This is a genomic window from Gillisella terrae (assembly GCF_004801395.1).
Lineage (GTDB): Bacteria > Pseudomonadota > Alphaproteobacteria > Rhizobiales > Rhizobiaceae > Allorhizobium > Allorhizobium terrae.
The window spans coordinates 1-49,592 of the sequence record NZ_SSOA01000017.1 but is presented as its reverse complement, the minus strand read 5'-3'; the positions used below and the strand labels follow the sequence as shown (position 1 = coordinate 49,592).

46 protein-coding genes are annotated in these 49,592 nt (G+C 54.6%); 36 read left to right on the top strand and 10 right to left on the bottom strand.

The window, feature by feature from the left end; translation table 11 throughout:
* Positions 1-540 precede the first annotated feature (540 nt).
* The 4 genes from E6C51_RS19430 to ptsN all read left to right on the top strand — a co-directional run bounded on the left by E6C51_RS19430 (position 541) and on the right by ptsN (position 4,830).
* Complete coding sequence (locus E6C51_RS19430) at positions 541-1,461, top strand: DMT family transporter (RefSeq protein WP_230987481.1); 921 nt, start codon at positions 541-543, stop codon at positions 1,459-1,461.
* 206 nt (positions 1,462-1,667) lie between these two features.
* Positions 1,668-3,209: an RNA polymerase factor sigma-54 gene (gene rpoN / locus E6C51_RS19425; protein WP_190237217.1), complete on the top strand. Its 1,542-nt coding sequence runs from the start codon at positions 1,668-1,670 to the stop codon at positions 3,207-3,209.
* A 517-nt stretch (positions 3,210-3,726) separates the two neighbouring features.
* On the top strand, positions 3,727-4,293 hold the full coding sequence (hpf, locus tag E6C51_RS19420) for a ribosome hibernation-promoting factor, HPF/YfiA family (RefSeq protein WP_146932234.1): 567 nt from the start codon (positions 3,727-3,729) through the stop codon (positions 4,291-4,293).
* 72 nt (positions 4,294-4,365) lie between these two features.
* Entirely contained in the window at positions 4,366-4,830 is a 465-nt protein-coding gene (gene ptsN, locus E6C51_RS19415) for a PTS IIA-like nitrogen regulatory protein PtsN (protein WP_146932232.1), read from the top strand.
* 373 nt (positions 4,831-5,203) lie between these two features.
* Here ptsN and grpE read toward each other — a convergent pair whose 3' ends face one another.
* Together grpE and hrcA are read right to left on the bottom strand one after the other, a co-directional pair.
* Positions 5,204-5,800: a nucleotide exchange factor GrpE gene (gene grpE, locus E6C51_RS19410; RefSeq protein ID WP_146932230.1), complete on the bottom strand. Its 597-nt coding sequence runs from the start codon at positions 5,798-5,800 to the stop codon at positions 5,204-5,206.
* A gap of 123 nt (positions 5,801-5,923) precedes the next feature.
* Complete coding sequence (hrcA, locus tag E6C51_RS19405) at positions 5,924-7,006, bottom strand: heat-inducible transcriptional repressor HrcA (RefSeq protein ID WP_146932228.1); 1,083 nt, start codon at positions 7,004-7,006, stop codon at positions 5,924-5,926.
* Positions 7,007-7,178: 172 nt separating this feature from the next.
* Between hrcA and rph the strand changes: the two genes are divergently transcribed.
* The 4 genes from rph to hemW are packed head-to-tail and all read left to right on the top strand — an operon-like array spanning position 7,179 to position 10,166.
* Complete coding sequence (gene rph, locus E6C51_RS19400; protein WP_190237216.1) at positions 7,179-7,898, top strand: ribonuclease PH; 720 nt, start codon at positions 7,179-7,181, stop codon at positions 7,896-7,898.
* Positions 7,899-7,908: 10 nt separating this feature from the next.
* The gene (locus E6C51_RS19395; protein WP_190237215.1) at positions 7,909-8,331 is read left to right on the top strand and encodes a VOC family protein; all 423 of its coding nucleotides are present in this window, start codon (positions 7,909-7,911) and stop codon (positions 8,329-8,331) included.
* 2 nt (positions 8,332-8,333) lie between these two features.
* Positions 8,334-8,978, top strand: a complete 645-nt coding sequence (gene rdgB, locus E6C51_RS19390; protein WP_146932221.1) for an RdgB/HAM1 family non-canonical purine NTP pyrophosphatase — start codon at positions 8,334-8,336, stop codon at positions 8,976-8,978.
* A gap of 6 nt (positions 8,979-8,984) precedes the next feature.
* Positions 8,985-10,166: a radical SAM family heme chaperone HemW gene (gene hemW, locus E6C51_RS19385; RefSeq protein WP_146932219.1), complete on the top strand. Its 1,182-nt coding sequence runs from the start codon at positions 8,985-8,987 to the stop codon at positions 10,164-10,166.
* 58 nt (positions 10,167-10,224) lie between these two features.
* On the opposite strand, the gene lptB is transcribed toward hemW, so the two are convergent.
* The 3 genes from lptB to lptC all read right to left on the bottom strand — a co-directional run bounded on the left by lptB (position 10,225) and on the right by lptC (position 12,242).
* Positions 10,225-10,938, bottom strand: coding sequence for an LPS export ABC transporter ATP-binding protein (gene lptB, locus E6C51_RS19380; RefSeq protein WP_230987484.1), 714 nt, complete (start codon positions 10,936-10,938; stop codon positions 10,225-10,227).
* Between the two features lie 113 nt (positions 10,939-11,051).
* Entirely contained in the window at positions 11,052-11,615 is a 564-nt protein-coding gene (locus E6C51_RS19375) for an LptA/OstA family protein (RefSeq protein WP_146932215.1), read from the bottom strand.
* Positions 11,616-11,624: 9 nt separating this feature from the next.
* Positions 11,625-12,242, bottom strand: coding sequence for an LPS export ABC transporter periplasmic protein LptC (gene lptC / locus E6C51_RS19370; protein ID WP_230987479.1), 618 nt, complete (start codon positions 12,240-12,242; stop codon positions 11,625-11,627).
* A gap of 453 nt (positions 12,243-12,695) precedes the next feature.
* Between lptC and E6C51_RS19365 the strand changes: the two genes are divergently transcribed.
* The 25 genes from E6C51_RS19365 to trmB all read left to right on the top strand — a co-directional run bounded on the left by E6C51_RS19365 (position 12,696) and on the right by trmB (position 40,547).
* The gene (locus E6C51_RS19365) at positions 12,696-13,007 is read left to right on the top strand and encodes an integration host factor subunit beta (protein ID WP_075639070.1); all 312 of its coding nucleotides are present in this window, start codon (positions 12,696-12,698) and stop codon (positions 13,005-13,007) included.
* A 129-nt stretch (positions 13,008-13,136) separates the two neighbouring features.
* The gene (locus E6C51_RS19360) at positions 13,137-13,520 is read left to right on the top strand and encodes a DUF1049 domain-containing protein (RefSeq protein ID WP_230987478.1); all 384 of its coding nucleotides are present in this window, start codon (positions 13,137-13,139) and stop codon (positions 13,518-13,520) included.
* 234 nt (positions 13,521-13,754) lie between these two features.
* Entirely contained in the window at positions 13,755-14,891 is a 1,137-nt protein-coding gene (locus tag E6C51_RS19355) for a class I SAM-dependent methyltransferase (protein ID WP_190237222.1), read from the top strand.
* Entirely contained in the window at positions 14,888-15,763 is an 876-nt protein-coding gene (locus E6C51_RS19350) for a TrmH family RNA methyltransferase (protein ID WP_146932209.1), read from the top strand. The genes E6C51_RS19355 and E6C51_RS19350 overlap by 4 nt, the downstream gene beginning before the upstream one ends.
* Positions 15,760-16,251, top strand: coding sequence for a signal peptidase II (lspA, locus tag E6C51_RS19345; RefSeq protein WP_146932207.1), 492 nt, complete (start codon positions 15,760-15,762; stop codon positions 16,249-16,251). The genes E6C51_RS19350 and lspA overlap by 4 nt, the downstream gene beginning before the upstream one ends.
* A gap of 110 nt (positions 16,252-16,361) precedes the next feature.
* A complete protein-coding gene (locus tag E6C51_RS19340) occupies positions 16,362-17,996 on the top strand; it encodes a hybrid sensor histidine kinase/response regulator (protein WP_190237213.1) in 1,635 nt (544 codons plus the stop codon).
* 342 nt (positions 17,997-18,338) lie between these two features.
* Positions 18,339-19,211: a GNAT family N-acetyltransferase gene (locus E6C51_RS19335; RefSeq protein ID WP_146932203.1), complete on the top strand. Its 873-nt coding sequence runs from the start codon at positions 18,339-18,341 to the stop codon at positions 19,209-19,211.
* Positions 19,212-19,507: 296 nt separating this feature from the next.
* On the top strand, positions 19,508-22,192 hold the full coding sequence (mutS, locus tag E6C51_RS19330; protein WP_190237221.1) for a DNA mismatch repair protein MutS: 2,685 nt from the start codon (positions 19,508-19,510) through the stop codon (positions 22,190-22,192).
* A 224-nt stretch (positions 22,193-22,416) separates the two neighbouring features.
* The gene (locus tag E6C51_RS19325; RefSeq protein WP_190237220.1) at positions 22,417-25,242 is read left to right on the top strand and encodes a [protein-PII] uridylyltransferase; all 2,826 of its coding nucleotides are present in this window, start codon (positions 22,417-22,419) and stop codon (positions 25,240-25,242) included.
* A 1-nt stretch (position 25,243) separates the two neighbouring features.
* Positions 25,244-26,827 (top strand): murein biosynthesis integral membrane protein MurJ, encoded by a 1,584-nt coding sequence (gene murJ / locus E6C51_RS19320; RefSeq protein WP_190237212.1) that lies wholly within the window; start codon positions 25,244-25,246, stop codon positions 26,825-26,827.
* Positions 26,828-26,907: 80 nt separating this feature from the next.
* Complete coding sequence (gene trpS, locus E6C51_RS19315; protein WP_146932196.1) at positions 26,908-27,972, top strand: tryptophan--tRNA ligase; 1,065 nt, start codon at positions 26,908-26,910, stop codon at positions 27,970-27,972.
* 106 nt (positions 27,973-28,078) lie between these two features.
* Positions 28,079-28,570 carry a universal stress protein gene (locus E6C51_RS19310; RefSeq protein WP_146932194.1) on the top strand — a complete coding sequence of 164 codons (492 nt, stop codon included), beginning with the start codon at positions 28,079-28,081 and terminating at the stop codon, positions 28,568-28,570.
* Between the two features lie 150 nt (positions 28,571-28,720).
* Complete coding sequence (locus E6C51_RS19305; protein WP_146932192.1) at positions 28,721-29,284, top strand: NifU family protein; 564 nt, start codon at positions 28,721-28,723, stop codon at positions 29,282-29,284.
* A 26-nt stretch (positions 29,285-29,310) separates the two neighbouring features.
* Complete coding sequence (gene tsaB, locus E6C51_RS19300) at positions 29,311-29,997, top strand: tRNA (adenosine(37)-N6)-threonylcarbamoyltransferase complex dimerization subunit type 1 TsaB (protein ID WP_190237211.1); 687 nt, start codon at positions 29,311-29,313, stop codon at positions 29,995-29,997.
* Positions 29,990-30,487, top strand: coding sequence for a GNAT family N-acetyltransferase (locus E6C51_RS19295; protein ID WP_146932187.1), 498 nt, complete (start codon positions 29,990-29,992; stop codon positions 30,485-30,487). The genes tsaB and E6C51_RS19295 overlap by 8 nt, the downstream gene beginning before the upstream one ends.
* 39 nt (positions 30,488-30,526) lie before the next feature.
* Positions 30,527-30,955, top strand: coding sequence for a Fur family transcriptional regulator (locus E6C51_RS19290; RefSeq protein ID WP_146932185.1), 429 nt, complete (start codon positions 30,527-30,529; stop codon positions 30,953-30,955).
* Between the two features lie 88 nt (positions 30,956-31,043).
* Complete coding sequence (locus tag E6C51_RS19285) at positions 31,044-31,781, top strand: lysophospholipid acyltransferase family protein (protein ID WP_190237219.1); 738 nt, start codon at positions 31,044-31,046, stop codon at positions 31,779-31,781.
* Between the two features lie 64 nt (positions 31,782-31,845).
* Complete coding sequence (gene miaB, locus E6C51_RS19280; RefSeq protein WP_190237210.1) at positions 31,846-33,279, top strand: tRNA (N6-isopentenyl adenosine(37)-C2)-methylthiotransferase MiaB; 1,434 nt, start codon at positions 31,846-31,848, stop codon at positions 33,277-33,279.
* A 39-nt stretch (positions 33,280-33,318) separates the two neighbouring features.
* Entirely contained in the window at positions 33,319-34,371 is a 1,053-nt protein-coding gene (locus tag E6C51_RS19275; RefSeq protein WP_146932181.1) for a PhoH family protein, read from the top strand.
* 17 nt (positions 34,372-34,388) lie between these two features.
* Positions 34,389-34,880: an rRNA maturation RNase YbeY gene (gene ybeY / locus E6C51_RS19270; RefSeq protein WP_190237209.1), complete on the top strand. Its 492-nt coding sequence runs from the start codon at positions 34,389-34,391 to the stop codon at positions 34,878-34,880.
* 116 nt (positions 34,881-34,996) lie between these two features.
* Complete coding sequence (locus E6C51_RS19265; protein WP_146932177.1) at positions 34,997-36,058, top strand: hemolysin family protein; 1,062 nt, start codon at positions 34,997-34,999, stop codon at positions 36,056-36,058.
* A 195-nt stretch (positions 36,059-36,253) separates the two neighbouring features.
* Positions 36,254-37,849, top strand: a complete 1,596-nt coding sequence (gene lnt / locus E6C51_RS19260) for an apolipoprotein N-acyltransferase (RefSeq protein ID WP_190237208.1) — start codon at positions 36,254-36,256, stop codon at positions 37,847-37,849.
* Positions 37,850-38,007: 158 nt separating this feature from the next.
* The gene (locus E6C51_RS19255; RefSeq protein WP_146932173.1) at positions 38,008-38,430 is read left to right on the top strand and encodes a helix-turn-helix domain-containing protein; all 423 of its coding nucleotides are present in this window, start codon (positions 38,008-38,010) and stop codon (positions 38,428-38,430) included.
* 174 nt (positions 38,431-38,604) lie between these two features.
* Entirely contained in the window at positions 38,605-39,843 is a 1,239-nt protein-coding gene (gene metK / locus E6C51_RS19250; RefSeq protein ID WP_146932171.1) for a methionine adenosyltransferase, read from the top strand.
* Positions 39,844-39,848: 5 nt separating this feature from the next.
* Entirely contained in the window at positions 39,849-40,547 is a 699-nt protein-coding gene (gene trmB, locus E6C51_RS19245; protein WP_190237218.1) for a tRNA (guanine(46)-N(7))-methyltransferase TrmB, read from the top strand.
* Between the two features lie 136 nt (positions 40,548-40,683).
* On the opposite strand, the gene E6C51_RS19240 is transcribed toward trmB, so the two are convergent.
* Together E6C51_RS19240 and E6C51_RS19235 are read right to left on the bottom strand one after the other, a co-directional pair.
* Positions 40,684-40,941: a BQ00720 family protein gene (locus E6C51_RS19240; RefSeq protein WP_146932169.1), complete on the bottom strand. Its 258-nt coding sequence runs from the start codon at positions 40,939-40,941 to the stop codon at positions 40,684-40,686.
* 46 nt (positions 40,942-40,987) lie between these two features.
* Positions 40,988-41,416, bottom strand: a complete 429-nt coding sequence (locus E6C51_RS19235; protein ID WP_146932167.1) for an Hsp20 family protein — start codon at positions 41,414-41,416, stop codon at positions 40,988-40,990.
* A 220-nt stretch (positions 41,417-41,636) separates the two neighbouring features.
* On the opposite strand from E6C51_RS19235, the gene E6C51_RS19230 reads away from it, so the two are divergent.
* From E6C51_RS19230 to E6C51_RS19220, 3 genes are all read left to right on the top strand, one after another.
* On the top strand, positions 41,637-42,581 hold the full coding sequence (locus E6C51_RS19230) for a nucleoside hydrolase (RefSeq protein ID WP_190237207.1): 945 nt from the start codon (positions 41,637-41,639) through the stop codon (positions 42,579-42,581).
* 86 nt (positions 42,582-42,667) lie between these two features.
* A complete protein-coding gene (locus E6C51_RS19225; RefSeq protein ID WP_190237206.1) occupies positions 42,668-43,399 on the top strand; it encodes a pyrimidine 5'-nucleotidase in 732 nt (243 codons plus the stop codon).
* A 107-nt stretch (positions 43,400-43,506) separates the two neighbouring features.
* Positions 43,507-44,250: an EF-hand domain-containing protein gene (locus tag E6C51_RS19220; RefSeq protein ID WP_190237205.1), complete on the top strand. Its 744-nt coding sequence runs from the start codon at positions 43,507-43,509 to the stop codon at positions 44,248-44,250.
* A 141-nt stretch (positions 44,251-44,391) separates the two neighbouring features.
* On the opposite strand, the gene E6C51_RS19215 is transcribed toward E6C51_RS19220, so the two are convergent.
* From E6C51_RS19215 to E6C51_RS19205, 3 genes are all read right to left on the bottom strand, one after another.
* Positions 44,392-46,392 carry a HAMP domain-containing methyl-accepting chemotaxis protein gene (locus E6C51_RS19215; protein ID WP_230987476.1) on the bottom strand — a complete coding sequence of 667 codons (2,001 nt, stop codon included), beginning with the start codon at positions 46,390-46,392 and terminating at the stop codon, positions 44,392-44,394.
* A 1,338-nt stretch (positions 46,393-47,730) separates the two neighbouring features.
* A complete protein-coding gene (locus E6C51_RS19210; RefSeq protein WP_190237203.1) occupies positions 47,731-48,441 on the bottom strand; it encodes a hypothetical protein in 711 nt (236 codons plus the stop codon).
* A 45-nt stretch (positions 48,442-48,486) separates the two neighbouring features.
* Positions 48,487-49,314, bottom strand: a complete 828-nt coding sequence (locus E6C51_RS19205; RefSeq protein WP_190237202.1) for a DUF7946 domain-containing protein — start codon at positions 49,312-49,314, stop codon at positions 48,487-48,489.
* Positions 49,315-49,592: the final 278 nt, after the last annotated feature.

The following is a 49,592-nucleotide window of genomic DNA, read 5'->3' as shown; positions in this document are numbered from 1 at the left end:
CTCGATAAACCGTTCCAATCCGTGATCCTCTCCATAACGGGTGGATCATCTCAAGAATCCAAAAGTGGGCTGCTGGCAACAACAATATCGCGCCAAACATGCAGTTCCATATGCGATTCGCCTGCCCACAAGAAGGGAGATCGACAAAAAGCAGTCCTATTGCTCAACAGCATACGTCCTACTGCATAATTCCTTAAATCCTAATCGATTTAAGGTAAAAATTATGAAGCATATTCAAAGCGTTACAGCGCTGTGCGTTTTATAAAACGCACAGCGCTGTATGTGTCGGAAATCACAGGTTCATTGTTAAAAACCAGCGGGAGCGCCTGTCCGATCTCCCTCCTTGTGGGGGAGATGGCTGGCAAGCCAGAGGGGGGTAAACGGCACATAAAGGCGTTTGCGTCGTGTACTGTGGTTCAATTTGAATCTGACAGGCTCTCGACTTATGCCAATGTAGAAAAGAAGTCTGTCTGCTTTTCGGGTGGATGCTGGCCACGAAGTCGCTACTGTGGTTTTTAACCAGAACAGTAGGATACCGTGATGCAAAAGCAGATGAGCATGCAGGAATGGGCGATGCTGGCGGTGCTCTCCCTTCTTTGGGGCGGGTCATTCCTGTTTATCGGCATTCTCGTCAAGGTTTGGCCGCCGTTTACGATTGTCACAGCGCGGGTGGGGCTGGCCGCTCTGGCGCTGTGGATCATCGTTCGCGCTTCAAGCGTGACCATCCCCAAGAGCCCAAAGGTGTGGCTCGCCTTTCTGGGCATGGGGCTTTTGAACAATGTTATTCCTTTTTGCCTGATTGTCTGGGGCCAGACCCGCATTCCGGGCGGCCTCGCCGCCATTTTCAATGCCACCACTCCGCTGTTTGGCGTCATCATCGCGCATTTTCTCACCAATGATGAAAAGCTGACTGTCAATCGCCTGATCGGGGTTCTGGTCGGCTTTGCTGGCGTGGTGGTGATGATTGGCCCAGCGGTGTTCAGTGGCTTTGGTGGCGATACGCTGGGGGAGCTGGCTGTGATGCTGGCCGCGGTCTCCTATGCCTTTGCCGGTATTTTTGGCCGCCGGTTCAAAGCCATGGGCTTGCCGCCGCTTTTGCCAGCAGCAGGGCAGGTGACGGCATCCACAATTGTACTTTTGCCGGTCGCACTCTTGCTCGACAAGCCATGGACCCTGCCTGTTCCGGGGCTGGAAACCATTGGGGCCCTTCTGGGGCTGGCGCTCTTGTCCACGGCGGTTGGTTATGTGCTGTTTTTCAAAATTCTGGCAACGGCTGGCGCAACCAATCTGATGTTGGTCACCATTCTTATTCCGCCCAGCGCCATCGTTCTCAGTGCCATTGTGCTGGGCGATCATGTGGAGCCAAGGCATTTGGCAGGCATGGTGCTGATTGGACTTGGGCTTATGGCCATTGATGGTCGTATCTGGCGGCACTTGCGCAAGCGCTGGGTGGTGACATAAACGACTGCCGCCAATCTTATGATCCGCTGCGGCAAAAAGAGCATAAAAAAGCGGACCCACTGTCATGTTATTTTCATGAGACACGCTTCTGTGGCTTGACCAAAACCAATAAAAAAGCAATTTTTGGGCCAGTTCAGATTTCCAAAAATCCAAAACGGGAACAAAAGAAGTCCGAGAGGGAATTGTAGGGGAGTTTTTCGTCCGCCATGGCCCTATCTGCCAATCTTTTCCTTCGTCAAAACCAGTCTCTGGTCATGACGCCGCAGCTGATGCAGTCTATTCAGTTGTTGCAGATGACCCATTTCGAGCTTCTTCAGTTTATTGCTCAGGAAGTCGAGAAGAATCCCCTGCTGGAAATTGCGCCAAATGATGACTCTGTGGGCAGCGGTAGTGATAACACCCGTGATGCTGACGTTGAAGCACCGGCCCACACGTCGGCTGCCGATGGGCTGGAAAGCGATTGGTATGAGCGCAGTGGCGATGGTGCGCTGAGTGATCGGCTTGATGCCAATTACGATGCCAGTTTTGGCGACGATGGTGGTGGCCAAAAACTCGACTCGCCCGAAATGCTCGGTCAGTGGAAATCCATGCCGGGCACGCTTTCAGAGAGCAGCGAAGGCTATGATCTCGATGATTTTGTGGCGGGTAAGGTGTCGCTGCGCGAACATCTCGGTCAGCAGCTTCCTTTTGTGTTGTCGTCACCGACTGATCGGCATGTCGCGCTGGTGTTGATTGATCAACTGGATGATGCGGGCTATCTGCGCGTTGATCTGACGGAGGTGTCGAGCCAGTTGGGCGTTCAACTCCGCGATGTCGAGCGGATTTTGACGGTGCTGCAAACCCTGGAGCCAGCCGGAATTTTTGCCCGTGATCTTGGTGAATGTCTTGCCATTCAACTCGCGCAGCGCGATCGGCTTGATCCGGCCATGGCGACATTGGTGAAAAATCTCGACCTGTTGGGCAAACGCGATTTTGCCTCCCTCAAGCGCCTGTGTGGTGTGGATGAGGAAGATCTGCTGGATATGCTGGCAGAAATTCGCAAGCTCAATCCCAAGCCCGGTGCGGGCTTTGAAAACAGCGCTTCAGAAACCGTGATCCCGGATGTTTTGGTGTCAAGCGGGCCGGACGGCAGCTGGCTGGTGGAGTTGAATGCGGAGACTTTGCCGCGTGTGTTGGTCAACAATACCTATTTTGCCCAGATCAAGCAGAATAGCACCAAGGCCGAGGGCGATCAGGGGTTTCTGGCAGACTGTTTGCAAACAGCCAATTGGCTGACCCGCAGTCTAGATCAGCGCGCCAAAACCATCATGAAAGTGTCTTCGGAAATCATTCGCCAACAAGATGCCTTCCTGCGCCATGGTGTGGATCATCTGCGGCCGCTGAATCTGAAAACCGTGGCGGATGCGATTAAAATGCATGAATCGACCGTCAGCCGTGTGACCGCCAATAAATATATGCTGACGCCGCGCGGGCTGTTTGAGCTGAAATATTTCTTCAGCGTGTCGATTGGTTCCGCTGAAGGAGGAGACAATCATTCCGCAGAAGCCGTGCGCCACCGCATCCGGGCGCTGATTGCCCAGGAAAGCGCCGAGAGCGTTTTATCCGATGACGATATTGTCGAGAGCCTGAAAAAGGGCGGTGTGGAGCTGGCGCGCCGCACCGTGGCCAAATATCGCGAAGCGATGAATATTCCCTCTTCGGTGCAAAGGCGGCGCGAAAAACGCGCACTTGCCAAAAACGCCCCCTGAAACCAGACGCCCCCCCGAAACTAGGCGCCCTCGGAAACAAAATACACGCTGAAGCGCTGAGAGATCTCTTGGCGCATTTTGAGCCTCGATTGGGGCAATTGTGGCAGAAATCGACAAGCCTTGCGTGTTTCTGTGTTGGCAATCTAGTCCACAGTGTGTCTCTGCCCGGATGTCGCACCAATTTTGGTCTTTTTAGGTGAGATGATTAACAAAACGTTGACATTTTGGTAAAGGGTCGTTACTGCGTAGCTCCCAAAAGCGGAACCGATTTTGGGATGGCATTATGTATAAAATCAAACGGTTACGTGAGCCGTGCGGGATAAAAATATGTGCCTCGCACAATGGGTTTTGCCACAAACTCTCCCCGTTTCCTCGAAAAATCTAACTTTAGTATGATGTGATAAGCTCTTGCCCGCAGACGTTCAAGAGGGTTTTGTCTTTGCTGACAGAATCGCTTGGATGTGCCTCGAGGTTGGCGTAAACTCATTTTGTAAATCACGATAAGAAGGGAAACTCCATGAGTGTACGCGTCACCGGCAAGCATATGGAAATTGGCGATTCTTTCCGCGAGCGGATTGAAACCCAGATCTCAGATGCCGTAAGCAAATACTTTGACGGGGGGTATTCCAGTCAGATCACGGTTACCAAATCAGCCTCGCGGTTTTCCGCAGACTGCGCCGTGCATCTCGATACGGGTATCAATCTGCATGCAACAGGCGAAGCTGTTGATCCCCAGGTGGCTTTCGATAGCGCCGCCGAGCGCATTGAAAAGCGCTTGCGCCGCTACAAGCGCAAGCTGAAGGATCATCATAGCGCGCCCAACAGCACCGAAATTGGCTATACGGTGATGGATGCAGTGCCGGAGTTGGACGAGGAGGTGCCGGAGGATTATGCACCAACCATCGTGGCGGAAAGCACCAAGAAGCTGAAAACCATGTCTGTCGCCAGTGCGGTTATGGCACTGGACATGACGGACGAGCCTGTGGTTCTGTTCAGAAGTCCGGGCAAGGAAGAGTTAAACATCGTCTATCGTCGTCAAGACGGAAATATCGGCTGGATTGATTCTGCGACAATAAAGGGCTGATTGGCCCCTTCGAAAGCGGTGGCCAACCACCGCTTTCTCTCGATTTCTGATGGTGGGATAAGGATTTTCAAAATGGCCTTGGCAGATTTGCTGCAGCACGATGCGATCATACCCGCCCTGAGGGTCAATTCAAAAAAGCAGCTCCTTCAGGAATTGGCCGCCAAAGCCTCTAAACTCATCGGAATCCCGGAGAAGGATATTTTTGATGTCATCCTCCAGCGTGAAAAGCTGGGGTCCACCGGTGTTGGCAATGGCATTGCCATTCCGCACGGAAAACTGACCAATATTTCCAGTATTCAGGGTGTTTTTGCCCGTCTTGATACACCGATTGATTTCGAAGCCCTCGACGAGCAGCCGGTTGATCTGGTGTTTCTGCTTCTGGCTCCGGAAGGCGCGGGTGCCGACCATCTGAAAGCTTTGTCGCGCATTGCCCGTGTGCTGCGCGATCAGGATCTGGTTGCCAAGCTGCGCGCCAGCGACAGCGATACCGCCATCTACACTTTCCTCAATCAGGATCAGGCTTCTAACGCGGCCTGAATGCTCCTGCATAATTCCTTAAATCGGAGTGGATTTAAGGAGAAAATTATGCAGCAGCTTAAAAGTGCTACAGCGTCCTTTGTGCGCCATATATGGTGAGAGGCGCTGTAAGAGGTCACGATACACGACGCGTCTATTGGTGCGCTTTAAGAACCCCTCCCCAACCCTCCCCACAAGGGGGAGGGAGTCTGTTGCATCCCGTGCAAGCGCATGATTTCTCACCATAAGTCGTTCAAGGGAACAGTCTGAGAGACGTATCGAACGACCTTTTCCATCTTGTTGGCACGGTGCTGTAATGCTCTGCAACGCCATAAAAAAGCGCCGCGCAAAAAATGCGCGGCGCTTTTTTGGATGCTCAATTTTCGGATGAACTTCAGGCAATCTCGCCCTTCGGGCCGCCCTTGGCAACGCCAACCATGGCCGGGCGCAGCACGCGCTCGCCAATGGTGTAGCCAGCCTGCACCACCTGCGTGACCGTGTTGTTTGGAACATCAGGGTTTGGCACTTCGAACATGGCCTGATGGAAATTTGGATCGAATTTCTGGCCTTCTGGCTCGATCTTCTTGACACCGTGGCGCTCAAGCGTGGAGAGCATGGCGCGCTCGGTCATTTCCACGCCTTCGATCAGCGCTGCGAGGCCTGCCTCGGCGGATGCACGGGCTTCTGCGGGCACGGCTTCAATGGCGCGACGCAGATTGTCGGAAACGGCAAGCATATCGCGGGCAAAGCCCGTCACAGCATAGGCCTTGGCATCCTTGACATCGCGCTCTGTGCGACGGCGCAGGTTGTCCATATCGGCGGCAAGACGCAAAAAGCGGTCCCGCAACTCGGCATTTTCAGCCTGGAGGCTGGCCATCATATCGGGTTCCTGCGCGTCATTGTCCGCCTCTGGGGCGTCATCATGCATAGGTGCTTCTGTCTGCGCTTCTGCGGCAGCGTCAGGTCCGTTTTTGTTGGTTTCGTCGGTCATGACGTTCTCCGGAATAATGGTTTCGTGTCCGTGCCCGATATCAGGGTTCGGGGACGAAAAATCAAGGGTTCAATGGTGATCGGGGTGTTTGAAGGCATGATTAAAAAATGCGGGCATCAAGAATCAATGTCCGTTGCGGGTAAGCTTGGCCATGACCTGAGCGGTGTAATCCACCATGGGCACGATTCGTGAATAGTTGAGGCGGGTAGGACCAATAACGCCAACGGCCCCGACAATGCGGTCATCACCATCGCGGTAGGGAGCGACAATCAGCGAGGAGCCAGAGAGCGAAAACAGCTTGTTTTCCGAGCCGATAAAAATCCGCACGCCCGGGCCGCTATCCGCGAGATTTAAAATCTCGATCAGGCTTTCCTTGCGCTCCAGATCGTCAAACAGCAAACGCAGGCGGTCTATATCGTCCGCCCCGGCCACGCCCTCCAGCAGATTGGCACGACCGCGCACAATCAGCCGCGTGGCTTTGTCGCCATCCTCTCCTGCCCAGATGGCCAGCCCGCGCGCCACGAGATCTTGTGAGAGCACATCCAGCTCGGTTGCCACCTGCTCTTTCAGCTTCACCAATTGGCTGCGCACTTCATGCAGGGTCTGCCCGCTCAAATGGGCGTTGAGAAAATTGGCGGCCTCGGTCAGTTGCGAGGCGGTAACACCAGCCGGCAGCTCGATAATACGGTTTTCGACCTGATTATGCTCGCCCACCAGCACAGCCAGCGCCTTGGTGGGCTCCAGGCGAATGAACTCCACATGTTTCAGGGCCGGGTCAGCCTTGGCGGCAACCACAAGCCCCGCGCCCCGCGACAGGCCGGATAGCATGCGGCTGGCTTCATTATAGAGGGTTTCGACGGTTTGATCTTCGGAAGAGCGCATCTGCCGCTCAATCGAGCCGCGCTCATCCTGTGTCAGGCTGCCAACCTGCATGAAGGCATCGACAAAGAAGCGCAGACCCGTCTGGGTTGGCAGACGACCAGCGCTGATGTGCGGTGCATAGATCAGGCCCAGCTCTTCCAGATCGCTCATCACATTGCGCACAGAGGCTGGCGAAAGCGACATAGGAAGAATGCGCGACAAATTGCGCGACCCCAAAGGCTCGCCCGATTCGAGATAGGTTTCGACGATCCGTCGAAAAATCTCCCTGGATCGTTCGTCCAGTGCTGTGGAGACATCTCTTGCCGTAATCGTACTCTTCCCCATGTTCAATCAAATCACCCATCATTTTCACGTCTTAATATAATCGCTGATTTACCGATCACAACGGCTTTTGCGGATGAAGTGCTTCTTTCAAAGCCTCATACCGGCTTTTCCTTTGCAAAACACCCGAACGACTCGTAGAAGGCAGCAACACAGGTCTGTTGAGGAGATTAAAATGCGGCCATCAGGCAGAAAAACCGATCAGATGCGCAAGGTATCCTTTGAGCGCAATGTCTCCAAACACGCCGAAGGCTCCTGCCTCGTCAAGTTTGGCGATACCCATGTGCTGTGCACGGCAAGCCTTGAGGACCGCACGCCGCCATGGCTGCGCAACACCGGCAAAGGCTGGGTTACCGCAGAATATGGCATGTTGCCGCGCGCTACTGGCGAGCGCATGAAGCGTGAGGCAGCCTCTGGCAAGCAGAGTGGTCGCACACAGGAAATTCAGCGCCTGATTGGCCGCTCCTTGCGCGCTGTTGTCGATCTGGAAGCACTGGGCGAACGGCAGATCTCGATCGACTGTGACGTGATTCAGGCCGATGGCGGCACCCGCACGGCTGCGATTACCGGCGCATGGATTGCTTTGCATGATTGCCTGAAATGGATGGAAAGCCGCAACATGGTCAAGGTTGATCGTGTTTTGAAAGATCACGTGGCCGCCGTCTCCTGCGGTATTTTTGCCGCGCAATCGGTGATCGATCTGGATTATCTTGAGGATTCCTCCGCCGAAACCGATGCCAATTTTGTCATCACCGGGGCTGGCGGCATTGTTGAAATTCAAGGAACGGCCGAGGGCAAGCCCTTTACTCAGGACGAGTTCCTGACACTTCTCGGCTTGGCCCAAACTGGCATTTCCGAACTGGTGGCGCTGCAAAAGCAGGTTATTGCAGGTTAAGGGGTCGGTTATGACGATCGGCATTGACGGCATTTTGGAGACAGCGCTTTACGTTGACGATCTTGAGGCGGCGGAAGCGTTTTATGGCGGCGTTCTGGGGTTGGACGTGGTGATAAAACAGCCGGAACGGCATGTGTTTTTCCGCTGCGGTCCCGGCATGCTGTTGCTGTTCAATGCCGATCACTCCCGCATTCCTGCCGGGCCAGATATGCTGCCTGTGCCAGCCCATGGCGCTCATGGGCAAGGCCATGCCTGTTTTCGCATGGCACGGGCAAACATGGATGGCATGGTTGCGCATCTTGGCAAGGCCGGTGTTGCCATTGAGGCCGATTTTCTGTGGCCCAATGGCGCGCGCTCGATTTATTTCCGCGATCCGGCGGGCAATAGTTTGGAATGTGCCGAAGATCGGCTGTGGCAGATTGATGAGGATTGAACATGCGCAAGCTTGAAACCAAAACCATTGTTGTTGCCAGCCATAACGCTGGCAAGATTGCGGAAATTGCTGATCTGATCGGGCCGTTTGGTTTTTCGGCCAAGTCGGCCAAGGAATTGGGCTTTGTGGAGCCAGAGGAAACCGGCACGACCTTTGAGCAAAATGCCGCCATCAAGGCGCTGGCCTCTGCCAAGGCGTCAGGCCTGCCTGCTCTGTCGGATGATTCCGGTCTGGTGATTGACGCTTTGGATGGCGCGCCCGGCGTTTACACCGCCAATTGGGCCGAGCGCGAAGACGGCAGCCGCGATTTTCAAATGGCCATGGCAAAGGTGGATCAAGCGCTGCGCGACAAAGGAGCAACTGAGCCTGCGGCCCGCAGCGCCCAGTTCGTCAGCGTGTTGTGTTTGGCTTGGCCAGATGGTCATACCGAGTTTTTCCGTGGGCACGTTGAGGGCACGATCATCTGGCCACCGCGCGGCACAGCTGGCTTTGGCTATGATCCGATTTTCCAGCCAAAAGGCTATGCCACCAGCTTTGGCGAAATGAGTGCGGAAGAAAAGCACGGCTGGAAGCCGGGCGATCCAGAGGCCCTGTCACATCGCGCCCGCGCCTTCAAGATTTTTGTCGAAACCTGCCTGGACGCCTGAGGATTTATGGCCGAGCCAACATCGCTTCTTCTTCCAGATACCGGTGAGCCGGGCTTTGGCATTTATATTCATTGGCCGTTTTGTGCTGCCAAATGCCCGTACTGTGATTTTAACAGCCATGTTCGCCACCAAAAAGTGGACCAGGTGCGCTTTACCGCTGCCTTCCTGAAAGAAATGGAGCGGATGCGCAGCTTGAGCGGTCCCAAAACCGTGACCAGTATTTTTCTGGGCGGCGGCACACCGTCTCTGATGGACCCGTCGACCGTGGGCGCATTGCTGGATGGCGTTGCCAAATATTGGACCATGCCGCGCGGCATTGAAATCACCATGGAAGCCAATCCCACCAGCGTCGAAGCCGAGCGGTTTCGCGGCTATCGTGCAGCGGGCGTCAACCGCGTCTCCTTGGGTGTGCAGGCGCTCAATGACGCGGATTTGAAGTTTCTGGGCCGGATGCATTCGGTGGAAGATGCCTTGAAGGCGGTCAAGCTGGCGCGTGAGATTTTTCCGCGCATGTCCTTTGATCTGATCTATGCTCGCCCCAATCAAACCATTGCCGCTTGGGAAGAGGAGCTGAAACAGGCGATCTCTTATGCGGTGGATCATCTGTCGCTCTACCAGTTGACCATCGAAGAGGGCACGCCTTTCTTTGGTCTGCACAAGGCTGGCAAAATCATCACGCCCGATGAGGAGCATGCAGCCCAGCTTTATGAAGCGACCCAGGAGATCACCGCCCGCGAAGGTCTTCCTGCCTATGAAGTGTCGAACCACGCCAAACCCGGCGCGGAAAGCCGCCATAACCTGACCTATTGGCGCTACGGCGATTATGCGGGCATTGGCCCCGGAGCCCACGGCCGCCTCACACGCGGCCATGACAAAATGGCAACCGTGACCGAAAAGCACCCGGAAACCTGGCTGGAACGGGTGGAAAAGCACGGCGATGGCATGATCGAGCAGGATCTGCTGGGGCCTGACGAGCAATCGGATGAACTGTTGCTGATGGGGCTTCGTTTGCGCGAGGGTGTCGATCTTGCCCGCTGGCAGCAGTTGTCTGGTCGCGATCCGGATCCAGAGCGCGAGCAGTTTTTACTGGAACACGGATTTATCGAGCGTCTTGGAAATTCCCGCCTGCGCTGCACGCCCAAGGGAATGCTGGTGCTGGATGCGGTGGTGGCCGATCTGGCCTGCTGATTGCACGATCCGAAGGCTCTGCGTCCCGTTGTCGGGACGCAGCAAGGCTTTTACCCCATCAGAGACTGAACTTCTCACCCAGATAAAGTCGGCGCACATCGGGATTGTTGACGATATCGTCGGCCCGACCATGGGTCAGCACTTCGCCCGCGTGGATAATATAGGCGCGGTCAATCAGACCCAAAGTTTCGCGCACATTATGGTCGGTGATCAACACGCCAATGCCACGCGCTGTCAAATGGCGCACGAGGTTTTGAATATCCGACACGGAAATCGGATCCACACCGGCAAAGGGCTCATCCAGCAGCATGAAAATTGGATCGGTTGCCAGCGCACGGGCAATTTCCAAGCGCCGCCGCTCACCACCCGAGAGGGCAACGGCGGCTGATTTGCGCAGCTTTTCGATGTGAAATTCGGCCAAAAGCTCATTGAGCTTATGTTCGCGCTTGTCCTTGTTCTTCTCGTGCAATTCAAGAACCGCACGGATATTGTCTTCCACCGACAGCCCACGAAAAATCGAGGCTTCCTGTGGCAGATAGCCGACGCCAAGGCGTGAGCGCTGATACATGGGCATGGAGGTGACATCATTGCCGTTGATGGCAATGGTGCCAGTGTCCACCGGCACCAGTCCGGTGATCATGTAGAAACAGGTGGTTTTGCCAGCACCATTGGGGCCGAGCAAACCGACAGCTTCACCGCGCCGCACCACAAGGGACGCGCCATTGACCACACGCCGCGTGTTATAGGTCTTGGTCAGACCATGGGCAATCAACGTTCCGTCATAGCGGTTCTTTTCGCGTTCACCCGATAAAGGGGCCGCTGCGTTCTCGCTCGATGCCGGAGGTTTTGAGTTTAAACCGGGAATTTTCACTTAGAGATCCGAAATCATTGTTTTTGTTGGGACTTGGGATCCAGCTGAATCTGCACCCGCTTGCCGCAGCTATCCAGCTTGGCTTCACCAGAGGTCATTTGAACTGTCAGCTTACAGCCAACAAACACATTGCCACCCTCTGAAAGCACCACCTTGTTGCCAGTCAGCGTAAAGACCTGACTGTTCATGTCAAAGTGGCCCTTGTCGGCGGTTGCCTGCTGGGTGGCGGTGTTGATGATGACATCGCCCATGACATCAATTGTGTCGATCTTGGCGTCGCCACTGGTCACGGCAGCCCCTTGACCCTTGTATTTCACCACCATGTCCTTTGAGCGCATGGTGGTGGCCCCCTGAACAACCTTCACATTGCCGTTGAAGTTGGCGGTGTTGGTTTGCTGGTGAACCTCCAGATTATCGCTCTCGATCTGGATTGGCTTGTCACCGGACAGTTTAAGCCCGTCCATATTGCTGGAAGTTGTCTGCGCAAAAGCTTGACCCGCCATCGCACTCAGGCATAGGCCTGCTGCAACCATGGTGTGGGCAAAGCAAAAGGAAATGCGACGGTGGCTTTGCGTCATGATCTGTTCTCAATTGCCCGGTTTTTTGAGGGTGGCTGGGTCAATGCTCAGTCGAACCCTGCCGTTAAATGTGATGTTTTGGCCTTTATCAGTCATATCCATGGACTGCGCAATAAGAGATGACGCTTTCATAATAATCGTCACCACCTGATCCGTCTTAAGCTTTCCCGCCTTCACGTCAAGATCACCCGATTGAAACATGGCGTCAACGCCACTGGACAGGTGAATCTGAAAGGGTTTCGTCAAGGTCATCTTGTCTGTTGCGCGGTCATAGGTGCCGCTCTTGGCCGTGATATCAGCGGATGCGCTCTCATTGACCGGCATTGTTGCGGTGATGTCTTCAAGCGTGATGAGATTGGGGTTTTTTATGTCCTGCAGGGCGCGCAGGGCCTTCATGGAATAGGGCGAGCCATTCGAGTTGAGACCGGCAATGGCGGGTCTGGACATCACCACTTTGCCATCCTCGATGTTGACGCCTTCGATCTTGATGTTTTCAGGCAGGTAGGTTTTGACAATTGATACCACCACAAAGCCCGCAGAAAGAAGCACGGCAAGCGCAGGAAGAACGATGCGCAGTCTGCGCACACGTTTTGAATGGCCAATCGCTTGATTATAAGGAGCGTCCATTGTTTGTTTTCTCACCTTTCGTGAGCCTGCGTCTACACGTTTTAGCATGTCCCAGAGTTCCGTCGATCGTGTGTCTGCCCGTTATTCGGGATCTGCTGTTTTCAATCTATGGCTAAATTATTAGGCAAGAGTGAACACGGCGCGTTACAGGCGCTGTGAATTCTTGACTGCCGCGAAATTTCTTATGCGTTGCAAATATGGATTTTTTCAAGTCTTTTACAAGCTTTGTTTTGACGATGACTGAAAATCATCACTATCGCGTCACGCCTTTGCCTGTTCTGAAGATTTTTTCCAGTGGCTTTGTTGTTTTGGGCTTAAGCGATTGATTATTCCAATTTTTTATGATGTTTTACGTCGTTGAGAGATTGGTAAGGCTGAGCGTCTGTGGCTTGCAACAGGCGTTGATGGCGAAAATGTTTGAATTCAACATCCTTTATTTTACAGGGGGTTATCGTGATTAAATCCGAGCTGGTGCAAATCGTTGCGGCCCGCAATCCGCATCTTTATCACCGCGACGTGGAAAACATCGTCAATGCTATTCTGGATGAGATCACCGATGCATTGTCCTCGGGGAATCGCGTTGAGCTGCGTGGTTTCGGAGCCTTCTCGGTGAAAAACCGCCCGGCGCGCACGGGTCGCAATCCGCGCACCGGTGAAACCGTGTTTGTTGAAGAAAAATGGGTTCCCTTCTTCAAAACCGGCAAGGAATTGCGCGAGCGCCTTAATCCTGGCATGGACGATGAAGAAGATGATGATGCCGATTGATCTGCCGGATCGACAGATCAGCAGTTTGGCTTGCATCCGGCAATGAATCTGTCGAGATTCGGGATGTCAATCTGGTGCGCCGTTCTGCGGCAGGGCCATGTTTGTTAAGGCGTGATCAGGAGAAACATGATGTTTAAGAAGCTCGTCAATATTGTCATTCTGGTGCCGCTGGCGATCATTCTGGTCGTTTTGTGTGTGGCGAACAGGCAATCTGTGACGCTGGCCTTGAACCCGTTTCGCCCTGAAGATCAGCTGTTGTCGACCTCGGCACCATTTTTTGTCTTTCTGCTGCTGGCTTTTCTGGTTGGCGCGCTGGTCGGCTCGGTTGCCACATGGTTCGGTCAGGCAAAGCACCGTAAGCGGGCTCGCACGGAAGCCATGGCTGCGGTAAAATGGCGCGGTGAAGCGGACCAGCAGAAGAAGCGCGCAGAGCAAATGGCGGCTTCAGCAACAAGTCACTCTTCTTCTGGCCCATCCTCCTCGGCGGGTTTGTCGCGATTGCCGTCCCATTAAGTTCTTGGCCATCCGGTTTTCGTTCGGCTCTGTTCGGCTCAGTCTGTCTTTTGTCGATGACCTCTTTTGCCGGTGGCCAAGGAATGCTATGGGCGCGCTGCATGCATCATTCCTGACCTTGGAATCGACAAAAGCAATGAGGCAATAGCCTGAAAAAACCGGAAAGCCGATCTGATCGTGAAAGACAAGTCCCGCCGCGCCGCGCCAAAGCGCTCCAGCACGTCCTCGCGCCCCATGCGCGCTGGCGAAAAGCCATTTCGCGGCGGTAAGCCTGATGCAGGCAAGTTTGATGCGAAAAAGGGGCCTGACGCAGGCAAGGGGAATCTATCAAAGCCCCCGAAAAAGGCCGCTGCTGCTGCTCCGCAACAGGCTGCGGATCATAAAAAGCCGTCGCCGGATAATCAGTCTGAAGCGGCATCTGCCGCCGCTGTTGTGCCGTTGGAGCTGCGTCAGGGCGCACTCCCGCGTGAGAAACTGCCGCTGATTCTCGAATCGCTCGGTGCTGGCGATTTTCACGTGATTGACAGTGGTCACGGTCTCAAGCTTGAGCAATACGGTCCCTATCGGATTGTACGTCCCGAGGCGCAGGCACTCTGGCCTCCGGCTTTGCCAGCCCATGTGTGGGACAAGGTCGACGCCATTTTCACCGGCGACACCGATGAGGATGGCATGGGGCGCTGGCGTTTTCCACGCGAAGCGCTGGGTGAGACATGGCCTTTGTCGCTTTTGGGTGTCGATTTTCTCGGCCGCTTCACCGCCTTTCGTCACGTTGGCGTCTTTCCGGAGCAGATTGCCCATTGGACATGGATGAAAGAAACCATAGAGCGGTCGGATCGTCCTTTGAAAGTGCTCAATCTGTTTGGCTACACGGGCGTTGCATCGCTGGTGGCCGCAGCCGCCGGAGCCGAGGTGACCCATGTGGACGCCTCGAAAAAGGCGATTGGCTGGGCGCGTGAAAACCAGACCTTGAGCCGTCTCGATCGTGCGCCGATCCGCTGGATCTGCGATGATGCGATGAAGTTTATTCAGCGTGAGGCGCGGCGCGGCCATCAATACGATATTATTCTGACCGATCCGCCAAAATTTGGCCGTGGGCCAAATGGTGAGGTGTGGCAATTGTTTGATCATCTGCCGACGATGCTGTCACTGTGCCGTGACATTCTCTCGCCCAAGGCGGCTGGTCTGGTGCTGACTGCCTATTCCATTCGCGCCAGCTTTTACGCCATTCATGAATTGATGCGCGAGACCATGCGCGGCAAGGGTGGATTGGTCGAATCGGGCGAGCTTGTGCTGCGTGAGGCAGGTCAGGACGGCAAAACGCCGGCGCGCGCCCTTTCAACATCGCTGTTTAGCAGATGGGTTCCCAAATGAGTGATGGTTTTAACGACGCTACCGCGCGTGGCAATGGCTCGGTGCGGGTTGGTCAGGTCAAGGAAGTGACCAGCCTTGCCAATCCGATTGTCAAAGACATTAAGGCGCTTTCGCAAAAGAAGACCCGCGACGAGACAAAAACCTTTCTGGCCGAAGGCCTGAAGCTGGTGATCGATGCCGCAGAACTTGGCTGGACCTTGCGCTATCTGATCTATTCCAAGGCCGCCAAGGGCAAGCCGCAGGTGGAGAAAATTGCGGCAAAGACCGTGGCGCAGGGTGGCATGGTGCTGGAAGTCAGCGAAAAGGTCATGGCGTCCATTACCCGCAAAGACAATCCGCAAATGGTGGCGGGCGTGTTTGATCAGCGCTGGAAAGCGTTGAAACATGTTGAGCTTGGTGAAGGCGAAACCTGGGTGGCACTGGATCGCGTGCGCGATCCCGGCAATCTCGGCACCATCATCCGCACCGCCGATGCGGCCGGGGCCTCTGGTGTGATGCTGATTGGCGATTGCACCGATCCCTTTGCCATGGAAACGGTGCGTGCCACCATGGGCTCGATTTTTGCGCTGCCTTTGGTCAAAACCACGGTGCCGGAATTTCTGGCCTGGAAGGCACAGGCCGGTGTCAATGTGGTTGCCACCCATCTGGCCGGTGCAAAGGATTATCGAACCGTGGATTACAAGCGCCGCCCGGTGGTGGTGCTGATGGGCAACGAGCAATCGGGCCTGCCGCAAGAGCTGGCCAGCAAGGCAGATAGCCTTGCGCGCATTCCGCAGGCCGGTCTGGCGGATTCTCTCAATCTGGCCATTGCCACCGGTGTCATGCTGTTTGAAGCGCGTCGCCATCTTCTGACTTTGGATGATGCGCAATGACCTCTCCTGCACCTTTGCTTTCACGCCCCGCGGTCGCCATTGGATTGATTGTGGCCCTGCTGTGCCTTGATCAGGCGATAAAATATGCCGTTGAAGTGATGCTGCCCATGCATGAGCTGGTGCCGGTCATTCCCATGCTCGGCCTGTATCGCACCCATAACCTCGGCGTAGCCTTTTCCATGCTGTCGCATCTCGATAGCTGGGTCATCATTGCTTTGCGTGTGGTGATCGTTGCTTTTGTCGCCTGGCTCTGGCGCAATACCCGCCCAGATCATCAATTTGCGCAAGTCGGCTATTGTCTCATTATCGCCGGGGCGTTTGGCAATATCATCGATCGTTTCACCTACGGCTATGTGGTGGACTATATTTTGTTTCACACTGAAACATGGTCCTTCGCCGTCTTTAATCTCGCAGACAGCCTGATCACGGTTGGCGCTGGCCTCATTCTTCTGCAAGAGCTATTGGTGGGGTTGCGCAGCAAACGGTGAAGCAAGGTTGTATTTTTGACCTTCCAGTGCAATGATATGCTTGATGCTGCTGTGAAAACCGATGAGAGGCGGGAGTTGCCGTCTCCTCGGATCAACCAAAGTGGGCGACGATGCACCTGAAGTTGCAGGAAAACCACTCGTCTTTAGCGAGTTCCGAGCTTGTCAGAACACGGCTTTTGGCAACCGTGAGCCATGAGATGCGCACGCCCCTCAATGGCATTCTCGGAATGGGACACCTTCTCGCCCGCACCGACCTTTCGCCCGAACAGCGCAACTATCTTTCCGGCATTGTGCAGGCAGGCGAAGCTCTGCAACAGCTTGTGGCCGATCTTCTGGATTACAGTGCCTTGGAAACCGGGCATTTCGAGCTGCATGCGCAAACCATTTCACCACGGCGCCTGATTGAAAGTGTGGTGGAGATGCTGGCCCCGCGCGCCCATGCCAAAGGCATTGAAATTGCCGCCTTTGCGGATGCCGATGTGCCTGAGGATATTCACATTGATGTGGCGCGTCTGCGTCAGGTTCTGTTTAACGTCATTGGTAACGCCGTCAAATTTACGGTTGAGGGCGGCGTTCTGGTGTCCTGCGCCTGCGATGGCGATGAACTGGTGGTGCTGGTGCGTGACACCGGGCCGGGCATGACCCCGGAAGAGCGCACCCGCCTGTTCGTTGAATTTTCGCAAGGCGGCGATCAGGTGCAGCGCAGCGGCGGCACGGGACTTGGCCTGTTTATCTCGCAACAATTGATGATTGCGCTCAAGGGTGCCTTGTCGATCACGGAGACGGCTCCGGGCCAGGGCTCGTGCTTTGAAATTCGTTTGCCCAATCGCTCTGTGTCTCGTGAGGCTGTTGCCCCAGCGCGGGCAGGCCTGCTCTGTGGTTCAACCGTGTTGTTGCTGGCTCCCAATGGTCCGTCTGCCCAGGCTGTTGAGCAGACGATCAAAGCGCTTGGAGGCACATGCTTTACTGCGGAAACGGCCGATGCGGCCGCCGCGCGCTTGCAGGCCATTGATGCTGCGGGCGGTGGCTTGACCGATGTGATTGTCGATCATCGGTGTATTTGTGATTATGATGCAGGGCTTGCGCCCTTGTTGTCCAGCGGACGCAAGGTGCGCCGGATTTATCTGGTCAATCCGGAAGAGCGCCCCTTAAGGCCGCTCACGGGCTTTGACGCCTGGCTTATTCGCCCCTTGCGCGAACAGACCTTGAGTGATGTGCTGCGCGGCTTGATGAGCGGCGTTGATGCCGCCCATGTTGGTCCCGCTCATGGTGATTCCGTCGGTGGTGAGGTGGGCCATCTGGCTCAGAAGACCGATGAGGTGGCGGGTATGCCGTCGGCCTCTTTGAATGTGCTGGTGGGCGAGGATGATTTCGTCAATGCCACCTTGCTGCGGGCCGTGTTGCAAAAGGCGGGGCATATTGTTGGGCAGGTCAGCGATTTTGATGCTCTGCGCCGTGAAGTTGCCGCCGATACGGGAGAGGCCATTGATCTGATCATCACTGATCTCGGCATGCCCGGCGGTGAAGGGGCATCGGTGATTCGCTATATCAGAATGATCGAGCAGCTAAAACAACGTAGCCGTCGTCCTGTTCTGGTTTTGACCGGGGATTTACGTGTCAGTGCGCGGGCGGAGGCGCTGGCCAGTGGTGCCGATCTGGTTTTGCAAAAACCGGTGAATCCTGAACGGTTGTTGAATGAGATTCAGTCGCTGATGACGCAGCATCGCGCCCGGCTTTCGCGATGAAAAGCCTTTTTCTAGAAGCCATGCCTTTTGAATAAGAGGTGCAGCAGATGGCTGCCTGTCGCATTCGCTTGAATTTTTCGCAAGTTGTGACAATAATTGATCGTAAGACAGGAATGTTGACACACAGTGTAAAGTTGATGGAGCAGGGCAGCGTGATATTGAAATTCAATCAGCGCTGAGGCATACCCCTAAAAATCAAAGGGATGCGTGTTTTTGATTCTTATGTTTCATGGAATTGTGATGTTAAGATGAGAAAGTCACGAATTGTGACGTTTTGTGTCAACATCTTGTCGTATATCCGTGTTTAACACCTCTTGTTTAATAGCGTCGGATGGACCCGCCATGACAGTCGAACTTCTTGATCGTCTCGAAGCCGCCAAGGCCAATCGTCTCGCAGGAGAAGTTGAGGGGCGTGAAAGCGATGTTTTTGGACGGTTAGGCACCCTTGAGGTGCGGCTTGCCCGAAATCCATCTGAGGTAAAAGCCTCTCAGGCCATGCGCTACCGGATTTTCGTTGAGGAAATGAAAGCGCGCTTGCCCAGTGAGGCCATGCGCCTGAAGCTTGATTTCGACGCCTTTGATGACATCTGCGATCATCTTCTGGTCTTGGATCGGTCGATTGAGGGTGATCCTGAAGACCAGATCGTTGGCACCTACCGTTTGCTGCGCCATGAAGTGGCGCTTGCCAACTCCGGTTTTTATTCTGCGTCAGAATTTTCCATCGAGGCCCTGCTGGAGCGCCATCCTGAAAAGCGCTTCATGGAGCTTGGTCGGTCCTGCGTACTTCCGGATTATCGCACCAAGCGCACGGTTGAGCTTTTGTGGCAGGGCAATTGGGCCTATTCGGTACGTCACAATATTGATGCGCTGTTTGGCTGCGCATCTTTTCCGGGCGTTCAGCCGGAAAAACATGCGCTGGCTCTGTCGTTTCTGGCGCAAAATGCTTCTGCGAAAGACGAGTGGGCTGTTTCCGCCCGGCCTGAGCTGTTCTGTGCGATGGATTTGATGCCGTCCGAAATCGTCGATGCCCGGCGCGCTGTCGCGTCCATGCCGCCCTTGGTCAAAGGCTATCTGCGCATTGGCGCGATGATTGGCACCGGTGCCGTTATAGACCACGCTTTCAACACCACTGATGTGCTGATTGTTCTGCCGCTCACCAGCCTGTCTGGCCGCTTCCTGAATTATTATGGTGCGTCTGGCCGGTTCTCGAGCTGACATTCCCGTTCAGGTCTTTTCACACAATCATAAGGGTCGCAGATCTTTGTGATGGCGGTGTGTGCGTTGATAAGTGAGCACCTGTGTTTACAGCGCCCTGCGCCATAGATGATGCACGGCGCTGTAGATGATGCACGGCGCAGTAAGCTTGTTGTGGGCAGGGCGGTTGCTTTTGCGTCACGTGGTTGTCAGCGGCCCGGCAATGCCGTTACTGTCCGCTCTACCATTCCATTGAAGCGAAATTTGAAGCCGTGACCATTACCAATGCTGCCGGACAAGATGTTTTGAACACTGCGATGCTGACATCAGAGGAAAGCCGTGCCACGGCAACGCCGATGATGGAACAGTATATCGAAATCAAGGCCAATAACCCCGGCTCCTTGCTGTTTTATCGCATGGGCGATTTCTATGAGCTGTTTTTTGAAGACGCGGTCGATGCCTCGCGCGCCCTTGGGATTACGCTGACCAAGCGCGGTCAGCACCTGGGTCATGATATTCCCATGTGTGGTGTGCCGGTGCATGCCGCCGATGATTATTTGCAAAAGCTGATTGCTCTGGGCTTTCGTGTGGCCGTGTGCGAGCAACAGGAAGATCCGGCCGAGGCCAAAAAGCGCGGCTCGAAATCGGTGGTCAAGCGCGGCGTGGTCCGGCTGGTGACACCCGGCACCCTCACTGAGGAAAAACTGCTCTCGCCCTCCGAGACCAATTATCTGATGGCGCTGGCCCGTGTGCGTGGCGGGGCGGAAGAACTGGCTTTGGCGTGGATTGATATTTCCACCGGCGTGTTTCGATTGGCTGAAACCAATGCCACCCGGTTGTTGGCCGATATTTTCCGCATTGATCCGCGTGAAGTGATTGTTGCCGACAATCTGATGCAGGACCCAGAGCTGAAGCCTGCATTCGACGTGCTGGGCCGCGTGGTGGTGCCGCAACCGGCGATCTTGTTTGACAGTGCCTCGGCAGAAGGTCGCATCACCCGCTATTTTGATGTGCAGACGCTGGATGGCTTTGGCAGTTTTTCAAGGCCTGAGCTTGCCGCCGCTGCCGCTGCCATTGCCTATGTCGAAAAAACCCAGATTTCCGAACGGCCACCGCTGGGCCTGCCCGAGCGGCAATCGTCTTCGTCAACGATGTTCATTGATGCGGCCACGCGCGGCAATCTGGAGCTGGTAAAAACCCTGTCTGGTCAGCGCGAAGGCTCGCTGCTCAACGCGCTTGATCGCACCATTACGGGCGGCGGTGCGCGGCTGATGGCAGAGCGGCTGATGTCGCCTTTGACAGACGTGGAAGTAATTGCAGACCGGCAGGATTCGGTTGCCTATTTCCTGACCGATAATTTCCTCACCGAGCGTTTGCGTGAGCTGTTGAAGCGCGCCCCGGATATGCCGCGCGCCTTGTCGCGGCTGGCGCTGGACCGGGGCGGTCCGCGTGATCTGGCCGCCATTCGACAAGGTCTGGTGACGGCTGCCGAGGCGGCAAGCCTCATGCGTGGCGCGATTTTGCCAACCGAACTTGCGAACGCCCTGACTGATCTAGAATTGCTATCACCCTCTTTGGAATATCTGCTCAGCTCCATGCTGGCCGATGAACTGCCGCTTTTAAAGCGCGACGGTGGTTTCTTGAAAGAAGGGGCCGATGAGGCGCTGGATGAAGTGCGCGCCCTTCGCGATCAATCGCGCCGGGTGATTGCTGGCTTGCAATTGCAATATTCCGAAGAAACCGGGGTAAAATCACTCAAGATCAAGCACAACAATGTGCTGGGCTATTTCATTGAGGTGACCGCCAACAATGCAGGCCCGCTGACAGAAGGCGAGGCAAAGGCCCGCTTTATCCATCGCCAATCCATGGCCAATGCCATGCGCTTCACCACCACCGAGCTTGCCGATCTGGAAAGCCGCATTGCCAATGCAGGCGGGCAGGCGCTGGAGATTGAATTGGCCGCTTTTGAGCGGATGCGTCTTGCCGTGGTGACTGAAGCCGATGCGATTAAAAAAGCAGCCAAGGCGCTCTCAGTCATGGATGTGGCGGCAGGCCTTGCCATTTTGGCCGAAGAGCAGGGCTATTGCCGCCCACTGGTCGATGACAGCCGGATGTTTGCCATTGTTGCCGGTCGCCATCCGGTGGTGGAGCAGGCATTGCGCAAGCAGGCGGCCAGCCCGTTTATTGCCAACAATTGTGATCTTTCGCCGAAATCCGGCCAAAAGGGCGGTGCCATCTGGATGCTGACCGGCCCGAATATGGGTGGTAAATCGACGTTTTTGCGCCAGAATGCGCTGATTGCGATTTTGGCGCAGATGGGCTCCTTTGTGCCAGCGGGTTCTGCCCATATCGGCATTGTTGATCGGCTGTTTTCGCGCGTGGGCGCATCGGATGATCTGGCCCGTGGCCGTTCGACCTTCATGGTCGAAATGGTGGAAACAGCGGCCATTCTCAATCAGGCCGGTGAGAAATCGCTGGTGATTCTCGACGAAATTGGCCGCGGCACTGCCACCTTTGACGGGCTTTCCATTGCTTGGGCAACGGTTGAGCATCTGCATGAGGTCAACCGCTGCCGCTCCTTGTTTGCCACGCATTTTCATGAGCTGACGGCACTATCCGAAAAACTTGATCGGCTCTCCAACGTCACCATGATGGTCAAGGAATGGCAAGGTGATGTGATTTTCCTCCATGAAGTGGGGCCGGGGGCAGCCGATCGTTCCTATGGCATTCAGGTGGCGCGTTTGGCAGGCCTGCCAGCGCTTGTGGTGGAGCGGGCGCGCAATGTGCTCAACCAGCTGGAAGAAACGGATCGTAAAAACCCGGCCAGCCAGTTGATTGATGATTTGCCACTGTTTCAGGCCACCATGCGGCGTGAAAGCGCACAAGTGCCTCACGTGTCTGTGGTGGAAGAATCCCTGCGCAAGCTCGATCTGGACGAGCTGACGCCAAGGCAGGCGATGGATGCGCTTTATGAGTTGAAGAAACAACTTGGCAAGTCTTGACTTGTAATACCAAGGTTCATTGAAAATGAGACTTGGTATTCCTTTTGCAAATATCTCAAGCTCCTGATGCATTTGAGATATTTGCAATTTTTTCAAGGCGAGGATGCGTTAGCATCTTCGATGCCTTGGTATAATATGTTGCTTGGCGCGCCCAAAAAGCGCTAAACCCGTTCTATTGAATAGCTGCTTGGAAATGAGTGGCTGCAAACACGATCCGGATGATGATGGCCAAGCACGATACACCTGACGCGACACTTCCCGATTTCAAAGCATTGGAAGCGGAGTGCATGTCGATTGTCCAAAAGACCGGCAAGGTGCTGGACAAGCGGGCAGCACTGCTGCCGCTTTTGAAAAAGGCGAGTGCGGACGGTCGCGAGGCAGCACGCCAACATCTGATTGCGAATGGCAGTGGCATTGCATGCGCTGAAATGATTTCAGACGTGCAAGACAAGCTGATCACGCTGGTGCATCGGATTGTGGTGGAAACGGTCTATGAAGGAACCGGATCAGAATTTGCTGTGGCAGCCGTTGGTGGTTATGGCCGCAGCACGCTGGCACCCGGCTCTGATATTGATCTGCTGTTTTTGCTGAGCGCAAAATCCTGCCCCAATGCCAATAAAGCCGTGGAGTTTCTGCTTTATATTCTGTGGGATCTCGGCTTCAAGGTGGGCCATGCCACCCGCACGGTGGAAGAATGCCTGCGTCTGTCGCGCACCGATATGACCATCCGCACCGCGATTTTGGAAACCCGGTTTATCTGTGGTGAAGTGCTTTTGGTCAGCGAGCTGCAAAAGCGCTTTGATAGCGAAGTGGTGGAAAAAACCGCCCATGAATTCATTGCCGCCAAGCTGGCCGAGCGCGATGAGCGCCACCGCAAGGCAGGCGACACCCGCTATCTGGTCGAGCCCAATGTCAAGGAAGGCAAGGGGGCGCTGCGCGATCTGCACACGCTGTTCTGGATTGCCAAATATTATTACCACATTTCTGATCCGGCAGAGCTGGTCAAGCTTGGCGTGTTGTCGCGTCAGGAATGGCGGATGTTTCAAAAGTCCGATGATTTCCTGTGGGCCGTGCGCTGCCACATGCATTTTGCCACCGGCAAGCCGGAAGAGCGCCTGTCATTCGATCTCCAGCCGGAAATTGCCCAAAACCTTGGCTATCATGCGCGCCCCGGCTTGTCTGCGGTCGAGCGCTTCATGAAGCATTACTTTCATGTGGCCAAAAACGTTGGCGATCTGACCCGCATCATCTGCGCAAGCCTTGAGGAAAAACAGGCCAAGGCCGCTCCGGGGCTGACGGCCGTGATTGGCCGCTTTGCCAATCGTCCGCGCCGCATTCCCGGCACACCTGAGTTTATTGAAGACAAGGGCCGTATTGCGCTGTCTGGGCCGGATGTGTTCACCCGTGATCCCATCAATATCATGCGGTTTTTCTATGTGGCGGATTTGCATGCGCTGGAATTGCATCCCGATGCGCTCAAGGCTGTCACCCGCTCCTTGCCGTTGATCAATGCCGATTTTCGTGAAAACGAAGAGGCAAATCGGCTGTTCTTGTCGATTCTCACCTCAAAGCGTGATCCGGCCTTGATGCTGATACGCCTCAATGAGGCGGGGGTTTTGGGCAAGTTCATCCCCGATTTTGGTCGTATTGTTTCGATGATGCAGTTCAACATGTATCATCACTATACCGTGGATGAGCATTTGATCCGCTCTGTCGGTGTGCTTGCCGAGATTGATCAGGGCAAGCATGATGAAATTCATCCGCTGGCGGTGAAATTAATGCCCAGCATCGAAGAGCGCACCGTGCTGTTTGTGGCGGTGCTGCTGCATGATGTTGCCAAAGGGCGGCAGGAAGATCACTCGATTGCCGGTGCCAAGGTGGCGCGCAAGCTGTGCCCACGGCTCGGCCTGAATGAAAAACAGACCGAACTGGTAGTCTGGCTGATCGAGCAGCATTTGTTGATGTCGATGGTGGCCCAGACCCGTGATTTGAACGATCGCAAGACCATCACCGATTTTGCCGAGAAAGTGCAATCGCTGGATCGGTTGCGCATGCTGTTGGTGTTGACGGTCTGCGATATTCGCGCCGTTGGCCCCGGCGTGTGGAACGGCTGGAAAGGCCAGTTGCTGCGCACGCTTTACTATGAAACCGAGCTTTTGCTCTCCGGCGGCTTTTCCGAGAGCCCACGAAAAGAACGGGCCAAATATGCCGCCGAGCAATTGGCAGCAAGCCTGTCTGGCTGGAGCCAGAAAGACCAGAAAACCTATACAAAGCTGCATTATCAGCCCTATCTTTTGACGGTATCGCTGGAAGATCAGGTGCGCCACGCCAATTTTATTCGTCAGGCCGATAAGGCAGGGCAAGTGCTGGCCACCATGGTGCGCAGCCATTCCTTCCATGCCATCACTGAAATCACCGTTCTGGCACCAGACCATCCGCGTCTTTTGTCAATCATTGCCGGAGCCTGTGCGGCAGCCGGGGCCAATATTGCCGATGCGCAGATTTTTACCACCACCGATGGACGCGCGCTGGACACCATTTTGATCAACCGCGAATTTGACATTGATGAAGATGAAATGCGGCGCGGCAACACCATCAGCAAGATGATCGAGGATGTGCTGGCGGGTAAAAAGCGTCTGCCGGAGGTGATTGCCACCCGCGCCAAGGCCAAGAAGAAAAGCAAGACCTTTACCGTCAAGCCGCATGTCACAATCGCCAACAGCCTGTCCAACAAATTCACTGTGGTGGAGGTGGAATGCCTCGACCGCATCGGTCTGTTGGCCGAGGTCACGGCGGCGTTTTCCGATCTGTCATTGGATATTCATTCGGCCCGCATCACCACCTTTGGCGAAAAAGTGATTGATACGTTTTACGTCACCGATCTGGTTGGTCAAAAAATTACCAATGAAAACCGTCAGGCCAGCATTGTGACCCGTCTCAAAGCGGTGATGAATGAGCAGTCTGATGATGCCAGAGGCAAAATGCCCTCAGGTGTTTTGCCGCCTGTGCCTGTAAAATCTCCATCGCCCCCAAAAAAGGCCCGCGCCTGACATGTCCCTTGTCAAAAAGTTTATGACGGTTGGTGGTGCCACGCTGGGCAGCCGACTTTTTGGTTTTGCCCGCGAAACGGCCATGGCCGCTGCCCTTGGCACCGGGCCGGTGGCCGACGTGTTTTACGCCGCCTTTCGTTTTCCCAATCTGTTTCGCAGGCTGTTTGCCGAAGGCGCGTTTAACGCCGCTTTTGTGCCGCTGTTTTCCAAAGAGATTGAAGAAAACGGGCTGGATGGGGCCAAGCGTTTTTCAGAGGAAGTGTTTGGCGTTCTGTTTTCGGTGCTGATGCTGATCACCATCGTCATGGAATTGTCCATGCCGCTCTTGGTGCGCTTCATTATTGCGCCGGGCTTTGTCGATGATGCCGATAAATTTTCGCTCACCGTGCGCCTTGCCGTGGTGATGTTTCCCTATCTGATGTGCATGTCGCTCACCGCCATGCTCAGCGGAATGCTCAATTCGCTGCATCATTTCTTTGCCGCCGCTGTGGCACCCATTTTTCTCAATGTGGTGATGATTTCGGCGCTGGTGTATGCGCTCTATCACGGTGCGGAGCCGGTGGATACCGCGTGGTATCTGTCATGGTCAGTGCTGGTGGCGGGTGTTTTGCAATTGCTCGTGGTCTATATTGGTGTGCGCCATGCTGGCATTCGCCTTGGCTTTCGCTGGCCGAAGTTTACGCCCAATGTGAAGCGTCTTCTGGTTTTGGCCGTGCCAGCCGCCATCACCGGCGGCGTTACCCAGATCAATCTGGTGATTGGTCAGGCCATTGCGTCGAGCAAGGATGGTGCTATTGCCGCCTTGCAATATGCGGACCGCATTTATCAACTGCCGCTTGGCGTGGTCGGTGTCGCCGTCGGCATCGTGCTTTTGCCAGAGCTGTCGCGGGCGCTCAAATCCGGTCATGAGCGGGAAGCCTCCAATATTCAAAACCGCTCGATTGAGTTTGTGCTGTTTTTGACCCTGCCTGCTGCCGTTGGTCTCTGGGTGTTGTCGAGCGACATTATCCGCGTGCTCTATGAGCGCGGCGCTTTTACCGCCCACAACACCGAGATTGTTGGTGGTATTTTGGCATGGTACGGCCTGGGCCTGCCCTTTTTCGTGATGATCAAGGCGCTGCAACCCGGTTTTTATGCGCGTGAAGACACCAAAGCCCCCATGCGCTTTACCGGCATTGCGGTGGTGGTCAATTCGGGCCTCTCCCTTGCCCTGTTTCCAATCCTGCAAGAGCGTGGCATTGCCATTGCCGAGGCCGCAGCCGGTGTTATCAACACGGTGTTGCTGTTTACCATGCTGCTCAAGCGCGGCCATTTGCAGCCGGATTGGCCCTTGGCGTTTCGCGCCTTGAGACTGTTGGCATCGGCTTTGGCCATGGGCGCTGTTTTGGTTCTGTTGTCCGGATATTTCGCGCCCTATCTGCAACCGGGAGCGCATTTTCTGCATAAAACAGTCGCCCTGTTTGCCCAGATTGCTTTGGCCATGGTGGTCTATTTCGGTCTGGCCTTTGCCACCGGCGGTGCCGATCTGGGCATGTTGCGCCGAAATTTGAAGCGCAAACCGAAAGCCAATAGACCAGAGACTTGATTGCGCTCTGGCAGCGGTTTAAGAGCCGATCAGTATCAATGAAGAGGTCAGGCCCTCCACAAGCCTGTTTGAGGTCGATCATGAGTGAATTCAAGCCGCTTGTTTTTTCCGGCGTTCAGCCAACCGGCAATCTGCATCTGGGCAATTACCTCGGTGCCATCCGCAAGTTTGTCGCCCTGCAAGAGAATAACGACTGCATCTATTGCGTGGTCGATCTGCACGCGCTGACAGCCCAGCTGGTGCATGAAGATATGCGCGGCCAGATCCGCTCGATTACGGCGGCTTTCTTGGCGGCAGGGATTGATCCGAAAAAGCACATTGTTTTCAATCAATCACAAGTGCCGCAACATGCGGAGCTGGCCTGGATTTTCAATTGCGTGGCGCGCATGGGCTGGATGAGCCGCATGACCCAGTTCAAGGACAAGGCTGGCAAGGACCGTGAGCAGGCATCGCTTGGTCTTTTCGCCTACCCAAGCCTGATGGCCGCCGACATTCTGGTTTATCGCGCCACCCACGTGCCGGTGGGTGATGACCAGAAGCAGCATCTTGAGCTGACCCGCGACATCGCCATGAAGTTCAATCTGGACTTTGCCGAGCAAATCCGCCCGACTGGTCTGGGTGTTGACATTTTGGTGGGCAATGAGCCCGTTCACGCCTATTTCCCAATGGTTGAGCCGATGATTGATGGCCCAGCCCCACGGGTGATGAGCCTGAAAGACGGCACCAAGAAAATGTCGAAGTCTGACCCGTCTGATCTGTCGCGCATCAATCTGATGGATGATTCGGAGACGATTTCGAAAAAAATCCGCAAGGCCAAGACTGATCCCGATGCCTTGCCAAGCGAAGTCGATGGCTTGAAGGGCCGCCCGGAAGCCGACAATCTGGTGGGCATTTATGCAGCGCTGGCCGATAAGACCAAGGCGGATGTTTTGGCCGAGTTCGGTGGTCAGCAATTCTCGGTGTTCAAGCCTGCGCTGGTCGATCTGGCGGTTTCTGTTTTGGCACCGATCACCGATGAGATGCGTCGCCTGGTGGCTGATCCGGGCCATATCGATGCGGTGCTGCGCGACGGTGGTGAGCGGGCGCGGACGCGGGCTGAAAAAACCATGATGGAAGTTCGCGACATTCTTGGCTTCGTGCGCTAAACTGCGCGCCTGACAATCAGGAATGACACTGAGGACGAAAGACCTCGGTGTCATTTCTCAAGGGTGTAGATCGCTGGAAACTCCGGCATGGCAAACAGGGGAAACCATGGTTTCAAAGCGTCTTTCACGTCTTGATGGGCACCGCCGAAAGTTTCTGGCGGTGATTGATGATACGCCAGAATGCTCACGGGCCGTGCATTATGCCGGTCGGCGCGCCAAAAATTCCAATGGTGGATTGGTTCTGCTTTACGTGATTCCGGAAGGGGATTTCCAGCAATGGCTGGGCGTTGAAGAAATCATGCGGGCCGAAGCGCGCGAGGCGGCAGAAGCGGTCATGGCAAAGTCCGCGCAGACGGTGCGCGAAACCATTGGCATTGAGCCTGAAATCGTCATTCGCGAAGGCAATGCTGCCGAGGAAATCCTCAGCGTGATTGAAGACGACCGCGATATTGCCATTCTCGTGCTGGCCGCTGGCTCGGCGAAAGATGGTCCGGGACCGCTGGTGTCGATGATTGCGGCGCGCACCCAAGCCTTTGCCATTCCCGTCACGGTTTTGCCGGACAATCTGACCAATGAAGAAATAGACGCACTGTGTTAGAATGCGCAGGTTAAAACGGGCATTTTGCTGAAACCTGTATTTTCAGCACAAGTTTTTTGAAACAGTGCTTGAAGCCTGCGCCTGTCAGGCTTATTTTGGAAGAATTCTAAAAGTGGACCGGCGCTTGTGCTGGTCTCGAAGGAGCCACCCATGTTCATCCAGACCGAATCCACACCCAATCCAGCCACATTGAAGTTTCTGCCCGGCAAGGTGGTTATGGAAAACGGCACGGCAGAGTTTCGGGATGCAGAGGCGGCGCAAGCCTCGCCTTTGGCGGCGCGCCTTTTTTCGGTGCCCGGCGTCACAAGCGTGTTTTTCGGCTATGATTTTATCACTGTGACCAAAGACAATGCCGAGTGGCCGCATCTGAAGCCCGCTATTCTTGGCTCGATCATGGAGCATTTCATGAGTGGTGCGCCGATCATGGGCAATGGCGGCGCAGGCCATGATGATGAGCCTGAAGGCGAATTTTTCGAAGAAGGTGACGAGACCATTGTTGCCACCATCAAGGAATTGCTGGAAACCCGCGTGCGCCCGGCTGTTGCCCAAGATGGCGGTGACATAACCTTCCGTGGCTTCCGTGATGGCAAAGTGTTTTTGAACATGAAGGGATCGTGCGCGGGCTGCCCATCATCGACCGCCACGCTCAAGCATGGTGTGCAGAATCTGCTGCGTCACTTCATTCCGGAAGTGCAGGAAGTCGAAGCAGTTTAAGGCGTTCAGCAGAATCGGATGCGAAGATGATCGTTCTTGCGATCGACACAGCAGGTGCGGCCTGCGCAACAGCCATTTATGACAGCAATCAGGATCGTATTCTGGCTGAGGTGACGGAGGTGATTGGCAAAGGCCACGCCGAGAAGCTGATGGTCATGGTGGATGACGTTTTAGCCAAAGCGGGCAAGACTTTACCGGATCTTCATCGCATTGCTGTTACCATAGGACCAGGGTCATTTACCGGCATTCGCGTCGGCCTTGCCGCAGCTCGTGGTTTGGCACTGGCACTGGGCATTGATTGTGTTGGCATCTCGACGCTGAGCGTTCTTGCATCAGCCTATCGAGAGGAAAAAGGGGACCGGAACGGGGAGGTTCTGGCTGCCATGGATGCCAAGCGCGATGAGGTCTATGTCCAGACCTTTGGTGCCGGTGGTGAGCCTATGGATGCGCCAGCTCTCGTCTCGGTCGATGATTTTCGACAGATGGTAGCAGGCGTGGGAGGAGTTGCAGGATCTGCACGTCATCTGCTGCCGCAGGGACATCAGGATCTTTTGCCAGAGGAGGGTGCAATGGATCGTTTTCCGATTGAGCATGTTGCAAGGCTTGGGGCGGTAGCCGAGGTCTCGGGCAAGCCAAAGCCGCTTTATTTGCGTGGGCCGGATGCCAAGCCGCAAACCGGCTTTGCCGTTGCAAGGGTCGACGCCCATGCTTGAGACGCTGTTTTCCAGAAAAGCGGAATTTGAAATCGTTGCCATGGACAGCGACGATTGCCACGATGTGGCCGAGCTGCACGCCATGCGGTTTGCGCGGCCTTGGAATGATGGCGAATTTGTCAGCCTGTTGCTCCAGCCCAACAGTTTTGGTTTTGTGGTGCGCCAGACCAATACGCTGATGTTCAAGCCGCAATTGAGCGGCTTTGTTTTGGCCCGTGAAGTGGCAGGCGAAGCCGAAATCCTCACCATTGCCGTGCATGAAAAGGCCGGTCGCTGTGGCCTCGGCTGGCGGTTGATGCAGGCGGCCATGCGTGAAGCGCGGGCTCGCGGCGGCGAAACCATGTTTTTGGAAGTGGACGATGGCAATCTTTCCGCCATCGGGCTTTACCGCAAACTGGGCTTTGCCAAAGTGGGTGAGCGTCCGGCTTATTACACCGATGCCAACGGCCATCGCAGCTCGGCGCTTGTCATGCAGCGTGATCTTCTTTAATTGGCTCATAGAGAGCTATGACGAGATTTTCAAAGCACCATGACTGAGACGACAAAATCGCTGGAAGACCTTTGCGCAGAGCGCGGCATGAGAATGACCGAGCAGCGCAAGATTATTGCCCGCATTTTGCAAGAATCCGAGGACCATCCAGACGTGGAGGAGCTTTATCATCGCTCTTCTGCGGTGGATTCGAAGATTTCGATTTCGACCGTCTATCGCACCGTCAAACTGTTTGAAGATGCAGGCATTATTGCACGGCACGATTTTCGCGATGGTCGCTCGCGCTATGAGACGGTGCCGGAAGAACATCATGACCACCTGATTGATTTGAAACACGGGGTGGTGATCGAGTTTCGCTCGCCCGAAATTGAGGCCTTGCAGGAGCAGATTGCCCGCGAGCATGGCTTTACCCTTGTTGATCACCGATTAGAGCTTTACGGCGTCCCTTTGAAAAAGGGCGAAGAATGATGATGACGCGCAGCCAGATGGGCCTGATGTGATTATCAAGATCAGGACGTATTTTTTCTTATCCCTGCTGGTGTTGGTCACTTTGGTCATGCTGCCCTTTCAATTGATCGGGCTGAAGTTTGACTTGAAGCTGCGCCGTGTTTTGCCACGCTATTGGCATCGCTTTGCCTGTCTGGTGCTGGGCCTGAAAGTGCGGGTGCATGGCAAGCCGGTTAGAGACCGGCCTTTGATGCTGGCCTCCAACCACACGTCGTGGTCCGATATTCTGGCGCTTAGCTCTATTGATGACATGGTGTTTATTGCCAAGACCGAAGTGGCCGACTGGCCAATTTTTGGCACGCTCGCCAAGCTGCAAAAGAGCGTCTTTGTGCGCCGCGAGGAAAAGCGCGCAACCGGCCATCAGGCCAATGACATTGCCGAGCGCATGGCCGATGGCGAGATTGTGGTGCTTTTTCCAGAAGGCACCACATCGGATGGCAATCGCCTGCTGCCGATCAAATCCTCGCTGTTTGGGGCGGCCTCCATGGCTTTGCCACTGGCACCGGAGGGTGTGGTCTATATTCAGCCGGTCGCCATTGCCTATACCGGCTATCATGGCATGCCCATGGGGCGTTACCACCGCTCGATTGTCAGCTGGCCCGGCGATGTAACACTGGTGCCGCACCTGATGGGCATCATGCGGGCCATGGCGCTGGAAGTGGACATTTGTTTTGGCGAGCCGATAGAATATCGTGCCGACTCCAATCGCAAGCAGGTGAGCGCCAAGGTGGAGGCCGAAATTCGCCGTATGCTGGCCTCGAAACTGCTTGGTCGTGAGATTGAATAGCGCTTCAAAGCGGTTTTGCTATTTTTCGGTTTAATCTGGACGCAAAAAGCACTAAAGAGCGGCCATGACCCAAGAGATCCAAAGCTCCATTCCCTCGGCAGAGCCGAGCACTGTCACGATTGAACCCGGCCCCCATGCGTTGCCGGGCGATAATGCGCGCAAAGTGTTCATCAAGACCTATGGCTGTCAGATGAATGTGTATGACAGTACCCGCATGGCGGATGCATTGTCGGCGGATGGCTATGTGCAGACCGAGAATGTGGAAGAGGCAAGCCTTGTGCTTCTCAACACCTGTCATATTCGCGAAAAGGCTGCGGATAAGGTCTATTCCGCGCTGGGTCGTTTGCGCGAGATGAAAAAGCTGCGCCATGCCAAGGGCGAGGAATTCATGATTGGCGTTGCGGGCTGTGTGGCGCAGGCCGAAGGGGCTGAGATTGTTCGGCGTGAGCCGGGTGTGGATGTGGTGCTGGGTCCGCAAACCTATCACCGCCTGCCACAGGCGTTGAAACAGGCGCGCACCGGTAAGCGGGTGGTGGACACCGAATATGCGGTGGAAGATAAATTCGAGCATCTGCCCGATCCCACCAAGACCCCCGGCCGCAAACGCGCCGTCACCGCGTTTTTGACCGTGCAGGAAGGCTGCGACAAGTTCTGCACCTTCTGCGTGGTGCCTTACACCCGTGGCTCGGAAGTGTCGCGGCCTCTCTCGCAACTGATCACCGAGGCCAAGCGTCTGGTTGATAGCGGCGTGCGCGAGATCACGCTTCTGGGCCAAAACGTCAATGCGTGGCATGGCGAAGGCCCTGATGGCAAAGAGATGGGCTTGGGCGACCTGCTCTATAAGCTGGCCGAGATCGACGGCTTGGCCCGGCTGCGCTACACCACCAGTCACCCGCGCGATATGGATGACCGGCTGATCGAGGCGCATCGCGATTTGCGTATGCTGATGCCGTACTTGCATCTGCCGGTGCAGGCGGGCTCGGATCGTATTCTCAAAGCCATGAACCGTCGCCACAAGGCGGCTGACTATATTGCCCTGATTGAGCGCATCCGGCAGGCCCGTCCGGACATCGCATTGTCGGGTGATTTTATCGTCGGTTTCCCCGGCGAGACCGATGCCGACTTCGAAGACACCATGAAACTGGTGGAAACCATCGGCTATGCACAGGCTTTTTCGTTCAAATATTCATCGCGTCCGGGCACGCCCGGTGCCGATCTGCCAGACCATGTGGCCGAGGATGTGAAGACGGAGCGCCTGGCACGACTTCAGGAATTGCTGTTAAAACAACAGCATGACTTTGCAAGGTCTTTGGTTGGCAAGACCATTGATCTTTTGTTGGAAAAGCCGGGTCGTATGCCGGGGCAAATTATTGGCCGTTCGCCCTGGCTCCAATCTGTAAATGTTGATGCAAAAACATCGCAGATAGGTGACATTATTCAGGTACGAATCACGGATGTCGGCCCAAACAGCTTGTTTGCCGAGGTGGCAGGGAGTTAGAGTGGGGGCCTCATCTCAGATCAACGGGAGCTTCAACGCTTGAACGCATCAGAAGTGGTAACCTCACCCTCGCGCAACACCAAAACCGCTGCGACCGACGCCAATCACTTTATACTGACGTTCGAGAACAACCGACATGCCAGTGAGCTGTTCGGTCAGTTCGATCAAAATCTCAAATTGCTGGAACAGCGTCTGGCCATTGAGGCCAGCGCCCGCGGCAATTCGGTGTCCATCACCGGCGATGTCATGGCCACCAATCAGGCCAGGCGTGCTCTCGATTTTCTCTACGCCAAAATTCAAAGCGGCGGATCGGTCGAGGCCTCCGATGTTGAAGGCGCAATCCGCATGGCGGTCGCCGCCGATGACCAACTCAGCCTGCCGACATTGGAGCGCAAATCCAAGCTGACCATGGCGCAGATTTCGACGCGCAAGAAAACCATTGTGGCCAGAACCCCAACGCAAGACGCCTATATGCGCGCACTGGAGCGCTCGGAACTGGTGTTTGGTGTGGGGCCTGCGGGCACCGGCAAAACCTATCTGGCGGTAGCGCATGCTGCACAATTGCTGGAGCGGGGTGCGGTGGATCGCATCATCCTGTCGCGCCCCGCCGTGGAAGCGGGCGAGCGGCTTGGCTTTTTGCCGGGAGATCTCAAGGAAAAGGTCGATCCTTATCTGCGGCCGCTCTATGACGCACTTTACGATATGATGCCGGGTGACAAGGTTGAGCGCGCCATTACCGCTGGCGTGATTGAAATTGCGCCTTTGGCCTTCATGCGTGGCCGCACGCTGGCCAATGCCGCGGTTATTCTGGATGAGGCGCAAAATACCACGTCCATGCAAATGAAAATGTTTTTGACCCGTCTGGGTGAAAACGCCCGTATGATTGTGACGGGCGATCCTAGTCAGGTGGATTTGCCGCGTGGCGTGACATCGGGTCTGGTCGAGGCATTGCGCATTCTACAGGGCGTTGAGGGCGTGTCCTTTGTGCGCTTCAAGGATGTCGATGTTGTGCGCCATCCTCTTGTTGGCCGCATCGTCAAGGCGTATGACGCGCAATATACGCAACGAGAGGATGGTGAGCAGGCCGTTTGAGGTCCGCTCCGGGTTTGATGCAAAAACTAGACATACAAATTGCCGTCGAAGATGACGGCTGGCCAGCGGAAGACGTGCTGGAGGTCATGAGTGAGCGGATTTTAACTCAAGCTGCGGAGTTTATCGCCGCTGAGGGGCAGCCGTTTCCGCCCATGCCAACCGAGCTTTCGCTGGTTTTTACCAGTGACGAGGACATTCGCGGCATTAATGCTGAGTGGCGCAATCAGGACAAGCCCACCAATGTCCTGTCCTTTCCGGCCTATCCGATTGTGCCCGGAGATACGCCCGGCCCGATGCTGGGTGACATTATTATTGCCCGTGAAACGGTCGAGCGCGAAGCGGTTGATCTGGGCAAAAGTTTTAACGATCACCTGACGCATTTGATGGTGCATGGATTTTTGCACCTTTTCGGGTATGATCACATGAATGATGAAGAGGCGGAGCAGATGGAAGGGCTGGAGACTCGCATTTTGGCGTCTCTTGGCCTATCTGATCCCTATGCCGTATAATTGCTGTCATGTTTTGTGATATAGGGTCAGATTGTTCGGCATTATGAATATTGCCGCGTCACTCCAGATGCGGGAGTAGAGAGAGGGCATGGTGCCCTGTTTGATAGAATGGTAAAATGAGCGACTTTTCGACACGACCGGCCTCAGAGGCCACAAAGGAGCAGGACAGCTCCTCCTCCGAAGAGGGATCTAGTAGTTCCCAGCGAAGTCCCGCGGCCCACAAGCCGCATTCGTCTTTCTGGGCTCGCGCTGCCCGCATCTTGAGGCCCGCTTACAGAGCGAGCCTGCGTGAAGACATCACCGATGCGCTGATGTCTGATCAGGGGCCGGATCAGGCCTTTTCCGCTGACGAGCGGGCTATGCTTCAAAATATCCTGAGTTTTCGCGAAGTGCGCGTTGAAGACGTGATGATTCCGCGCTCCGACATCAAGGCCGTTGATCTGAGTGTGACCATTGGCACCTTGATGACCCTGTTTCAGGAAACCGGTCATTCGCGTATGCCGGTCTATCATGAAACGCTGGATGATCCGCGCGGCATGGTGCATATCCGCGATCTTCTCTCTTATATTACCCTCAAAGCCCTGCATGGTAACGGGCTGGATCTGGCCTGCGTCGATCTGGGCGTGACCATTGAAGAGGCCGGGATCATCCGCTCCATCCTGTTTGTGCCATCCTCCATGCAGGCCTCGGATCTGCTCACACGGATGCAGGCGGCCAGAACCCAGATGGCTGTGGTGATTGATGAGCATGGCGGCACGGATGGACTGGTGTCTCATGAAGATATCGTTGAAATGGTCGTTGGCGATATTGATGATGAACACGACAAGGAAGAGGCGCTGGTCACCCGTGTCTCCGATGACGTGTTTCTGGCCGATGCCCGCATCGAGCTGGAAGAAATCGCTGAAGTGGTTGGCCCTGATTTTGATGTCAGCGAGGAAATCGACGAAGTTGACACCCTGGGTGGTCTGATTTCGGCGGCCATTGGCCGTGTGCCGCAGCGTGGCGAGGTGGTTCAGGCCGTTGAGGGCTTTGAGCTGCACATTCTCGATGCCGATCCAAGGCGTGTGAAACGGGTGCGCATCACCCGCATGGCTCCGATTGCCAAACGCATACAGGAGCAGACGGCGGCAGAGCGTGACCGGCACAAGCAACCGGCTGATGCGATTTCAGAGCATTAGGCTGTAAATCTGGCGTCTCTCAGAGTGTTGTAACGACAAGGCGGTGGTTTTTTGAAAAAACTGCCGCCTTATTGCGTGATTCGCCCGACTACATTGGCTCTTTGCCCATGTTCGTCGTAAGTACAGAGCATGGCAAGCTGTGTGTTTTATTGAAAGCGCGGCTAAGAACTGTTTGAGACACAAAGGGATGACTGCATGGAGCGGATTGCCGCGAGAATAATGCTGCTGGACGGGTGGCGTCGCGCCGCTTTGGTCGTGGTTTCGGGCGCTGTTTGCGCATTGGCCTTGCCGCCAGTCGATTTTTTTGCACCCGCCTTTCTTTCCTTTCCGGTGCTGGTCTGGCTTTTGGATGGCACCAGTGGTGATCCGGGCAAGCGGTGGTCGCGTGGTCTGCGGCAGGCCTTTTTCATTGGGTGGCTGTTTGGCCTTGGCTATTTCGTCGCGGGCCTGTGGTGGATCGGCAATGCCTTGATGGTCGAGGCCGATGAATTCGCCTGGGCTTTGCCGCTGGCGGTTTTGGGGCTTCCGGCTGTTCTTGCACTCTTTTATGGATTGGCCTGCGCCGGCGCGCGGCTGTTGTGGTCTGAAGGCGTTGGCCGCATCGCGGTGCTGGCGGCGTCCTTTGGTCTTGCTGAATGGCTGCGCAGCTTTGTGGCAACCGGCTTTCCATGGAATGCCATTGGCTATGCGGCCATGCCTGTGCCCTTGATGATGCAGTCTGTGGCGGTTGTTGGTCTGTTTGGTGTGTCCGCCCTTGCTGTGTTCGTGTTTGCCGCACCAGCTCTGCTGGGCACGCGGCGTGGTGCCGTGCTTGGTCTTTCTGTCGCGGGCGTGTTGGCGGCGCTGCATCTCGGCTATGGTGCCTATCGGCTGTCGCAGCCGATAGGTGAGGCAGATAGCACAAAGCAACTCACCGTGCGTCTGGTGCAGCCGAATATTGATCAGGCATCCAAGATGAATGACGATGATCGGATCGCGACCTTTGAAAAACATTTGCGCCTGACAGCCCAGCCACCGCAGCCCGGCCATAAGCAGCCGGACATCATTGTTTGGCCGGAAACCACCATTCCGTTTATCTTGACTCAAAACCCGGATGCCTTGCGCCAGATTGCCAATACGCTGAAGCCCGGCCAATTGCTGATCACCGGCACGGTGCGCTCGGAAGATCAAGGGGCTGGACTTGCCCCCCGATATTACAATTCCATCTACGTCATCGACAGTTCAGGGCAGATTGTTGCGGCGGCTGACAAAGTCCATCTTGTGCCGTTTGGGGAGTATGTGCCATTTCAGGACATCCTCTCCAAGCTCGGAATCACCAATGTGGTTGACCTTCCGGGCGGGTTTTCACCCGGTGCGAAGCGTTCCCTGTTGAGCCTGCCGAACGGTTTGAAGCTCTATCCGCTGATCTGCTACGAGATCATTTTCCCCGATGAAATGACCGCCGGAATGCTCGGGGCAAATGCGATTGTCAACGTCACCAATGATGCCTGGTTTGGAAATTCGCCGGGGCCTTATCAGCATTTTCAGCAGGCAAGATTGCGCGCTGTCGAGACTGGACTGCCCGTCATTCGAGTCGCCAATAATGGCATTTCTGCCACAATTGATCCGCATGGAAACGTTGTTTCGGGTTTGCGATTAAACGCAGAAGGCGTAGAAGATGCAACTCTGGATTTTTCTATTTCAGAGAAACAAGCGCGATTTCCTGTTAAATACAACTTTTGGCTGGTAACTGTTTTGTTATTATCTGTGGGTGTATTTTCGCGCTCAGGTTTTATTTCGAGGGGGAATTGACCAAAAACCCCTAAAAATGCATAGTGTGATTGCTTGATGGCGTCAAAAATTCCTTGCTTGGAGTTCTGAAAGGTACAACGTAACGTTCCAGAAAGTTGCAAGCACTACGAGTTATGACCAAATCAGCCTTCACTAATAACCATTGTCAGGATTGTGACATGCTCGAAAACAAGAAAAAACCGAACCCGATCGACATCCATGTCGGTAGCCGGATTCGTCTTCGTCGTACCATGCTGGGCATGAGCCAGGAGAAGCTGGGTGAGGCTCTCGGCATCACATTCCAGCAAATCCAGAAGTACGAAAAAGGCACAAACCGGGTTGGTGCAAGCCGCCTGCAAAACATCTCCAGCATTCTGAATGTTCCAGTGTCGTTCTTCTTTGAAGATGCACCGGGCGAACAGGCTGCCGGTGGCGCTGCTGGTTTCTCTGAAGCTGCCAGCTCGAACTATGTTGTTGACTTTCTGTCTTCATCCGAAGGCCTGCAACTCAACAGAGCTTTTGTTAAGATTAATGATCCCAAAGTCCGTCGCAAGGTTGTTGACCTGGTCAAGGCTCTGTCGGCTGAGGTTGAGGCTGAGTAATCGGCGTTCATCATTGGTTATAAAAAAAGCGGCGTGCGGGCCGCTTTTTTTGTGTCTTGGTCACTTTCGGGAAAGGAATGCTGACATAAAGATATATTTATGTCGTTGTGTTCTTGTTTTTAGCGTGCTGAGGCTCTAACACATCGTGACCTAGTTCATTGAGGGGAATCCCGCATGCGCTCAAATTATTTGTTTACGAGTGAATCCGTTTCTGAAGGCCATCCCGATAAGGTGTGCGACCGCATTTCCGATGAAATCGTCGATCTGGTTTACCGCGAAGCGGCAAAGACCGGCGTTGATCCCTGGACGGTGCGCATCGCCTGCGAAACGCTGGCCACTACCAATCGCATCGTTATTGCCGGTGAAGTTCGCCTTCCTGCGAGCCTGATGAAAACCGACAAGAACGGCAACGAGGTCATCAATCCTGCCAAGTTCAAGGCCGCTGCCCGCAAGGCTGTGCGCGACATTGGCTATGAGCAGAGCGGTTTTCACTGGAAGACAGCCAAGATTGATGTGTTGCTGCACTCCCAGTCAGCCCATATTGCGCAGGGCGTCGATAAAGCCTCTGACCATGACAACAGCGAAGGCGCTGGCGACCAGGGCATCATGTTTGGCTATGCCTGCACCGAAACGCCTGATTTGATGCCGGCCCCGATCTATTATTCCCACAAGATCCTGCAATTGCTGTCTGCTGCCCGCAAGGCTGGCGAAGGCGATGTTGGCCGTCTCGGCCCCGACGCCAAGAGCCAGGTGACTGTGCGCTACATTGATGGCAAGCCTGCGGAAGTGGCGTCCATCGTGTTGTCCACCCAGCATCTGGAAGACAGCTGGGATTCGGCCAAGGTGCGTCAGGTGGTTGAGCCTTACATTCTTGAAGCCCTTGGCGATCTCAAGGTGGCTGACGATTGCAAGTGGTACATCAACCCGACAGGCAAGTTCGTAATCGGTGGTCCTGATGGCGATGCGGGTCTGACAGGCCGCAAGATCATTGTGGATACTTACGGCGGTGCGGCCCCTCACGGTGGCGGTGCCTTCTCCGGCAAGGATACCACCAAGGTTGACCGCTCTGCTGCTTACGCAGCCCGGTATCTGGCCAAGAATGTTGTAGCCGCCGGCTTTGCCGAGCGTTGCACCATTCAGATCTCCTATGCTATCGGCATCGCGCAGCCTTTGTCGATCTACGTTGATCTGCATGGCACCGGCAAGGTCTCTGAAGATCAGGTTGAAGCGGCTGTTGCCAAGGTGATGGATTTGTCGCCGACTGGTATTCGTCGCCATTTGGATCTAAACAAGCCGATCTATGCCAAAACTTCCGCTTACGGCCACTTTGGTCGCAAGGCCGGTCGCGATGGCTCTTTCTCTTGGGAAAAGCTTGATCTGGTCAAGCCGCTCAAGGACGCAATGAAGGCTTGATTGACATGACACTGGACCGCCGCAGCCGGGCGACCGAAGCTTTTTTCGGTCGTCGTAAGGGAAAACCACTTCGCGAACAGCAGGTAGAGCGTATGACGCATCTCTTGCCTGAGCGCATGGTGGATCTTGATGCAGCGGCTCCAGCCGATTTGAAAACGCTCTTTCCTGTTGCCGTCGAGAGACTTCGTCTTGAAATAGGCTTTGGCGGGGGAGAGCATCTGGCGCATCGCGCCCGAACCAACCCCTCCACCGGATTTATCGGTGTCGAGCCTTTCGTTAATTCCATGGCCAAATTGCTGGCGGTGATCGACGAAGAAGGGCTGCCCAATATCCGCGTCTATAATGATGATGCGACGCAATTGCTCGATTGGCTGCCCTCAGAATCGATTGATCAGATTGATCTGCTCTATGCCGATCCCTGGCCCAAGAAAAAGCACTGGAAGCGTCGCTTTGTGTCGCAGGTCAATCTTCAGCGCTTTCACCGTGTGCTCAAGCCGGGTGCGACATTCTGCTTTGCATCCGATATCGATACCTATGTGAACTGGACCTTGCAGCATTGCCGCGATCATGGTGGCTTTGATTGGCAGGCGCAAAGTGCAAGCGATTGGCTGACGCCTTACGAAGATTGGCCGGGAACGCGCTATGAGGCGAAAGCCCGCCGCGAAGGCCGCTCATCGGCCTATCTGACTTTCAAGAAACTCTGAGCATACAGCGCCGCGCGCAATATATTGCGCGCAAATTATGCAGTAGGACATTGTAAAATTGAAAAGGACTGTGCAGGAGGTCTCGCACAGTCCTTTTTACGTTAACGCTTTCGCATTAACGCGATTTGCCTTGATCTTAATGCAGGCTAACGGTTTTCAAATCGTCTTCGGCAGCCTTGAAGAAGGTTGAGGAGCGATTGTCGGTGAGCAAAATCGGTGTGCCGTCGGCAGCAAACAAGGCCCAGAGATCTGTGCTGGGGTCGATTTCCGGGGCGTCAGGAAAGCAGCGGGCCACGTCTTCAAAGCGAATTTTGCGGATATAACCGACTTCGCCTGAGCCGAGATGTGTCAGCTCCATAACAGACAGGTTTGAGGTAGCTTCTTTGATCAACATTCCGAATCTCCTTCAGGGAGGGAGCGGCGGTTGCTCCGCCATGATCCTAGTTTGAGGCGGAAATGTTAATTTTTCTCACTGTTTGGTGAAGATTTGGGCGAAAAAGTTCGATAACGAGCAGGCCGTTGTTGAGGCGCGCGCTTAGAACATCCATGCCATCTGCCAGCACGAAACTGCGCTGAAACTGCCGAGCAGCAATGCCGCGAAACAGGTAATCGGCATCAGTTCGCTCGCTTTGACAACCGCGGATCACCAATTGGTTGCCTTCAACCGTGACATCCAGATCGTCATCGCTAAAACCGGCCACAGCGAGGGTAATGCGCAGCTTGTCGCTCTCTGCCGGATCGGGTTTTCGCACCAATTCGATATTATAAGGTGGGTAGCCATCATTGGCGCGCGCAAGCTGACTGATCAGGCTCTCGCTGAGCTCAAAGCCCAGAAGCAGTGGGGTGGCGAAAGATTTTGTTGGGCGCATATTGGTCCTCGGCTCATCAGAATCAACCGTATTCTCGGATGGTCGCTCCCTATATGGGGATAGCCCAGGGCGCAGACAAGCGCCCAGAGAATAGCGAAGACCATGGCGAAGACAATCGCGCAGACAATCGCGAAGACCAGCATTTCAAAACACATGTCGTCTTGACAACAGGCTAGCGCGGCAGTCATCACAGGCAACCGCAGTTAAGGAATATCGGACCATGCAGAAAGCCAGAAAGATCATCATTGATACCGACCCCGGTCAGGACGACGCTTGCGCCATCATGCTGGCGCTGGGCAGTCCAGACGAGGTTGAGGTGCTGGGCCTTACCGTTGTGGCTGGCAATGTGCCGCTGTCGATGACCAGCCGCAATGCGCGCATTGTCTGTGAGCTGTCGGGCCGCGCAGACCTGCCGGTGTATGAAGGGGCACTCAAGCCTTTGCAAAGGCCGCAGGTGACGGCAGAGCACGTGCATGGCAAGACCGGCCTTGATGGAGCCGAGGTTGATGAGCCGGTCATGGCAGTGCAGGCGCAACATGCTGTGGATTTCATCATTGATACCATCCGCCGGGAAGAGCCGGGCACGGTCACACTCTGCACCCTTGGGCCGCAGACCAATATTGCGCTGGCGCTGCAAAAGGCACCCGATATCGCCCCGCGCATCAAGGAACTGGTGATGATGGGTGGCGGCTGCTTTGAGGGTGGCAACATTACGCCTGCTGCCGAGTTCAACATTTACGTGGACCCGCAGGCCTCCAAGATTGTGCTGGCCTCCGGCATTCCAATCGTCATGATGCCGCTGGATGTCACCCATCAGCTGATGACCACCAAAGCGCGGGTTGAGCGCATTGGGGCGATTGGCACGCGGGTTTCTGAGGTGGTGGTGCAATGGCTGCAATTTTTCGAGCGTTTCGACATTGAAAAATACGGCTCCGACGGTGGGCCGCTGCATGATCCAACCGTGATTGCCTACCTCATTCGGCCAGAGCTGTTTTCGGGCCGCAAATGTAACGTCGAGATTGAAACAGAATCTGAGCTGACCGTGGGTATGACGGTGGTTGACTGGTGGCATGTGACAGATCGCCCTGCCAATGCGACCTATATGCGCAACGTCGATGCCGACGGCTTCTTTGAATTGCTGACGGAGCGTCTGGCTCGACTGTGAGGACGCAGTGCGTGGTGGGCGGATAAATATCCTCTACCACGCACTTGCCTGTTTTCTTTTGCGGGCACCCGTGGCACAGAATGGAAATGACCATATCATCCGCTTTCACTACACCTGCCGATTGTGCCGCCGATTTTGCCCATGTCCGTGACTGGGTCTTTGATCTCGACAACACGCTTTATCCGCATCACATCAATCTGTTCAGCCAGATTGATCGCAATATGACAGCCTTCGTGGCGGATCTGCTTCAGCTTGCGCCCGAGGAGGCGCGGGCGGTGCAAAAGCGTTATTATCATGAGCATGGCACGACGCTTGCGGGCTTGATGCTGCATCACGGGGTCGATCCGGGTGAATTTTTGGCCAAGGCCCATGCGATCGATTATTCGTGGCTTGCGCCCGATGTGGATCTGGGTGAGGCGATCAAGGCTTTGCCGGGGCGCAAGTTCATCTTCACCAATGGCACCGTGCAACATGCGCAGGATGCTGCGCGTGCGCTCGGTATTCTCGATCATTTCGATGATATCTTTGATATTGTCGCGGCAGATTATCAGCCCAAGCCCGCGCCTCAGACCTACGATGCTTTTGCAGCTCTGCACCGCATTGCCGCGCGCGATGCTGTGATGTTTGAGGATCTGCCGCGCAATCTGCTGGCTCCCAAAGCGCTGGGCATGAAAACCGTGCTGCTGGTGCCCCAAGTGTCCGCTGATACTGTGTTGGAGCAATGGGAGCGGGTGGATGGCTCGGAAGATCAAAGTCATATTGATTATGTCACGGATGATTTGAAAGGCTTTTTGCGCGGCATTCTGTCGGCGTTTTAGTTATGGATTACAACATTACGTATTTGTAACGACCATTACCGATCGTTAAGTGGCGGCCATTTTGGCTTGTGGCTAAAGTCCTTTCATCAACGAGGAAAGGACATATCATGAATGTCACCAAGACAACCGCGTCGGCCCTTGCGGCAACACTTCTGGTCGGGGCCTCCTATGGCGCAGTTTTCGCCAAGGATGGCAAGCCGGGTGCAGACGGACGCGATGGTGCGGGGCATCACGAGCGGATGATGGAGGCCTGCGGGCCGCGTCCTATGATGATGCATGGTCGTGCCGGAATGTTCATTTACGCGCTCCAGCAGTTTGATACCAATAAGGATGGCAAGATCTCAAAAGAGGAAGCCAAGGCTGCCGAAGACAAGCTGTTTGCTGCCATTGATACCAACAAGGATGGCGTGATCACGCCGGGCGAGTTGAAGAAATTCCATGAAGCGCGGATGGAGGCATGGAAGGCCGCCTGGAAGGCTGAAATGTCCAAGCCACCGGCGACGGATGAAAAAGCAAAAGGCGCGGACGATGCCAGTGCCAAGGCTGATGACGCCATGGGCGGCCCGATGGATGACCAGATGGATGGGTGCGCACCGCGTGGTCCCGATCAGCACAGGTCAGGCCACCATAAGCACGGCATGCGGGATGGCTGGCATAAGCATCAAGCCATGATGGGCAAGATGATGGGGCCGATGTGGTTGATGTCGCGCATTGATACCGATGAGAATGGCCAGATCAGCAAGGCCGAGGCTGATGCGGCACTGGATAAGCTGTTCACCAAATTGGATACCAACAAGGACGGCTTTATCTCTGCCGATGACTTTCCAGCGGCACCGCCGCTGGTACCATAAAGTCTCAACGTCAGGAGGCTGAAACGACAGGGCCGTGTGTTTTGTAAAACACACGGCCCTATGGTCTACAGCACTTTAAATCTGCTGCATAATTTTCTCCTTAAATCGATTCCGATTTCAGGAATTATGCAGTCGTGCGGCTCAGAATTCTTCCCAGTCATTTTGAGAGGCACTTGCCACCGCTGGTGCTGCGCTGGCCTTCGGTGCCGGGCGGGCCGCTACGCTGCGGGCAGGGGCGGGAGCCGGTCTTGAGGGTGCGTTTGCAGGCGTGGCTTGCCTTGCCATGGGTGGGGCCTGTCTCGGTGCGGGCGTGGCCTGTCTTGGCGTAGATGCCGGCCCGGCCGGAGCGGCCACAGTGACATTGTCTCCGGTTCGAAATTTCATAATGAGTTCCGACAAGCGAAGACTATCCTGGGCGAGGCTTGCTCCTGCCGCGTTCATTTCTTCCACCATTGCGGCGTTCTGCTGGGTCGCATGATCCATGTGGTTGACCGCGGTGTTGACCTCGGTCAGGCCCGATGCCTGTTCCTGTGCGGCGGTGGCAATCGCATCCATATGCTGGTTCATGTCTTCCACGGCCTTGGATATGGTCGCCAGGCCGACGCCCGTATCATTGACCAGCTTGACACCTTCGCCCACAGCCGCCTCAGAATTGCCGATCAGGGTTTTGATTTCCTTGGCGGCATTGGCCGAGCGCTGGGCCAGTTCACGCACTTCCTGCGCAACCACGGCAAAGCCTTTCCCTGCTTCACCAGCGCGGGCGGCTTCAACACCGGCATTCAAGGCCAGAAGATTGGTCTGGAAGGCGATTTCATCAATCACGCTGATAATCTGGGTAATCTTGCTGGATGCTTCCTCAATGCGCTCCATGGCGGAAACGGCATTGCTGACCACATTGGCAGAATTTGCAGCATGTTGGCGGGCATCGCGCACCAGATCGCGGGCGTCATTTGTTCTTTGCGATGTGGCCTTCACATTGGCGGTAATCTGTTCCAGAGCTGCGGCCGTTTCTTCGAGGGCTGCCGCCTGTTGTTCGGTGCGCTTTGCGAGCGTGTCAGAGGCTTGCGAAATTTCACCACTGCCATTGGTCACCCCCTTGCCAACCTGACCAACGGCGATGAGAGCGGAGCGAAGCTGATTGACCGACGCATTGAAATCGTGACGCAATGGCTCAAATTGATCGGCAAATTTCTGATCAATTTCACACATCAGATCGCAGGCGGCCAGACGCTTCAAACCTGATGCCAGAGCGCCCGTTGCTTCGTTCAGACGGCGTTCCGCGTCGGCCTCGGCTTTGCGTTGAACTTCTTCTCTTTCCTTTTCAGCATTGATGCGATTCTTCTCTGCGTCAGCCTCAAGCTGCAATTTTGCAACGCTGGCCTGGCGCATGATTTCCACGGCACCTGCCATTTCACCAATTTCGTCGTGGCGATTGGCATCCGGCACGGTCACATCAAGCTTTCCATCGGAAATTTGCAACATCACGCGGACCATGCGGGTAATGGGTTTCGACACACCCATGATGATCCAGATGGTCAAAAGGGTCATCAGCACGATACCGGCAATAATCAGGCCAATGGTAATGTAAGACGACGTGTTATAGGCGTTTTGCGCCGCTGATCCCGATGCATCCGCACCCTTGTCATTTGCCTTGATGATTTCACCAAGGGCGCCGAAAGCAGCAACCAGCGGATCGCGGGCCGGTGCAATGGCGGCCACGGCAGCAGGCATGTCCTTGGCAGAAACCGCTGCCATGATGGCCTTTTGGGCGACGAGATAGGTTGCCCATTTTGCTTCAAAATCGGCCCACAGCTTTTTCTCGTTGTCGTTCAGCAGCGTGGCACGGAATGCCTCATAGGATTTGGGGATGGATGCATTCATTTCTACGAATTCGTCATCCAGACCTTTGATTTCAGCCGGGTCGACAGCAATGGTCTTGCGGATTGTCGTGGTGTGATAGCGCAACATGGTGAACTGAATGGCATCCAGCTTTGCCATGCGCGGCATCCACACTTGCCGTGTGTCTGACGCAGCCGAATAGACCACCGAGATTTGACTGTAGCTGATAAGACCAAGCGTGATAATCAGAGCAAGCGCCGCGCCAGCCATGATCATGAGGCGAGTCGAAATTTTTAAGGTCATAGCAATCATCCTGAAGTGAATCGCTGAGCACAATCTGAGATATTTATTTGTTTATGCGATATTATGAATTAATTATAAGTTAAGGTTGTGGTGCGTTGAGGTTGCTACCCGGTTTCCATTTGATGTGATGGAGGCGCTCATTGCTTGATTGTATCAGCAAATCGGTTTCGGCATTCTGTAGAAGATTTAGGGTGTTGCCGCTAAATCATGTGCCGCATCGGGCGCACAGCGCTCATGGCAATCATGTGTATTTTTGTGAGATAAATTGCTGAGGAAGAGAACATATGGTGCCGCTTGCAGGAAGCGTTTCCTGAAATCACAGGCGTTGCGTACCAAGGGTCCTACAGTTGGGTAATGAAACACGATGTCTCACCTTGATGTGCAAGTTCTATACGAGCAGACAGCATGTAGCAATATGCGAGTCTTGTGACTGAGGTGTAGCGCATAAGTAGGGTCTGAGTTGTACAGGAAGGTGGCGCAGGAGGGAGCGCCCACCATCACTTAAAAGCCTTAGAAACCGGGCTTTCGGGATGGCTAGGGGGGCACGATGTCCCCCTTTTATGTCTTCGCAGTATAGGCATAGCGACAGGTGGCAACAACCAACCTGCGGGCACAGCGGCAAATCGCGAAGGTATGAGGGAACGAGAGTGTCAGAATGGTTGTGGGGTGAAAACGTCGCGAACATATAAAGCGCTAGCGCCATGAGGTTACTCATGACCAAGTCTAATACCATCCGCCCCCATTTCGATGTGGGTATCATGCAGGCGCAGAGCTTTTGACAATATGCTGGGCTAGGTCAGCTCGTTGCTAACTATGCGCATCATGAAAGGTGACGGACGACGATAGCGTATCTCAAGCTCCGAAGGTACTGATTGTCCTGACTAGAAAAATCAACTATAAGGAGAACTATGTCGCTGCGGAAAACCGACGAATCTACTATGAAACACAGATATATCTGCAAAATGACGGGTGAATTCCCGGCTGTAAATGGCGCTAGAAGTCCCGTTATATTTTCTGAGAATGTCGGCCATTGAAGGCCGTCCAGTGGCGTCGATGAACGACTTGCACATTCTGTAGTTTTCCATCGGATTTAAAGACGCGTACAAGGATTTTGTGTGAGATCCGTATCGTTCTAACCACAGTTCGTATCGCAGTTGCCCCATACCAATTGTGGTGCGACGCCTCGTCTTTCCGACCATTATACTGACGATAAGTATCAAGTACTCCATCGCCCTGAAGCTTCGTGGCCTAAATCGGCGCTCGGTCATGATTATACATATTGCTACAAGGTCAATGTCTTTCTTGTCATTTTCCGCTGCGATCCGAAGGTAAAGGTCTTTACTTCTCATTGATCAGCTCTGGTTCGTAAATCACATCAAGCTCTGGGATGTAATCAGGGTCGGTCATCCAATAGCTAATTGCGGCACCACCCAGAGCAACGAAGACGATGTAAATCAATACATCAAAAATAATGAAGTCGACAATTGCGAAAAGCAATCCGCTGCTTCCTACTCTGGCAATAGTTTCAGTTCCCCAAGTGTAGGAATACGAAACGATACGAGCAATTAGTATAATGTAAAGTGAATATATCAGTGCAAGCCAAGGGAATGATCCGCTCTTTTCTACAAAAGAAATTCTCCTCACATTGTATAATGAAAACGATATTAATATGCATTTTAATGAAACCAGAAACCACATAAATTCTGAGAATTCATTTTTAGTCAGTATGTATGCTGAAAATATACCGGCAATAGCTGGATTAAATACAGTAGAGAATACCATCGAGAACACAGAGACCGATATTATCTTTTTCCGAAGTTTCCGCTTCTCCGCGAGTGTCTGGCTCGCCCCAATGTATAGGTCGTCTTCATTGAAGTAGTATGAGTAAAGGCTGTCCGCATGTCCAAGCGGAAAGAACATGAAGTATATGGGCGTGTAGGCAATATGCATATAGCGGCGTATCAATGTAGATATTTCAAATACTAAGTATACCGTGAATATAGGTGCAACGGATAGCTTGTATCCCCATATGGCATTTATCATTTCCATCAATTTGTGTGCCCCGTGATATTGTAATTCGAACCTTGGGATAATCTAAAAAACAGTTTTGAATGCTCTGACTATCTTCAGGCGCTTGTATCGATCGTCTAAAGACACTGTTGGCACGCAAGCGATTTGGATTTCGCTGGGCAATCCGTTCACGTATTTATCCAAGCTGTAGCTCAACGCTGCGTAGGTGTCGGCGTCTAGTCCTTTGGGCGCGTAAAAGCGTACTGTTTTCCCAATCTCAGGCAGATAGGCGCTGCCGTTGCCTGAGTTAGCGTTGTACGCCCCTACGCTGACCACCATGAGCGTTTCGTCTGTCAAGAAATCCGCGTTGACATACGCTTTTGTATCTTGGTCGAGCCGCAATAAGGATGCCTTGTTTTTTCTGATGTCCAGAGTATTTGCGCCTTCGCCAATCACTGTATGGGCGCGCCTCATGGAGGGTTCAATTTTATCGATAAGGGCCTCACGGTCGCCGGATGGAAGTCTGCCTAAAGCGTCCTGCTCTCCCTTTAGAAGGTCAACGGTCAGGCCGCAGACCTGTTTGATACTGGTGGTTATCAAACTGTTCAGCGTCTGACTGACCGAGCCTACAATGTAGCTGCCTAAAATTGATGTAAGGAAGAGGTTATTTGGTTCTGTGAGTTGTACCCAGACTTCTTGGATAAAGGAGCCTTGGCGCGGTGGGATAAGAAATATCCGCACCTCAGGGGAGAGTTCACCTCGTGACTTGATCTTGCCGGTCGCTGCGTAGTGGCCTATCAGCGTGAGTGTCCATGTCATCCCTTCCAGTGAGGTTGCCCCGTTGTGAGCAGGTAATTGGCCTCCAGTCGCAACTCCGCCGTCGTACACCAGCTCGTATTTCAGTGTTTCCATTCGCCAATCTCCCCAGCCCACGGCATGGTTGTAAATTACAAGCGCTCTGTCAATGGATCGCTGCATTGGCTAACGCATTAAAAGTGCTGATAATTGGCAAATTTTTACGAGGGGGTATTTAAGACCCTTCGTGCCTCCCATCCCCCCGTAGGGCAGGCGAATCGCATATGGAACTGCATGTTTTGCGCGATATTGTTGTTGCCAGCAGCCCACTTTTGGATTCTTGAGATGATCCACCCGTTATGGAGAAGATCACGGATTGGAACGGTTTATCGAGT

What these genes read in the sequence shown, in the direction of transcription:
- E6C51_RS19430 (WP_230987481.1), top strand. Translation starts at nt 541, where the DNA reads ATGCAAAAGCAGATGAGCATGCAGGAATGGGCGATGCTGGCGGTGCTC.
- rpoN (WP_190237217.1), top strand. Translation starts at nt 1,668, where the DNA reads ATGGCCCTATCTGCCAATCTTTTCCTTCGTCAAAACCAGTCTCTGGTC.
- hpf (WP_146932234.1), top strand. Translation starts at nt 3,727, where the DNA reads ATGAGTGTACGCGTCACCGGCAAGCATATGGAAATTGGCGATTCTTTC.
- ptsN (WP_146932232.1), top strand. Translation starts at nt 4,366, where the DNA reads ATGGCCTTGGCAGATTTGCTGCAGCACGATGCGATCATACCCGCCCTG.
- grpE (WP_146932230.1), bottom strand. Translation starts at nt 5,800, where the DNA reads ATGACCGACGAAACCAACAAAAACGGACCTGACGCTGCCGCAGAAGCG.
- hrcA (WP_146932228.1), bottom strand. Translation starts at nt 7,006, where the DNA reads ATGGGGAAGAGTACGATTACGGCAAGAGATGTCTCCACAGCACTGGAC.
- rph (WP_190237216.1), top strand. Translation starts at nt 7,179, where the DNA reads ATGCGGCCATCAGGCAGAAAAACCGATCAGATGCGCAAGGTATCCTTT.
- E6C51_RS19395 (WP_190237215.1), top strand. Translation starts at nt 7,909, where the DNA reads ATGACGATCGGCATTGACGGCATTTTGGAGACAGCGCTTTACGTTGAC.
- rdgB (WP_146932221.1), top strand. Translation starts at nt 8,334, where the DNA reads ATGCGCAAGCTTGAAACCAAAACCATTGTTGTTGCCAGCCATAACGCT.
- hemW (WP_146932219.1), top strand. Translation starts at nt 8,985, where the DNA reads ATGGCCGAGCCAACATCGCTTCTTCTTCCAGATACCGGTGAGCCGGGC.
- E6C51_RS19375 (WP_146932215.1), bottom strand. Translation starts at nt 11,615, where the DNA reads ATGACGCAAAGCCACCGTCGCATTTCCTTTTGCTTTGCCCACACCATG.
- lptC (WP_230987479.1), bottom strand. Translation starts at nt 12,242, where the DNA reads ATGGACGCTCCTTATAATCAAGCGATTGGCCATTCAAAACGTGTGCGC.
- E6C51_RS19360 (WP_230987478.1), top strand. Translation starts at nt 13,137, where the DNA reads ATGTTTAAGAAGCTCGTCAATATTGTCATTCTGGTGCCGCTGGCGATC.
- E6C51_RS19355 (WP_190237222.1), top strand. Translation starts at nt 13,755, where the DNA reads ATGCGCGCTGGCGAAAAGCCATTTCGCGGCGGTAAGCCTGATGCAGGC.
- E6C51_RS19350 (WP_146932209.1), top strand. Translation starts at nt 14,888, where the DNA reads ATGAGTGATGGTTTTAACGACGCTACCGCGCGTGGCAATGGCTCGGTG.
- lspA (WP_146932207.1), top strand. Translation starts at nt 15,760, where the DNA reads ATGACCTCTCCTGCACCTTTGCTTTCACGCCCCGCGGTCGCCATTGGA.
- E6C51_RS19340 (WP_190237213.1), top strand. Translation starts at nt 16,362, where the DNA reads ATGCACCTGAAGTTGCAGGAAAACCACTCGTCTTTAGCGAGTTCCGAG.
- E6C51_RS19335 (WP_146932203.1), top strand. Translation starts at nt 18,339, where the DNA reads ATGACAGTCGAACTTCTTGATCGTCTCGAAGCCGCCAAGGCCAATCGT.
- mutS (WP_190237221.1), top strand. Translation starts at nt 19,508, where the DNA reads ATGCTGACATCAGAGGAAAGCCGTGCCACGGCAACGCCGATGATGGAA.
- E6C51_RS19325 (WP_190237220.1), top strand. Translation starts at nt 22,417, where the DNA reads ATGGCCAAGCACGATACACCTGACGCGACACTTCCCGATTTCAAAGCA.
- murJ (WP_190237212.1), top strand. Translation starts at nt 25,244, where the DNA reads ATGTCCCTTGTCAAAAAGTTTATGACGGTTGGTGGTGCCACGCTGGGC.
- trpS (WP_146932196.1), top strand. Translation starts at nt 26,908, where the DNA reads ATGAGTGAATTCAAGCCGCTTGTTTTTTCCGGCGTTCAGCCAACCGGC.
- E6C51_RS19310 (WP_146932194.1), top strand. Translation starts at nt 28,079, where the DNA reads ATGGTTTCAAAGCGTCTTTCACGTCTTGATGGGCACCGCCGAAAGTTT.
- E6C51_RS19305 (WP_146932192.1), top strand. Translation starts at nt 28,721, where the DNA reads ATGTTCATCCAGACCGAATCCACACCCAATCCAGCCACATTGAAGTTT.
- tsaB (WP_190237211.1), top strand. Translation starts at nt 29,311, where the DNA reads ATGATCGTTCTTGCGATCGACACAGCAGGTGCGGCCTGCGCAACAGCC.
- E6C51_RS19295 (WP_146932187.1), top strand. Translation starts at nt 29,990, where the DNA reads ATGCTTGAGACGCTGTTTTCCAGAAAAGCGGAATTTGAAATCGTTGCC.
- E6C51_RS19290 (WP_146932185.1), top strand. Translation starts at nt 30,527, where the DNA reads ATGACTGAGACGACAAAATCGCTGGAAGACCTTTGCGCAGAGCGCGGC.
- E6C51_RS19285 (WP_190237219.1), top strand. Translation starts at nt 31,044, where the DNA reads ATGCTGCCCTTTCAATTGATCGGGCTGAAGTTTGACTTGAAGCTGCGC.
- miaB (WP_190237210.1), top strand. Translation starts at nt 31,846, where the DNA reads ATGACCCAAGAGATCCAAAGCTCCATTCCCTCGGCAGAGCCGAGCACT.
- ybeY (WP_190237209.1), top strand. Translation starts at nt 34,389, where the DNA reads ATGCAAAAACTAGACATACAAATTGCCGTCGAAGATGACGGCTGGCCA.
- E6C51_RS19265 (WP_146932177.1), top strand. Translation starts at nt 34,997, where the DNA reads ATGAGCGACTTTTCGACACGACCGGCCTCAGAGGCCACAAAGGAGCAG.
- lnt (WP_190237208.1), top strand. Translation starts at nt 36,254, where the DNA reads ATGGAGCGGATTGCCGCGAGAATAATGCTGCTGGACGGGTGGCGTCGC.
- E6C51_RS19255 (WP_146932173.1), top strand. Translation starts at nt 38,008, where the DNA reads ATGCTCGAAAACAAGAAAAAACCGAACCCGATCGACATCCATGTCGGT.
- metK (WP_146932171.1), top strand. Translation starts at nt 38,605, where the DNA reads ATGCGCTCAAATTATTTGTTTACGAGTGAATCCGTTTCTGAAGGCCAT.
- trmB (WP_190237218.1), top strand. Translation starts at nt 39,849, where the DNA reads ATGACACTGGACCGCCGCAGCCGGGCGACCGAAGCTTTTTTCGGTCGT.
- E6C51_RS19240 (WP_146932169.1), bottom strand. Translation starts at nt 40,941, where the DNA reads ATGTTGATCAAAGAAGCTACCTCAAACCTGTCTGTTATGGAGCTGACA.
- E6C51_RS19235 (WP_146932167.1), bottom strand. Translation starts at nt 41,416, where the DNA reads ATGCGCCCAACAAAATCTTTCGCCACCCCACTGCTTCTGGGCTTTGAG.
- E6C51_RS19230 (WP_190237207.1), top strand. Translation starts at nt 41,637, where the DNA reads ATGCAGAAAGCCAGAAAGATCATCATTGATACCGACCCCGGTCAGGAC.
- E6C51_RS19225 (WP_190237206.1), top strand. Translation starts at nt 42,668, where the DNA reads ATGACCATATCATCCGCTTTCACTACACCTGCCGATTGTGCCGCCGAT.
- E6C51_RS19220 (WP_190237205.1), top strand. Translation starts at nt 43,507, where the DNA reads ATGAATGTCACCAAGACAACCGCGTCGGCCCTTGCGGCAACACTTCTG.
- E6C51_RS19215 (WP_230987476.1), bottom strand. Translation starts at nt 46,392, where the DNA reads ATGACCTTAAAAATTTCGACTCGCCTCATGATCATGGCTGGCGCGGCG.
- E6C51_RS19210 (WP_190237203.1), bottom strand. Translation starts at nt 48,441, where the DNA reads ATGGAAATGATAAATGCCATATGGGGATACAAGCTATCCGTTGCACCT.
- E6C51_RS19205 (WP_190237202.1), bottom strand. Translation starts at nt 49,314, where the DNA reads ATGGAAACACTGAAATACGAGCTGGTGTACGACGGCGGAGTTGCGACT.